The organism is Polymorphospora sp. NPDC050346, assembly GCF_040655695.1.
GTDB classification, from domain to species: domain Bacteria; phylum Actinomycetota; class Actinomycetes; order Mycobacteriales; family Micromonosporaceae; genus Polymorphospora; species Polymorphospora lycopeni.
Genome location: NZ_JBFAKM010000003.1, coordinates 27545 through 85215, shown reverse-complemented (window position 1 = coordinate 85215; position 57671 = coordinate 27545). Strand labels below are relative to the sequence as shown.

Genomic DNA, 57671 nt, shown 5'->3' with positions numbered 1-57671 from the left:
GGGCCAGCCGTACGGCGACCTCGTGGCCCAGCGCCGCGCCCATGCTGTGCCCGAAAAGCGCCAGGGGTCGGTCGAGCAGCGGGGTGAGCGCGTCGGTGACCAGGTCGGCGAGCCGGGCGAAGTCGGTGACGCAACTGTCGGTGAGCCGGTCCTCGCGGCCCGGGTACTGCACCGCGTGCAGTTCCAGGTGCGCCGGCAGCCGGGCCGGCCAGCGCCGGAACGAGCTGGCGCCGCCGCCGGCGTGCGGCAGGCAGACCAGGCGCGTCTCGGCGTGCGGGACCGGCCGGTACCGCCGCAGCCAGGTCGTGTCGCCGGCCGTGGCCGCCCTCACCGGGCCACCGCCGGCTCCGCGCCCCGCTGCCTCGGGACCGCTGCGCCGGCCCCGGCGTCCGCGTCGGCCGGGGCCGGTCCGCCGATCGGGACCGGTCCGGCGCCCGGGGCCGGCCCGTCGGCCGGGTCGAGCGCGGTCAGGTCGGCGACGCCGACCGGTGGCGGCGGGCTGCCCACGATCAGCTCCGGCTGCCCCAGCCGGCCGGTCAGCTCCTGCCACACCCGGCACACCGTCAGGTGCGACTGCCCGAGCCGCATCGGGTCCTCGCCGGCGGTGACCGCGGCCGCGAACTCCGCCATCGTGCGGGCCATCGCCGCCGGCCACACGTCACGCAGCACGTCGGCGTAGTCGACCGGCTCGGTGCCCGGCAGCACCGCCGTGCTCGGCCGGGCCAGGTACGGGTCACCGGCCCGGCCGGCGCCGTCGGCCGGACCGTCGGCGTTCGCGCCCGCGCCGGTCACGTGCAGCCGGGGGCTCCACAGCACCGGCCCGTGCGTGTCGGCCAGGGTCAGCGTCCCGGCGTCGGTGGTGACCGAGATCCGGTGCATCAGGTGGGCGTGGTTGTCCGGGTCGTGCGGGTCGAGCTGGTTGTGGACCCGGATGCCGACCGGCACCCCGCCGAGCACCGCGTCGACCCCGCGCAGCGGCGGGGCGGCATCCAGCAGGCCGGTCATCTGCTCCGGCCACGCCGCCGGCTCGGCCACCGCCCACGGCCGCATCGCCGGCAGGGCCCGGGACAGGATGTCGACCAGGGCGAACGCGACCTGGATGCTGGTGGCCGCCTCGACGTACCGGGGCGGGCCGTGCCGGCGCAACACCGCCGCGGCCCGCAGGAACGCCCGGACCGGGGCGAGCTGCGGATAGTGGTCGTTCAGCCGGTACAGCACCTTGTTGCGGCGGGCCCGCCGCAGGCAGTCGGCGAGTTCGTCGTGGTGCACCGGGTGCTCCTGGAGCACGTGGACGCCCCGGTCGAGCAGGGCGGCGGCGAGTTCACTGCCGGTACCTCCCGCCACCCCGGCCCGGACCGCCACGCAGGCCGCGTCGACGGTGTCCGGCAACTCGTCGACCGACGTGTACAGCGGCACGCCGTACTCCTGCGCGCAGGCCACCGAGCGGGCACTGCCCCGGGCCAGCACCCCGACCAGTTCGCCCCACGCGGGGCGATCGCGCAGGGCGGCCAGGTGAACCCGCCCGAACGTGGTGCCGCACACCACGAACCGCAGCCGCCGGGTCACAGCACTCCCTCCTCGACCGCCGCGGCGCGCGGCCCGTCGGTCACCTCGAACACGGTGCACGCCGCGTCGCGGCGCAGCCGCTCCACCACCACCGCCGGGTCCAGCAGGTCGGCGGCGAGCCACGCACCCGGCGGTACGGTGCCGGCCAGCACCGCCGCGGCGGCCTCGACCGCGACCGTCGCGGTGAGCCGGTAGCCGTCGTCGGCGCGCAGGGTCAGCGTCCGCGCCCCCCGCTCGTCGGTGATCTCGACGACCATCAACTGGTAGGGGCGCTGCCCGGCCAGGTCGACCTCGGCGGCCCGGACCAGCCGGCCGGCCGCGTCGGACCCGGCGGGGTCGCCGGCCGTCCCGGCCCGCAGCCGGTTGAGTACGGCCAGGGTCTGCCGGCCGGCGAAGACGTTGAACCACGCGCCGTCGCGGACGCCGAGTTCGACGGCGAGCCGGCGGGCCTCGCCGGTCAGGAACGGGTACGCCGTCACCCGGCCGGGGAACGGCGGCAGGCTCACGTCGAGCAGCGGCTCGACCGTACGCGGCGCCGCCGCCCCGTCCCGCCAGCCGGCCATCGCCTCGCCGTAGCCGTCGTGCAGGCTCGCCACCATGTCGGCGGCGGCCGCCGGGCTGAACCGGTCGAGGCCGCCGAACCAGGCCCGCAGCACCTCGACCGGCCCGCCGCCGGCGCCCCGCAGCCAGCGCGGCAACAGCCCGGACAGGCCGGGGCTCTGCCCGGCGCCGAGCACCACCGGCACCGGGGCGAACGACAGCCGGTCGCGCAGCAGGTCGTCGCCACCGGCGTCGACGTACGCCGCACCGGCGGCGACCGCGGCGGCGGCGACCTGCGGGCTGAGCCGGTACGACGGCCCGGCACAGTTGACCACCAGGTGGCAGCCGGCGCAGAAGGCGCGCAGCGCCGCCGGGGCGGTGACGTCGACGGCCACCACCTCGGCCCCGGCCGGCGCGTCGGGCACCCCGGCGCGGGCGCCCAGCCGGACCGTGACCCCGGCCCCGGCCAGGGCGTGCGCGACCTGCCGGCCGACCGCCCCGCTCGCGCCGAGCACCCCGACGGTCAGCACGGCGCCACCGTCCCGCCGAGCTGGGTGGCGGCCCGCGCCGCGTACGGCGGTTGCAGGCAGGTGAAGTGGTCGCCGGGGATGTCGACGACCCGCAACTCGCCGAGGCAGATGTCGTGCCAGTACGCGGTCATGTCGGCACCCAGCCCGGGCAGGAAGTGGATCTCGCTGTTCTGGCGCAGGAACGTGATGTCCCCGGCGTACGGGTCGGCGCGGTGCCGGCTGGCCGCGTCGAGGCTCTGCCGGAACACCCGGGCGGCGGTGCCGACGGTGCCGAGCGGTTCGTCGCCGTCGGGTCCGTTCGGCGCCGCCGCGGCCAGCGCGGCGAGCCGGTCGGCGGGGGAGCGGCCGGCGAGCTGGCGGAACCGGGAACCGACCGACCGCAGCGCCGGGTCGCCGTCCAGCGCCGCGAACGCGCCCGTCGGAATCCGGCCCGGCGTCGCGGCGAGCACCGTCGACAGCGCCCGGGCCAGCACGGTCTCGTCGTCGGGATAGCCGAGCACCGCCGGGTCGACGCCGATGAGCTGCGCGAAGGCCCATTCGGCGACCAGGTCGTCCTCGACGGTGTACGGAACCCGGTAGCTGCTGACCACCCGCAGCCCGGTCACCTCCGCCCCGCTCTCGGTGAGCTGCCGGGCCAGTTCGGTGGCGAGCAGGCCACCCAGGCAGTAGCCGATCACCTCGAACCGGGTCCGGCCGGTCGCCGCCAGCGCCTGCCGGTACTCCCCGGCGAGCCGCCCGATCAGGGTCGCCGGGTCGTGCCGCAGGTAGCTCTCGATGTCGGCGATCGCCAGCCCGTACACCGCGCCCGGGCCGGGCAGCAGCGGCACCAGGGCCCGGTACGGCGCCAGCGTGCCGCTGCCGTCGTGGACCAGGACCCGGACCGGCGCGTCGGCGTCGGTGCCGGCGGCCAGCGGCACCAGCGGCGACTGCCGGTCGGTGGCGGTCACCGGCCCGGTGCCGTCCGCCGCGCCCGCGCCGAGCCAGTCCGCGAGACCGCCGACCGTCGGGGTCCGCAGCATCTGCCGCAGGAGCTGGTCCCAGGTGTGGCCGGCGGCCTCCGGCACCCGGTCGCGGACCATCCCGACCAGCTTGGACAGCAGCAGCGAGTCGCCGCCCAGGGTGTAGAAGTCGACGTCCCGCCCGATCCGCGCGGTGCCGAGCAGTTCGGCCCACAGGTCGGCGAGCCGCCGCTCCAGGTCGGTGCGCGGCTCGTCGAGCGGGCCGTCGTCGCCGCCGGACCGGGCCGGGGCCGCCAGCCGGCCGGCCAGCGCCGCCCGGTCGACCTTGCCGTTGCCGGTCAGCGGCAGCGCGTCGACGGTGCAGACCCGGGCCGGCAGCATGTAGCCGGGCAGCCGGGCCCGCAGGTGGGCGTCCAGGCCGTCCGGGTCGACCGGGTCGCGGTGCGGCTTGACCCGTACGCCGAACGCGTGCTGGCCGACCGCGGACAGCGGCTCGTCGTCGGCGGGCAGGCAGAACGCCAGCTCGGCGTCGATCCCGGCGACCAGGTCCCGCCACGACTGTCCGGTGTGGAACGTCCGGTCGGCGGCGGCCCGCTCGTCGGTGAAGTCGGTCAGCCCCTCCTTGAACTCCATCGACGCCATCAGCGGGTAGTTGTCCCGGGTCGCCTCGATGAACAGCAGCCAGCCGCCGGGCCGGACCAGTTCGGTGATCCGCTCCAGCACCTCACCGGCGTGGGTGGAGTTGTGCAGCACGTTCGCGCAGACCAGCACGTCGAACGAGTGCGGCTCGTAGCCCTGGTCGCGCGGGTCGGCGTTCAGGTCGAACAGGCCGTACCGCAGCCACGGGTGGTCGGCGAACCGGGTCCGGGCCTCGGCGAGGAAGAACGGCGACACGTCGGTGAACAGGTAGTCGACCAGGTGCCCGTCGACGGCGTCGATCAGGTCGCTGGTGGTGCCGCCGACCCCGGCGCCGATCTCCAGCACCGACAGCGGCCGCCCGGCCGGCTGCGCGGCGGCGATCGCCCGCAGCGCGGCGGCCAGCCCGGTGTTGACGTACCGGCTGATCAGGTTGTCCCGGTAGGCGGCCTGGGCCACGTCCAGGTTGCCCTCGGGGAACAGCAGGGCCAGCGGGTCGAGTTCGTCGCGCAGCAGCTCGGGCAGGTGCCGGGCACTGGTGCGCAGGTAGCGGATCAGCTCGGCGCCGTGGCCGTGCGCGGTCGCCAGCGCCTCGATCCGGTCCCAGTCCGGCGCCTCGCCGCCGGCGGACGCCGCCCCGGCCGTACCGAGCCGCCAGCCGCCCGGTACGGCGTCCAGCAGCCCGTGCGCGGTCAGCGCCGCCAGCCACCGGCGGACCAGCCGGTGGTGCCGGGGCGCGACCCGGGCCGCCGCCAGCACGTCGGCCAGCCCGTGCACTGCCGCCGGGTCGGTGAACAGGTCGCCGGCCCGGCGCAGCGCGTCCCGCATCGCGTGCAGCGCCGCCCGGTCCAGCGCCTCGACGACCTGCCGGACCGCCGTACCGTCGACCTCGCGGGCCAGCGCGTCGGCCGCCCGGCCGGCCGCGTCGGCGACCCGGGCGGTCGCCTCCGCCACCTCCGGCGGCGCGGGCCGGTGCCGGGGCTCGGCGAAGGCGACCAGCCGCCGGTCGAGCGGCCCGGTGCCGTCGACGACGGTCGCCGCCGCCCCGATCGCCGGGTACGTCGACAGGGCTGCGTCGACCTCGGCGAGTTCGATCCGGTGCCCCTTGATCTTGACCTGGGAGTCCTCCCGGCCGAGGAACTCGATCGTCCCGTCCGGGTGGTAGCGGCCGATGTCACCGGTGCGGTAGAGCCGCTGCCCGGTCACCGGATCGGTGACGAACCGCTCGGCGGTGCGCGCCGGGTCGCCGAGATAGCCCAGCGCCAGCCCGGCACCACCGATGTACAGCTCGCCGGGGACCCAGTCCGGCCGGGGCCGCATCGCCCCGTCGAGCACGTGGAAGCTCTGGTTGGCCAGCGGCCGGCCGTACGGGATGCTCGGCCACGCCGGGTCGACGGCCTCGACCGGGTGGTGGATCGACCAGATCGCCGCCTCCGTCGCCCCGCCGAGGCTGACCACCCGCAGTCCGGGCACCTGCCGGCGGACCGCGTCCGGCAGCGCGACCGGGATCCAGTCACCGGACAGCAGCGCCAGCCGCAGCCCGGTCACCGCCGGACGCCCCTCGCCGTCCGGCGCCCCGGCCAGGTAGTCGTGCAGCATCTGCAACTGCGCCGGCACCGAGTTCCAGACCGTGACCCCACGGGTGGCGACCAGTTCCGCCCAGTGCGACGGGTCGCCGCGCCGGTCCGCGGCCGGCAGCACCACCGCCCCGCCGGCAGCCAGCGGGCCGAAGATGTCGTACACCGACAGGTCGAAGCCGAGACTGGCCAGACCGAGGACCCGGTCGTCGGCGCCGACCCCGAACCGGGCGTTGACGTCGGCGACCGTGTTCGCCGCCGCGGCGTGGCTGACCACCACCCCCTTCGGCGTGCCGGTCGAGCCGGAGGTGAAGATGACGTACGCCGCGTCGTCGCGGCCGACCCCGGCCGGGACCACGTCGGCGGCCTCCGGTGCCGGCCCGCCGGCAAGCGTGTCGACGTCGAGCGTCTTGGCGTCCGGACGGTCCAGCCACGACTGGGTCAGCACCAGCCGGATCCCGGCGGTCGACAGCATCAGGTCGCGTCGCGCTGGCGGCTGGTTGGTGTCCACCGGCACGTAGACGCCGCCGGCCAGCAGCACGCCGAGCACCCCGACGACCTGCTCCCAGCCCTTGTCCATGACGACCGCGACCGGATCCGCCGGCCGGCACCCGGCGGACCGCAGCCACCCTGCCACCTCCGCGGCCCGGCCGGCCAGCTCGGCGTACGTCAACGCCCGGCCGTCCGCGACCACCGCCACCCGCTGCGGCGTACGGGCCGCCTGGGCGAACACCGGCTCGTGCAGCAGCCCCACCGGCAGGTCGGCGGCGGTGTCGTTGACCGCGGCCCGGCGCAGCGCCTGCGCGGCCGGCAGCGGCACCGGCCCGACCTGGTCCCAGGCCGCCGACCCGTCCGCGAGCCGCCCGACCAGGTCGGCGTACGCCTCGAACATCGCGTCGACGAGCCCGTCGGGGAACACCCCCTCGCGTACGTCCCAACTGATCCGCAGCTCGCCGTGGTGCTCCATCACCTGGCAGTCGATCCACACCTGCGGGGTCTGGCTGACCCCGAACACCAGCTCGCCGGTGCCGGTGAACCCGGTGCCGGTGCCGCCCTCGGTCAGCCCGACCGTGCTGGTGAACACCACCGGCATCAGGGCCGCGTCCGGGCCGCGGCGCCGGCCGAGCGCGCGCAGCACCTCGACCCCGGAGAACCGCCGGTGGTCGATGTTCTCCCACAGCCGCCGTTGCAGACCGGTGGCCCGGTCGGCGAAGCGGGTGGCCGCCGGCTCGTCCGGGTCGGGGCCGGCGGTCAGCAGGGTCACCGAGGTGAAGTCGCCGACCAGCCGGGCGATCTGCGGGTGCGACGGCGGACGGTTGAGCAGCGTCAGGTTCAGCGTGAACCGGGACCGCCGGCTCCACGCCCCGATCACCTCCGCGTACGCGGCCAGCAGCGCCCCGGTCGGGGTCAGCTTGCGGCCGGCGGCGAGGTCGCGCAGCGCCGCCCAGCGCGCCGGGTCCAGGGTGGTCTGCCAGCGCCGGAACCGGGGCGCCCCGGCGGCCGGCGCGGCGACCGTGGGCAGCTCCGGGCCGGCCGGCAGGTCGTCCAGCCGGGCGTCCCACCAGGTCCGGTCCGCCTCGTAGCCGGCCGAGTCGCGGGTCGTCCGCTCGGTCAGCAGGTAGTCCCGGAAGCTGATATCCAGCGGCGGCAGCGCCGCGTTCGGGTCCAGGTAGAGCTGGTCGAGTTCGGCGATCAGCAACTGGATGCTGGCGTAGTCGGCGATCAGCAGGTCGATCGAGAAGTGCAGCAGGTCGCGGTCGTCGGCGCGGGTGACCCGCAGCCCGAACATCGGCCAGGTGCGCGGGTCGTACACCTTGTGGGACAGCTCGGCGCGGACCGCCGCCCGGGCCGCCGCGACCGTGTCCGGGTCCGCGCCGCGCAGGTCGGTGACGTCGACCCGGTACGTCTGCGGCCCGGGCAGGATCTGCTGGTGCCCGTCGGCGTCGACGACCGCGCGCAGCATCTCGTGCCGGTCGACGAGCCGCTGCCAGGCACGTTCCAGCCGGTCCGGGTCGAGCCCGGTGAACGCCACCTCGAAGTAGCCGTGGCAGGCGACCCCGCCGTACGCGAACGCGTCGTGCCGGCCCAGCAGGTACGCCGACTGTACGTCGGTGAGCGGGAACGGCTCGTGCCGGTTCGCGGGGTCGGTGACCAGCCCGCCGGCGGTGCCGTCGAAGTGCCGCATCAGCGCTTCCCGGTGCTCCCGGAGCTGTGTCATCCGCTCGGCGTTCAGCGCGCCCTTCGGCGCCCGGAAGCGCAGCCTGCCGTCCTCGGCCCAGAGCTGCACGCCGGCCCGTTCCAGTTCGATGACCAGGGCACGGATGTCGGGGTCGTTGTTCACAGCGTTCCTTCTTCGAGTTCCGCGACGACCTCTTCGTCGATGAGGTCGGCCAGGCCGGCGATGGTCGGTGACGCGTACAGCTCGCGTAGCGACAGCCGTACGGCGAAGCGGCGCCGGATCTCCTCGACCAGGCCGGTCGCCGTCAGCGAGCTGCCGCCCAGGGCGAAGAAGCTCTGCTGCCGGCCGACCGAGGGCAGGTCGAGCAGTTCCGACCACATCCGGGCCAGTTCGGTCTCCACCGGCCCGCGGGGCGGGTCCTGGTCGGCACCGGTGGCGTCGACCCGGGCGAGCCGGGCCACGGCGGCCCGGTCGACCTTGCCGTTCGGGGTCAGCGGCAGGGCGTCGAGCACGACGATCCGGTCCGGCACCAGGTAGGCCGGCAGTCGCTGCGCCAGGTAGGCCCGGATCTCGTCGGGGTCGAGATCGGGTTCCTTCGGTACGACCGCTGCGGTGAGTTGTTGGTTGGTGGTGGTGGCGATGGCGTGGTGGATGTGGGGGTGGGTGTGGAGGTGGGTTTCGATGTCGCCGAGTTCGATGCGGTGGCCGTTGAGTTTGATTTGGTGGTCGGTGCGGCCGAGGAATTCGATGGTGCCGTCGGGCCAGTAGCGGCCTTGGTCTCCGGTGCGGTACCAGCGTTGGTTGTGGTGGGTGGGGAATTGGGTGTTGGTGCGTTCGGGGTCGTTTGTGTAGCCGGTGGCGAGTCCTTGTCCGCCGATCCAGAGTTCGCCGGGGACCCAGTTGGGTCGGTCGTTTCCGTGTGGGTCGGTGATTCGGTAGGTCTGGTTGCGTAGTGGGGTGCCGTAGGGGATGGAGGTCCAGTGGGTGGGGATGTGGGTGATGTGGTGGTGGTTGGACCAGATGGCGGCTTCGGTGGCGCCGCCGAGGGCGATGTGTTGGGTGTGGGGGTTTTTGGTGGTGAGGCGGTGGTGTTGGTCGAGGGGGATCCAGTCGCCGCTGGTGAGGGCGAGGCGCAGCGTGGTGAGTTGGTGGGGTTGGGCGGTGGTGAGGAGGATGTCGAGGAGGGTGGGGACGGTGTTCCAGATGGTGACTTTGTGGTGGTGGATGAGGTGGGCCCAGGTGTGGGGGTCGGGGTGTTGGTTTTCGGGGGTGGTGGTGATGGTGGCGCCGGCGGTGAGGGTGCCGAGGATGTCGTAGACGGATAGGTCGAAGTCGAGTTGGCTGATTTGGATGGTGTTGTCGTTGGGGGTGGTTTGGTAGCGGTGGTTGATGTCTTCGATGGTGTTTTGGGTGGCGCGGTGGGTGAGTTGGACGCCTTTTGGTTGTCCGGTGGATCCGCTGGTGAAGATGATGTAGGCGGGTGTGGTGTCGGGGAAGGGTGTGGTAGAGGTTAGTGGGTTGGGGTTGTGGAGGGGTTGGGTGTTGGTGGAGGTGTCGAGGGTGGTGGTGATGCCGGCGGTGGTGTGGATTTGTTGTTTGCGGTGGTCGGGGTGGTGGGGGTTGATGGGGACGTAGGTGGCGCCGGCGGTGAGGGTGCCGAGGACGGCGGCGATTTGGTGGGGGCCTTTGGGGAGGGTGATGGCGACGGGTTGGCCGGGTTGGATGTTGTGGTGGTGGACGAGCCAGCCGGCGATGTGGAGGGCTTGGTTGGCGAGTTGTTGGTAGGTGAGGGTGCCGTCGGGTCCGGTGACGGCGAGGTGGTCGGGGCGGGTGGCGGCGTGTTCGAAGAGGCCGTCGTGCAGGAGTTTTCCGGAGATGGGGTGGTCGGTGGCGTTCACCACCGCCCGCACCGCCAGGTGACTGGCCGGGGTCAGGCCCGGCGTCGGCTCCGTCCAGTCGGCGAAGACCAGCCGGGCCAGCACCCCGCGATAGGCGCGGAACATGTCGTCGAGCACGTCGTCGTGGAAGAGTTCCTCCACCGCGTCCCAGCTGAACCGGATCCCGCCGTGGTCCTCGTAGACCTGGTGGTCCAGCCACACCTGCGGCGTCTGCGAGATGCCCCAGACCCGTTCGGGGAACCGGCGCGGCGTGTGGTCGGCGACCTCGTCGGCGACGCCGAGCGCGCTGGTGAACACCACCGGCATGCTCGCCCGGCCGGTCCCGTCCAGCCGGCCGAGCTCGCGCAGCACCCAGACCGCGGAGACGTCCCGGTGCTCCAGGTCACGCCACATCTGCTCCTGCAACCGGCGGGCCCGGTCCAGGAAGCCCTGCCCCGGCCGCGGCCGGCTGGCCAGCAGCAGCAGCGAGGTGAAGTCACCCAGCACGTGGTTGATGTCGGGGTGCACGTCTCGCCGGTCGAACAGGGTCAGGTTGATGGTCAGCTCGGTGCTCGCGCTCCACGCGGCGAGCACCTCGGCGTAGCAGGTCAGCAGGACCGCCGACGGGGTCAGGCCGTACTCGCGGGCCCGGTCGGTGACCGTACGCCAGTCCGCCGCCGACAGTGCCGCCTCCCGGCGTACGAAACGCGGGGTGACCGTCTCCGGGTCGGTCCGCAGCGGCAGTTGCGGCGGGGGCGGCAGGTCGACGACCCGGTTGCGCCAGTAGTCCTGGGACCGGGCGACCTGCTCGACGCTCGGCCCGGCGCCCAGCAGGTAGTCGCGGAACGACACCCCGACCGACGGCAGCACCGCGTCCGGGTCGTCGTACAGGGTGGCCAGCTCGGTGTAGAAGATCCGCATGCTCAGCCCGTCGAGGACCAGGTTGTCCAGGCTCAGCCCGAGCCGGGTACGCCGGTCGCCGTACCGGACGGCCCGCAGGTCGAACAGCGGCCACCGGGCCGGGTCGAGGACCTGGTGCGACATGTCGGCGCGTAGCCCGGCCAGCGCCTCGCCGCCGTCGCCGGCACCGTCGGTCACCGGGATCGTGAGCCGGGGTACGTCGCGCAGCACCCGCTGCCGCCCGTCGGCGTCGAAGACGACCCGGAGCATGTCGTGCCGGTCGACCAGCCGGGCCAGCGCCTCCTCGAGCCGCCCCAGGTCGACGTCCACGCCGTCGAACTCGGTGTAGTAGTGGGTGCCGACCCCGCCGAGCGCGAACTGGTCGCCGCGGCCGAAGAGGTAGGCCCGCTGCACGTCGGTCGGCTCGAACGGTTCGTGGCGGCCGTCGTCGTCGGCGGCCAGCGCCGCCGCCGGTTCCGGGGCGCCCGCCGGCCGTTCCGCCGGGGCGGCCACTTCGAGGGTGGCGGCGAAGTCGGCCAGCCGGGAGGCGGCGAACAGGGCCGGCAGTCGGGCGCCGGTCACGCCGGCCGCCTGCAGCCGGGCCATCATCCGGGTGGCGAGCAGGCTGTCGCCGCCGAGCCGGAAGAAGTCGCTGTCCCGGCCGACCGGGGCGTCCAGCAACTCGCTCCAGATGCCGGCGAGCAGCCGCTCGGCCGGGGTGTCCGGGGCGTCGCTCGGGCCGGCCGTGTCCGGCGCGGCGTCGGGGAGCAGGTTGCGTACCGCGGCCCGGTCCACCTTGCCGTTCGCCGACAGCGGCAGCCGGTGCAGTGCCGCGAGCCGCGCCGGCACCAGGTACGCCGGCAGCCGTTCGGCGAGCCACCGGCGTACCTCGGCCAGGTCGACGGCGGGCGCGTCGGCGGGGCGGGCGGCGGTCAGCCACAGCTGCCCCTGGTCGGTGCCGGCTGCCGCCGGCGGGTGCCCCTGGTCGGTGCCGGCCGCCGCCGGCCGGGCGAAGCCGGCGTCGGCGAGCAGGTCGCGCCACCGGTTGGCGGACAACAGCGGATCGCGCTGCCCACGCCGGATGCCGTCGAGGTCGGCGAACCCCCGCTCGGGTACGGCGACGGTGACCAGCGCCAGCGGTGACAGGGTGGCCGCCTCCAGGGCGACCAGCACGCCGCCGGGGGCCAGCAGCAGCCGCACGGTGGCCAGCGCCGCGGCCGGGTCGGCCTCGCGGTGCAGCGAGTTGTTGGCGACGACCACGTCGAACCGGTGCAGGGCCGACTCGTCGACGGTGCCGGTGAGTCGGTGCAGCCGTACCGGGTGCGGCAGGCCGGCGAGGTGTTCGCGGGCGGTGGCGAGCAGTCCGGCGGAGGAGTCGAACAGGGTGTACTCGACGCGGGCCGGGTCGAGGCCGGCGAGCAGCCGGGCGGCGGTCCGCCCGCCGCGCCCGCCGAACTCGGCGACGCGCAGCGGCCGGTCGAGCCGGTCCGCGGCGGCGGCCAGCCGGTCGGCGAGACCGGCCAGCGCGGCGGCCGTCGCCGGTTGGGCGTCGACCAGCGCCTCGGGGGCGAGCACCGGGTCGTCGAGCAGTACGGCCGCGTCCTGCTCGCCCCGCACGATCGCCAGCAGGAGCCCGGTGGTGGCGCGCAGCCGGTCGGCGACGCCGGCCAACGCGCGGCCGCCGGTCGCGGCGGCGCACTCGGAGGCGTTTTCCGGCCCGGCGGTGTCGGCGGCGGCGCGTACGGCGGCCAGCCGCGGACCGGCGGCGTACCCGTCCCCGGCGCCGGCCAGCACCTCCCGGTCGGCCAGCCAGTCCAGCCAGCGCCGCACCAGCGGGCGCATCGGCGTGGCGATCCGCCACCGCTCCAGCGCCGGACCGACCGGCGCGTGCGCGCCGAAGGCGTCGGGGTCGAGCAGGTCGAGCAGCCGGACCAGGGCCTGTTCGGTCAGCGCCGTCTCGACCGCGCCGGTGTCATTGGCCACGGTGGACGGCCGCGGTACGGCGAGCAGCACCTCGCCCACGGCGGTGACGGCGGCCCCGGCGGACGCGGGCGCCGGGTCGTCGACCGTGACCGCTGCGGTGAGTTGTTGGTTGGTGGTGGTGGCGATGGCGTGGTGGATGTGGGGGTGGGTGTGGAGGTGGGTTTCGATGTCGCCGAGTTCGATGCGGTGGCCGTTGAGTTTGATTTGGTGGTCGGTGCGGCCGAGGAATTCGATGGTGCCGTCGGGCCAGTAGCGGCCTTGGTCTCCGGTGCGGTACCAGCGTTGGTTGTGGTGGGTGGGGAATTGGGTGTTGGTGCGTTCGGGGTCGTTTGTGTAGCCGGTGGCGAGTCCTTGTCCGCCGATCCAGAGTTCGCCGGGGACCCAGTTGGGTCGGTCGTTTCCGTGTGGGTCGGTGATTCGGTAGGTCTGGTTGCGTAGTGGGGTGCCGTAGGGGATGGAGGTCCAGTGGGTGGGGATGTGGGTGATGTGGTGGTGGTTGGACCAGATGGCGGCTTCGGTGGCGCCGCCGAGGGCGATGTGTTGGGTGTGGGGGTTTTTGGTGGTGAGGCGGTGGTGTTGGTCGAGGGGGATCCAGTCGCCGCTGGTGAGGGCGAGGCGCAGCGTGGTGAGTTGGTGGGGTTGGGCGGTGGTGAGGAGGATGTCGAGGAGGGTGGGGACGGTGTTCCAGATGGTGACTTTGTGGTGGTGGATGAGGTGGGCCCAGGTGTGGGGGTCGGGGTGTTGGTTTTCGGGGGTGGTGGTGATGGTGGCGCCGGCGGTGAGGGTGCCGAGGATGTCGTAGACGGATAGGTCGAAGTCGAGTTGGCTGATTTGGATGGTGTTGTCGTTGGGGGTGGTTTGGTAGCGGTGGTTGATGTCTTCGATGGTGTTTTGGGTGGCGCGGTGGGTGAGTTGGACGCCTTTTGGTTGTCCGGTGGATCCGCTGGTGAAGATGATGTAGGCGGGTGTGGTGTCGGGGATGGGTGTGGGTGTGGTTAGTGGGTTGGGGTGGTGGAGGGCTTGGGTGATGGTGGTGGTGTCGAGGGTGGTGGTGATGCCGGCGGTGGTGTGGATTTGTTGTTTGCGGTGGTCGGGGTGGTGGGGGTTGATGGGGACGTAGGTGGCGCCGGCGGTGAGGGTGCCGAGGACGGCGGCGATTTGGTGGGGGCCTTTGGGGAGGGTGATGGCGACGGGTTGGCCGGGTTGGATGTTGTGGTGGTGGACGAGCCAGCCGGCGATGTGGAGGGCTTGGTTGGCGAGTTGTTGGTAGGTGAGGGTGCCGTCGGGTCCGGTGACGGCGAGGTGGTCGGGGCGGGTGGCGGCGTGTTCGAAGAGGCCGTCGTGCAGGAGTTTTCCGGAGATGGGGTGGTCGGTGGCGTTCACCACCGCCCGCACCGCCAACTGGTCGTCGGGGACCAGCGCCGGCGGCACCGCCGACCAGTCCGCGCCGGCCAGCCAGTCCACCAGGCGGCCGTACGCGCCGAACATCGCGTCCAGCACCCCGTCGTGGAAGAGGTCGTCGACCGTGTCCCAGGTGAGCAGCACCCCACCGGCGTGCTCCATCACCTGGTGGTCCAGCCACACCTGCGGGGTCTGCGACACCGTCCAGCCCAGCTCGCCGAAGGCGTCGCGTACGTCGCCGTCGACCAGGTCGCGGCCGAGGTTGCTGGTGAACACCACCGGCGCGCTGGCCGCCTGCGGGCCCCGCTCGCGGGCCAGGTCGCGCAGCACCTCGACGCCGGAGTAGCCGGCGTGCGCCAGGTCGGCCCGGAAGCGCTCCTGGACCGTCCGGGCCCGCCCGGCGAAGTCGGCCGTCGGGTCGACCTCGACGTCGAGCAGGATCAGGCTGGTGAAGTCGGCGACCAGCCGTTCCACGTCCGGGTGCCGGCCGTCGCGGTCGAACAGGGTCAGGTTGAGCAGGAACCGTGGCTGGGTGCTCCACGCCCCGAGCACGGCGGCGAACGCGGTCGCCAGCGCGATCGACGGGGTCACGCCGTACCGCCGGGCCTGCCCGACGACCGACCGCCAGGCCGCCGGCGACACCTGCCGGGTCCGTCGGACGAAGCGCGGCGCACCGTCGGTCGTCGTCGCCGACAGCGGTAGCTGCGGCGGCGCCGGCAGCTCCGGCAGCCGCTCCCGCCAGTACCCGCGGTCCTCGTCCCGCCGCCGGTCCCGGGCACCGGACGTGGCCAGGTACGCGGCGAAGCTGGTGCCGATCGCCGGCAGCGCCTCCTGCGGCCGGCGGTAGAGCGCGGCCAGGTCGGCGAGCACGATCTGGATGCTGGCCGCGTCGGCGACCAGCAGGTCGAGGTTGACGTGCAGCCGGGTGCCGCCACCGGGCAGCAGCGACACCCGCAGGTCGAAGACCTCGCCGGCGGCGACGTCGAGCAGCCGGTGCGACAGCCGGTCGCGGACCGCCAGCAGGGCCGCCCCGGCGTCACCGGCCGGCAGGTCGCGCAGGTCGTGCACGGTCACCCCGGGCCAGGCGGCCTCGGCGGCGATCCGCTGCCGCCCGTCGGCGTCGAACCGGGCCCGCAGCATGCCGTGCCGGCCGGCCAGCGCGTACCCGGCCCGTTCGAGCCGGTCCGGGTCGAGGCCGTGGCCGTCGAGTTCGGCGTACACGTGGCAGCCGACCCCGCCGAGCGGCTGGGCCGGGTCGCGGCCGACCCAGTACGCGTGCTGGACCGGGGTGAGGTCGAACGGCGCGTACTCGTCGACGATGGCCGGAAGGTCGGCGGCGGGTTCGTCGCGGGCCTCCAGCAGCCGCCGTGACCAGGCGGCCAGGGTGGGGCGGGCGAGCAGGTCGGCGTACGCCACGTCGGCGCCGGCCCGCCGCCAGCGGGCGGCCAGGTCCATGACGCGTACCGAGTCGAGGCCGGCGGCGACCAGGTCCTCGTCGGCGCCGACGCTGTCCGGCGTACGGTCGATCAGTTCGGCGACGTCGTGCCGGATCCGGTCCGGGGTCAGCGGTGCCGCCGGGTCGGCGGCGGGCGCGGCGGCGGCCGGTTCCACCGGATACCAGTGCCGGTTTGCGGTGAACGGGTACGCCGGCAGGCGCGGGTCGGCGCCGGCCGGTGGGTCGAAGACGGTCCAGTCCAGCGGGGCGCCGCGCCGGTACGCCTCGGCGACACCGGCCCGCCCGCCGTCGCCGACCGCCAGCGTCACGACGCCGTCTACATCGGACGAAGCGGCGCCGACGGCCAGCACGAGCCCCGGCTGCGCCTCGGTGGTCAGCGGCGGCACGCCGTCGGGGTGGGCACCGATCTCGGCGTACCAGCGTGGGTCGGCGTGTACCAGGTCCGGGCCGAGTCCCAGCGCGTGCAGCACGTCGAGCAGTTGCCGCCAGTCCGGTCCGGCACCGGTCGGGGCGACCCAGCCCGGCAGCCAGCGGCGCAGCCCGGCGAGCAGCGCGCCGACCGGGTCGCCGTCGCGCAGCCGCAGCACCAGCGGCCCCGGCGCCGGGGCCGGTACGGGCACCGGCGGGTCGGCGAGCCGCCCCGGCAGGGTCGCCGGATCGGTGGCGTCGAGCACGGCACGCCAGGGCAGCAGGTGGTCGCGGCGCTGCCGCCAGCCGGCGAGCAGCCGGGCCCGGTCGGCGGCGGCCAGCCCCTCCAGCGCGGCGGCGAGCCGGCCGGCCCGAAGGCGTACGGCGTCGGGGTCGGCAGCGGCGAGCGGGACCCAGCCGGCCGGGTCCGGCCCGCCGTCGGTGGCCGGTGCGGCGGTGGCCGGTGCCGGTGCGGCCTCCACCACCAGGTGGGCGATGGTCCCGGTGAACCCGAACGAGCTGACCCCGACCCGGCGCAGCGGCCGGTCCGGGTCGACCGTCTCGGTGCCGGCCGGGAACCGGTAGTCCAGCCCGGTGCCGGCGAGCCGCGGGTTGGCGGCGGTGAACGTGGGGCTGCCCGGCCAGACCTGGTCGCGCAGGGCGACGATGGCCCGCAGCACCCCGGCGACACCGGCGGCGGCCTCCAGGTGGCCGAGGTTGGTCTTGACCGAGCCGACGAGCAGCGGCCGGTCCCGGCCGGCGAAGACCTCGGCGAGCCCGCTGATCTCCACCGGGTCGCCCAGCGGCGTGCCGGTGCCGTGCAGTTCGACCGCGTCGACGTCGCCGGCACCGAGGCCGGCGGCGGTGAGCGCGGCGCGGATCACGTCCGCCTGGGCGCCCGGGTCGGGCACGGTCAGCCCGGAGGAGGCGCCGTCCTGGGCGACGGCGCTGCCACGCAGTACGGCGAGGATCCGGTCGCCGTCACGCCGGGCGGCGGCCAGCGGCTTGAGGACCAGGACGGCGGCGCCCTCGCCGCGGCCGTACCCGTCGGCGTCGGCGGACAGGGTCGCGCAGCGGCCGGCCGGCGACAGCATGCCGGCGTCGGCGAGGGCCCGCTCGGTCTCCGGCGACAGGGCGAGGCTCACCCCGCCGGCCAGGGCGAGGTCGCAGGTGCCGTCGGCGAGGTGCCGCAGCGCGGTGTCGATGGCCACCAGCGAGGCGGAGCAGGCGGTGTCGACGGTGAGGGCCGGGCCGCGCAGCCCGAGGTGGTGGGCGATCCGGCCGGCGGTGGCGCTCATGCTGCTGCCGGTGGCGTGCATCGCCCGGATCAGGTCGGGCCGGCCGATCCGCAGCGGGAGGCTGGCGTAGTCGTGGTGCCCCTGACCGACGAAGACGCCGGTCCGGGTGCCGCGCAGCCGGTGGGCGGCCAGGCCGGCGTCCTCGACCGCGTGCCAGGCGACCTCGAGCAGCAGCCGCTGCTGCGGGTCCATCGCCCGGGCCTGCGCGCCGCCGATGCCGAAGAACTCCGCGTCGAAGGTGTCGACCCGGTCGAGGTAGCCGCCGGGCAGGGTGAGCGGGACACCGTCGTCGGCCCGGGCCGGCGGCGGCGGGCGCAGCGTGCTGCCGGCGGCGTGCAGGAGCGCCCCGAGCGCGTCGAGACTGTCGATGCCGCCGGCGAGGCGTACGCCGACCCCGACGACCGCGACCGCGTCGGTGCCGGGCGGCGCGGTGGCCGGCACCGGTGCCGCGGGGGCGGCACGTACTCCGGCCAGCGCGGCGGCGAGCCGGCGCAGGGTCGGATACCGGAAGAGCATCGACACCGGGACCGGCCGGCCGGTCCGCTCGGCGAGGGTGGCGGCCCAGCGGGTGGCGCGTACGGAGTCGAGGCCGAGTTCGGCGAAGCCGGTGTCCATCGGCACCCGGTCGCGGCCCAGCACCGCGCCCAGCGTCTCGTGCGCGACGGCGAGCGTGCCGGCGGGGTCGGCGGCCGGTGCGGCGTCGGCGGTGACCGGCGGATGGTTCTGGGTGGCCGGGGAGCCGGCCGGGCCGGCGGACGATGTGGCCGCGCCGTCGGTGGCGCGGGCGTCCGGGTTGGCGGGGTCGGTGGCGGTGGTGAGGGCGTCCGTGGCGGTGGTGAGGGCGTCGCGGTGGAGGACCGGCAGCCGGCCGGCGCGGTCGGCGGCCGCCGTAGCGGTCCGGCGGATCTTGCCGGAGGTCGTCTTCGGCAGCGCCATCCGGCGCACCAGGGCCACCTCGGCGACCACGATCTCGTGCCGGTCGTGGATCTGGGCCCGGATCTCGGCGGCGATCTCTACGAGCGCCGCGTCGGGCAGGTGCCGGTCGACCTCGGCGAAGACCAGCACCGCGTCGCCGTCGTCGGGCTGCACCGCGCACGCCCCGCCGACGGCGACCGCGTCGACCCGCTGCTCGACGGTGCGTTCCAGGTCGTTCGGGTGGTGGTTGGCGCCGTGCACGATGATCAGGTCGCGCAGCCGGCCGCAGACGAACAGTTCGCCGTCTTCGTCGAGGAAGCCCAGGTCGCCGGTGCGCAGCCAGGGGCCGCGCCCGTCGGCGCGGACCGCCTGGAAGGTCCGGGCCGACTCCTGCGGCCGGCCCCAGTACGCGGTCGGCAGGCCGGGGCCGCCGACCCAGATCTCGCCGACGCCGCGCGCCGGCAGTTCCGCGCCCGTGTGGGGGTCCACGATGGACACCTCGCGGTCGTGGAACCAGTTGCCGGACGACACCAACGTCCGGCGGGCCGGGCCGTCCGGCTTGCGGGCGACGCCCTCGGCCAGCGCGCGCGGGTCGAAGTCGGCCGACCGGAAGCCGCGCGGGCGCCGGCTGCTGGACACGCAGAGCACCGCCTCGGCCAGCCCGTACGCGGGCGTCACCGCCTCGGCGGGCAGGCCGGCGGCGGCGAAGTGCGCGGCGAACCGGCGTACGGTCTGCTCCCGGATCGGCTCGGCGCCGTTGGCGACGTACCGGATCGCGGACAGGTCGAGGGTGGCGGCCTCGGCGGCGGGAATGGCCTCGACGCACCTGGCGAAGCCGAAGTCCGGCCCGGCGATCCAGTTGGCCCGGTAGGTGCTGGCCGCGCGCAGCCAGCGTCCCGGGTCGGCGGCGAAGGTGGCCGGGCTCATCATCGTGGTGGCGCCGCCGGTGAGCAGCGGCAGCAGCGCCTGCTGGAGCATGCCCATGTCGTGGTAGAGCGGCAGCCAGCCGGCGACGTGGACCGGTTCCGGAGCTCCCCACATCGCGGTCAGCAGGCCGACCTGGTGCAGGACCGTGCCGTGGGTGTTGCAGACGGCCTTCGGCGTCCCGGTCGAGCCCGACGAGTACTGCAGGAACGCGATCTCGTCGGGGGAGCGGTCGGGCAGGTCGGTCACGGTGGCCGGCGGCAGCTCGTCCAGCGCGAGGGCACGTACCCCGTCGGGCAGCGTGCCGGCCGGGATGCCGGCGGCGTCGGCGACCAGCGCGACGGCCGGGTCGCAGTCGGCGACGATGGCGGCGAGCCGGTCGCCGGCACGGTTCAGCCGGCCGGACGCCGGCAGCGGCACCGGCACCGCGACGAGGCCGGCGTGCACGGTGCCGAGGAAGGCGGCGACGAACTGCGGCCCGGTCGGCGGCAGCAGGAGCAGGGCCCGGTCGCCGGGGGAGAAGCGGGCGGCCAGAGCGGCCGCGACGGGTTCGCATTCGGCCAGCAGTTGCGCGTACGTTCGCTCGGTGACGGTATCGTCACCGGAAAGGAAACGCAGCGCCACCCGGTCCGGGAACTCCCTGGCGACACGGATGAACTGGGCGGATACGCCGGATGAGCGATTGCCGTCGGTCAACACAGCGACAACGTAATCAATCCCCGAGGTGCCTCGATCATGTCGCACCCGGCAAGAAATAGTCATGGCGACTAGTTGCCAACGGCTGGCCCGACCGGTCCACGACGGACCGGCGGGCCAGCCGCCGGATCGGGTCCGCGAGAGGCGGACGCGCCGGCCCCGATGCCGGCGGTCCGCTCAGACGCCCGGGTTCGAGTGCAGCGAGATGATCTCGTTCTTGCCGTTGACGTGGACCACCTTCGGCTCCAGGCTGCGGGCCTCCTCGTCGGTGACCAGCCCGTAGCCGATGATGATGATGAGGTCGCCGGTGTGCACCAGCCGGGCGGCGGCGCCGTTGATGCCGATGACCCCGGAGCCGGCGGGCCCCTCGATCGCGTACGTCTCCAGCCGGGCCCCGTTGTCGATGTCGACGACGTGGATCAGTTCGCCGGGCAGGATGTCGGCGGCCCGCATCAGGTCGACGTCGATGGTCAGCGACCCGATGTAGTGCAGGTCGGCCTGGGTGACGGTGGCTCGGTGGATCTTGGACTTGAGCATGGTGCGGAACATGGGTCGCTCCCTGGGCGCGTCGGACGGCCGGCCGGCGGTCGTTGCCGGCCGGCCACTGTTGGGTGGACGGCGACGGTCCGTGGTGCCGGTCAGCGGGGGATGCGCAGGCCCAGGCCGCGCTCGCGCGCGGTCTCGGCCACCACCGCGCCGAGCGCGACGTCGAGGATGGACATTCCGAACGGGTTGCTGAGCACGATGTCGGTGGGCGCGGACCGTCCCGGGTGCCGCCCGGCGATGACATCGCCGAGGCTGCCGTGCACCCGCGCGGCGTCCGGGTCGGGGGTCGCCCCCGGCCGGTACGCCCCGTCGGCGTCGCGCAGGGTGCCGGCCCGCCACATCCGGCCGAGCAGGCGGCGGTCGTCGTGGCTCACCAGCCCCCAGTCGTCGACGAACACCAGGTCGGCCCGGGTGACCACCTCGGGCAGTACGTCGTCGAGCGAGACGTGCGCGATCAGGGCGCCCGGCTTGAGCCAGTCGTACGCGATGTAGCCCTCGGTGGTGACCGTGACGGCGAGCACCAGGTCGGCGCCCTCGACACACTCGCGGGCCGTGCCGGCGCTCGTCACCGCCAGGTGTCCGGTGTCCGGGTCGGCCCGCAGCGCGTCGGCCAGGCCGGCGGACCGGGCCGGGTCGAGGTCGAAGACGCTGATCTCGGCGAGCTTCTCCAGCACCGACGGCAGCAGCCGCAGGTGCACCTGGGCCAAAGTGCCGCAGCCGAGCACCGCCAGCCGGCCGATCGGGTCGGGGCCGAGCCGCTGCGCGGCCACCGCGGTGACCGCCGCGGTGCGCAGGGCACTGATGTACGCCGACTCCATCACCGCCCACGGGTAGGCGGTCTCGGCGTCGAGCATCATCAGCAGGCCCTGGGAGCGGGCCAGGCCGTTCGCCGGGTTGCCCAGGCTGGCGTTGATCACCTTCATGCCCAGGACCAGTCCGTCATCGGTGCGGATCGCACCGGGCATGCCCAGTGAGCGGGCCGAGTGACCGGCCTTCGTCTGCCACGGCAGGTACGCCTCGTCGGGCAGGATCGTGTCACCGAGGGTGTGCAGCCTCAGCGCCTCCGCGGTGACCGCCACCGGGTCGACACCGTCCAGGCACTCGATGACATGCGCACGGGAGAGGTAGAGCAGCTCGGCGTCGGGATAGCCGGGTAGGTCGAGCACTGTTTATCCATTCTTGAACTGGAGGCCGTCGGCGCGCAGCCTCTTCATGGCGAGTTCCACCTCTTCGCGGGCGCCGACCTCGTCGAGCCAGGCGTCGTCGTAGAGCGTCGCGCGGTAGCGGTCGCCGCCGTCCGGACACAGGCACAGGGGATTCGTCGGCGGCTGCTCGCCGGCCAGGTCGACCAGGCAGGCGTGCAGGACGCAGCCGGAGGAGCCGCCGAGCGCGACGCCGGTGTCGGCCAGGAAGACGCGGCAGACGGCGATGGCGTCGGCGTCGGCGACCCAGGTGGCGGCGTCGTAGCTGTGCTCGGACAGGAACGAGGAGCGACGGCTGGCCCCGATCCCGGCGATGAGGCGGCGGCCGGGCGGGGCGCCGGTGACCAGGGACCCGTGGGCGTCGACGGCGACGATCCGGATCTGCCGGTCGAGGGTGCGCAGGTGGGCCGAGATGCCGGCGAGGGTGCCGCCGGTGGAGACCGCCACGTAGACCGCGTCGAGGTCGGGGCCGCCCTGTTCGGCGATCTCCGGCCCGGTGGTCAGCTGGTGGATCCACGGGTTGGCGAAGCTGCCGTACTGGTCGGGCCAGCGGTAGCCGGGGTTGGTCGCGCACAGGGTGTGTACGGTGCGCAGCCGGGTGAGCAGGTATCCGCCGTACCCGTCGGGTTCGTCGACGAAGCGCACCTGGACGCCGGCTCTGGTGAGCGCGTCGCGGGTGGCCGGCGGCGTCTTGGGGTCGATGACCGCGATCAGCCGGCAGTCGAGGCCGGCGAGCAGGCGGGCCATGCCGAGCCCGAGGTTGCCGGAGGTCGACTCGACGACCACCGTGCCCGGCAGCAGTGGGCTGCGCCGGTCCATGGCCATCAGCAGCCCGGCGGCGGTGCGGTCCTTGATGGACCCGGACGGGTTGAACGACTCGTGCTTGAGGCGCAGATGGTGCGTCCGTCCCTGCCATTGCGTCACGATCGAGGTGGTGGGTGTGGGGACGAGAGTCGATTCCAGGTGCTCGACCCGTGACAGCACGGTGACTCCTCACTGCGGGATCCCCACGCTGGTGGGATGCTGATGCCCGGTCAGAGCCGGTTCCGATCGCCAACGCAGGATCGACGCTCGGCCGTGCGCCGCGACAGCCTTTGGCGACTACTCGCCAGGGAGTTCATTAAGCGCGTGGGTGGGAGCGCTATCGGCTTAGACGATTCAGGTTGGTGATTCTGACGATTCGTCGCCACCATCTGGACAGTGGAGTCGGAGAAGTTGTTAATTAGGTGGAAACCTAGAAATATGTCGACCAGGAGTCACTGTCGCATCACCTAAGGTGACGAGCTATTGCGTATTGTCCGCTAGCAGATGATTAGTGACCGGCGAACGGACTACCCCGACGGGGGTCGTCCTGGCCGTGAACCGCGCCCGATTGTGGGTCGGGTGGTATAGATCTCTCTATGCGGCATGTCGGGTTCCGGTGCTTCGGCCCGTTGGAAATCGAGGTGGGCCAGCGGGTCCTGCCCGCCGGCGGGCCACTTCAGCGTGGCCTGCTCGCGATGCTGCTGCTCAACTCCAACAACTTTGTCAGTGCCGACCGAATCATTTCCGCGCTGTGGGAGAAACCGCCGGAGACGGCACTCGGGCAGGTGCAGACCCGGATCTGGCGGCTACGCCAACTCCTGCACGGGACCGGGGAGACCTCCCCGGCGCCCACCGCCCGGCCACAGCTGATCACCCGCGCCGGCGGGTACGGCCTGATCGTCGACCCGGAGGCCGTCGACCTGCTGGTCTTCGAGCGTCGGGTCAAGCACGGCGGCGCCCTGCTGGCCGCCGGCCGGGCCCGCGAGGCGGTCAAGGAGTTGCGCGAGGCGCTCGCCCTCTTCCGCGGGCCGGTCTTCGCCAACGTCAACGCCCCCGGGGTCGGCATCGAGGCCGAGGCGGTCGAGGAGCGGCGGCTCGCCGCGATCGAACAGCGCATCGAGATCGAACTCAACCTCGGCCTGCACGTACAGGTCGTCGCCGAACTGCGGGAACTCGTCGCCGCCCACCCGTACCGGGAACGGCTGCGGCTGCACCTGATGCAGGCGCTGCACCGCTCCGGCCGGCGCGCCGAGGCGGTCGCCGCCTACCGCGACGGCCACCGCACCATGGTCGACGGCGCGGGCCTGGAGCCGAGCCGCGAACTCAAGGAACTGCACCGCGCCATCCTGCTCTCCGACGCGGCCACCGACCCCGCGCCGGCTGCCGGGCGGCCCCGCGCGACCGTCGGGTTACACGTGCCCAGGGACCTGCCGCGCGACTCGGTCCACCTGGTCGGGCGCTGCCCGGAGACCAGCGAACTCCTCAACTACCTGCGCGGGCCGGACGACTCCCAACTGCCCCGGGTGGTCGCCATCGCCGGCGGGCCCGGCGTCGGCAAGACCGCGCTCGCCGTGCGGATCGCGCACCTGCTCGTCGACGACGTACCGGACGGGCAGCTCTTCACCTGGGCCGGCGGCAAGGCCGACCCGAACGCCATCCTGCACCGGTTCCTGCGCGGCCTGGGTGTGCCGGAGCGGGAGGTGCCGGAGACGCTGGAGGAGCGGTCCGCGCTCTACCGCGCCCGGATGGCCGACCGCCGGGCCATCCTCGTCATCGACGACGCCGAGTCGGAGGCGCAGGTCCGCCCGCTGCTGCCGGCGGCACCGGGCGGGGCCACCCTGGTCACCAGCCGCCGCCGGCTGACCGCGCTGGACGGCGTACGGCACCTGGACCTGCCGGCGCTGGGCGAGACCGACATGATCCGGCTGCTGGTCGAGACCGTCGGCCGGGACCGGATCGACGCCGAGCCGGGGCTGCCGGCCCGCATCGTCGACCGGTGCGAGGGTCTGCCGCTGGCCGTACGCGCGGTCGGTGCCCGGCTGGCCGCCCGCCCGCACTGGTCGCTGGCCCGGTTCCTGGCGGCCGTGGAGGACGAGACCCGGCGCCTGGACGCGATGTCCTTCGGCGACCTCGACGTACGGGCCGCGATCGCGTCGAGCTACATCCGCCTCGACCCCCGGGCCCGCCAGCTGTTCCGCGCGCTCGGGTCGCTGGACCGGGCCGAGTTCACGGTCCGCGAGGCCAGCGAGCTGATCGGCGGCTGCGCCGACGAGCTGACCGAGGATCTGGTCGACGTACGGCTGGTCCACCCGGTACCCGGTTCGCGGTCCGACGGATTGCGTTACCGAATCGATGGACTCTGCCGGCTCTTCGCCCGGGAACGGGCCGCCCTGGAAGGGGCCGGAACGGAATCCTGATCCGTTTCGCCGGTTGTCGTCGCCATTTAGTCGTCGGTACTTCTTTACTTCACGAAGTGGGTGGTCGCTGCCTTCATCCGTACCCGGACGATGCCCGAGATCCTGTCCCTGCCGCCTATGTCGCTTTACGGCAGGACGTCTGCCTTGTGATAGTCGTCCACTTGCTCTCTCCGCCAAGACGCGGTGTAGAGCGGATCGAGAGAGAACGACAAGGACAGCGGCTTTCGCTGATGTTTAGATCAGGTCGATCAATCATGATCAAGCCTTTGTTCGCGTCCCATAACTGGTTTGTACCCATGACCGGCTACAGCTTGCCTATGTGGAGGCTTTCCTTGCCTGACGCCATCCGGCCCAGACAACTCGTCCGGCAGCCCGCGCTCGCCGGCCGCCCGCAAATGACCACCATGGACCCCGCGGCCGGCGCCCGGGGCGGCACCACTTCGGACACCCGTAAGCCCTGGAACGACCGGCCCGCCGCGCCGCCGCGTCCCGTCGTGCCCGCCGACCGGGCCCGCGTGGCCGGCGGCCAGGTCCGGGTCCCCCCGGTCTGGCCGCCGGCCACGGCCCCGGCCGGGGTACGGGCACCGCAGCCCCCCGCCCAGCGCAACATCCTCACCGCCCCGCCGGGCAGCGTCGAGCCGCCCCCGGACCACCTGCTCCCGATCCTGGCCCAGCTCATGACCGGCGCCACCGACGTGACCGCGAGCCAGCGCCTCGGGATGTCGCCGCGCACCTTCAGCCGGCGGGTCTCCGAACTGCTGGAGCACCTGGGGGTCATGAGCCGCTTCCAGGCCGGCGTGGCCTCGGCCAACCAGGGTTGGGTGCTGCCCCGGCAGCAGCCACCGGCCCGCAACCACTGAGGGGGCGGGATGCGTCATCTGCTGTCCATATCGGACCTGGACAACGACGAACTGCGGCAGCTGGTCGACCGGGGGGCGGCGATCGCCCGGAACCGGTCGGCCGTCGAGGCCACCCGGCCGCTGGCCGGCCGGGTGGTCGGCGTCTACTTCCGCAAGACCTCGACCCGGACCCGGACCGCCTTCTCGGCCGGCGCGCTGCGACTCGGCGCGTCGCTCATCTCGTACGGTCCGGCCGACCTGCAGGAGAACACCGGGGAGACGGCCGCCGACACGGCCCGGGTGCTGTCCGGGATGCTCGACGGTTTCGTCGCCCGCACCAGCGGCACCGAGACCGAACTGGCCACCTTCGCCGCGCAGGACCGGATGGCGGTCGTCAACGCGATGAGTGCCCGGGAGCACCCCACCCAGGCGCTGACCGACCTGACCACGATCGCCCAGCACTTCGGGCGGGTCGACGGGGTCACCGTCCGGTACATCGGCGAGGGCAACAACACCGCCGTCGCGCTCGCCCTGGCGCTGCCCCGGTTCCCCGGCACCACGCTGCACCTGAACACCCCGGCCGGGTACGGGCTGCCGCCCGACGTCGTCGAGGAGGCGATGGTGCTGGCCAAGCGGTCCGGGTCGACGCTGGTCGAGCACCACGACATGACCCCGTGCCAGGACGCCGACGTCGTCTACACCACCCGGTGGCAGACGACCGGCACCAACAAGCCGGACCCCGACTGGCGGACCCGGTTCGAACCGTTCCGGATCGACGCGCGGGTGCTCGCCGGGCAGCCGGGCGCGATCTTCATGCACGACCTGCCGGCGCACCGTGGCGAGGAGGTGACCGGCGACGTCCTCGACGGGCCCGCCAGCATCGCCTTCGACCAGGCCGACAACAAGCTGCACAGCGCCATGGCCGTCCTCGAGTGGTGCCTCGCCCCGGCCGACCGCACGGGGCCGGCGTGACCGGCACCCCGCTCGCCGGCCGGGTCGCCCTGGTCACCGGCGGCGGCAACGGCATCGGCGCGGCGGTCGCCCGCCGGCTGTCCGCCGCCGGTGCCGCCGTCGTCGTGGCCGACCGGGACGGCGCCGCCGCCCGGTCGGTCGCGGCCGAGGTCGGCGGCACCGCCGTCCGCGCCGACCTCGCCGCCCCGGAGGGCACCCGGACCGCCTTCGCCCGCGCCGAGGCCGTACACGGCCGGCTCGACCTGGTGCACCTCAACGCCGGCATGCTGTCCGGCACGCCCGACCTCACCGAACTCGACGAGGCCCGCTACCGGGCCGTCACCGGCGTGAACATCGACGCGGTGGTCTTCGGCGTACGGGCCGCGATCCCGGCCCTGCGCCGGGCCGGCGGGGGAGCGGTGCTGGTCACCTCGTCGATCGCCGGGCTGACCGGGTTCGACCTCGACCCGGTCTACGCGATGACCAAGCACGCCGTCGTCGGTCTGGTCCGGGCGCTGGCCCCGAGCCTGGCCGGGCAGGGCATCCGGATCTCCGCGATCTGCCCGGACTTCGTCGACACCGGCTTCCTCGGGCCGCACCGGCACCTGGTCACCGGCGGGCCGATGCTCACCGCCGACGCGGTGGCGGAGGCGGTGCTCGGTGAACTGGTCGACGGCGAGTCCGGCCGGCTGCTCGTGCTGCGCGCCGGGCAGCCGCCGGCCCCGTACGTCTTCGCCCCCGCCTGACCGCCCCCGTACCGGTTCCTTGATCCCCGTGATCAGGGACCGGTACGGGCGTGTCGTCGGTGGGTCGCCCGCCGAACTCCCTGATCACGCGGATCGTGCGCGGGGCCGGGCGCGCGGCCGACGGTTCACCAGGCCGGGGTGGCCAGGCTGTCGAAGAAGTTGATCACGTGGGCGTTGACCTCGTCGGGGCGCTCCAGGAAGCCGAAGTGGCCGCACTCCTTGACCTCGACGTAGGTGCTGCCCGTGATCGCGCCGGCCACCTCCCGGCACAGCTCCACCGGCGTGATCACGTCCTGCTCGAACGCCATCACCAGGGTCGGCGTCGCCACCGCCGACAGCGCGGCCAGCCGGTCCGGGATCGCCGCCGCGTCGTACTGGCTGGCCGGCCCGTCACCGGCGACCGGGAACGCCTCGGCCAGCGCCAGCCACTCGGCGGCGAACTTGTCGTCGGCCAGCGTCCGCTGCCCGAACAGGTTGCCCATCCCGGTCACCGCCGCATAGCCGGCCGGCACCGTGTCGGCGTGCCGGACCGCCTGCGCCGTGGCCGTGGTCAGCGCCCGCAGGTAGTGGGTCAGCCGGCCCCGGGTGCCCAACAGGGCGATGCCGGTCACCAGGTCGGGGCGGACCAGGGCCAGCTCCTGCGCGACCATCGCGCCCAGCGACGAGCCGGCGACCCGGCACGGCCCGATGCCGAGCGCGCGGATCAGCCCGGCGGTGTCGGCGACGAGTTCGGCCAGCCGGTACGGCCCCGGCGGGGAGCTGGATGGCACGGTGCCCCGGTTGTCGAAGGTGATCACCTCGTATCCGGCGGCGACCAGTGCCGGCACCTGGTGCATGTCCCACAGCGCGGCCCGGGCCGCCGCCGGGGCGACCAGCAGGACCGGTGGTCCGGCACCGTGCCGTCGGTATGCCAGCGTCACCCCGTTGACCTCGACGGTCGCCCCCCTACCCATGCCCCAATCCGAGCCGAGCCGGTGTGGAGGGTCAACGCGCTGGCGACTAGTCGCCAGCGGCTTGTCAGGTCTGTCACCGGTCCCGAACTCTCGTATCCGCATACCGCGCGCCACATGCGTGCGGGACGCGCGCCCACCGGGGGACCCGTCCGGTGCCGACCGACCGTGCCGGACGCGGCGGCCGGTGTATCCGGCCGCCCATCCGTTCCCGCCGGTCCCGACGGGTCGCCGTCCCGCCGCCGGGCGTCCGGTCACCGGCCGGCCGCACACGGGGAACTGGAGTTGAGGACATGACAGCCAGTCTCGACGTCGCGCAGACGCTGCACGGCCTGGTGGCCGGGCACGCCGTCGCCCGTCCCGACGCATGCGCGGTGGAATGCGGGTCGCTGCGGCTGACGTACGCCGAACTCGACGACCGCGCCACCGCCCTGGCGGCCCGGCTGCGGGCCGCCGGCACCGGCCCCGAGGACATCGTCGGGGTCTGCACCGCCCGCGGCCCCGAACTCGTCGTGGCGATCCTCGGCGTGCTGAAGGCCGGGGCGGCCTACCTGCCGCTGACCGCCGACCTGCCGCCGTCGCGCGTCGCCGCGCTGATCGCCGACGCCGGCGTACGCGTCGTCGTCGCCGGGACCGAGACCGCGACCGCCGTCACCGGCACCGCCGTGACGGTCGTCGACCCGGCCGGCACCGGCCCGGCCGTCGACGTGGCCGGCGACGGCGTCGACCCGGACACCGCCGCGTACGTCATCTACACCTCCGGCTCCACCGGCGTGCCCAAGGGCGTGGTGGTCGAGCACCGCGCCGCCGCCGCCCACATCCGGTCGATGGTCGCCCACCTCGGGCTGACCCCGGACGACGTGGTCCTCCAGATGGCCGGGCACGGCTTCGACGTCGCCGTCGAGCAGCTCTTCGCCGGCCTCGCCGCCGGTGCCCGGGTCGTCCTGCGCGACGACCGGGTCTGGGGGCCGGCCGAGGTGTGCGCGGCGCTGCGCACGCACGCGGTGACCGTCGCCGACCTGCCGACCGCGCTGTTCACCGAACTGGCCACCGCCCGCCACGCCGGGCTGCTGCCCGCCGCCGTCGGCACGCTGCGCGCGGTCCTCGCCGGCGGCGAGGCGCTGCCCGCCGCCGCCGTCGACCGCTGGCGGGCCGCCGTCGGCCCGGACGGGCCGCCGGTCCTCAACGCGTACGGTCCGACCGAGACGGTGATGACCGCGTCGGTGCACCGGTCCGGCGACACCGCCGGGGCGGACACCGTGCCGATCGGCGCCGCCGTCGGCCCCCGCGTCCTGCACGTGCTCGACGCCGACCTGGCCGGCACCGGCAGCGGCGAGCTGTACATCGGCGGCACCGCCCTGGCCCGCGGCTACCTCGGCCGCCCCGACCTGACCGCCGAACGGTTCGTGCCCGACCCGTGGGGTCCGCCCGGCGCCCGGATGTACCGGACCGGCGACCGGGTCCGGCGCGCCGCCGACGCCGCCGACCTGACGTTCCTGGGCCGGGTCGACGACCAGGTGAAGGTACGCGGGTTCCGGATCGAGCCGGCCGAGATCGAGGCCGTCCTGGCCGGGCACCCCGACGTCGCCCAGGCGGCGGTCCTCGCCGGCGGCGGCCGGCTGACGGCGTACCTGGCCGGGGTCGACGGCACCGACGGCCCGGAGCCGGCGGCGCTGACCGCCTGGCTGACCGGGCGGCTGCCGGCGTGGATGGTGCCGGCCGTCTGGCACCGGCTGGACCGGCTGCCGGTCACCCCCGGCGGCAAGGTCGACCGGGCCGCGCTGGCCGCGCTCACCCCGGCCCCGGCCGCACCGGCGGACACCGCACCGGCCGGCGACGAGCCCGCCGACCCGACCACCGCGAGCATCCGGCGGATCTGGGCGCGGGTGCTGGACCTGCCCGGCATCGGCGTCGACGACACCTTCCTCGACCTCGGCGGCACCTCGCTGCTCGCCGCCCGCATCCAGGCCGACCTGCGCGCCGACCTCGGCGTCGAGCTGCCGCTGCACGAACTGCTGGCCAACCCGACCGTCGCCGGGCTGGCCCCGCGGGTCGAGGCGGCCCGCGCCGGTGACACCGCCGGCGCCCCGGCCCTGCCGGAGCTGACCCGCTACGACGGCGACCGGCGCACCGCGCCGCTGTCGGTGATGCAGGAGCAGATCTGGTTCTTCGAGCAGCTTACGCCCGGCAACGTCGCCTACAACGCGCCGACGACGATCCGGCTGCACGGCCCGGTCGACGTACGCCTGCTCGAGGCGGCGCTGTCCGAAGTGGTCCGCCGGCACGAGATCCTGCGCACCACCGTGATCACCCGCGACGGCGACCCGGTCCAGCTCATCCACCCGCCCTACCGGGTCCGGGTCGCGACCCGCGACCTGCGCTACACCCCCGACCCGGCCGGCGCCGCCGAGCACGTCGTCGCCGCCGAGATCCGGGTGCCGTTCGACGTGTCCCGGCTGCCGCTGCTGCGCTGGCTGCTGCTGCGCCTGGCCGACGAGGAGTACGAGCTGGTCCTCGTCGAGCACCACATCATCCACGACGGATGGTCGTTCGCGGTGCTGATGGACGAGCTGCTGGCCAACTACGCCGCGGTCGCCGGCTGGGCGCCCGCCCCGGCCGAGCCGCGCCTGCAGTACCTCGACTTCGTGCACTGGCAGCGCGCCGCCCTGCCCGGCCCGGCACTGCGCGCCCAGTTCGACCACTGGGCCGACCGGCTCGCCGGCGCCCCGGACCGGCTCGACCTGCCGTACGACCACCCGCGTTCCGGCGACAACCCGGCACCGGGCGCGGTGCACCGCGCCGAACTGCCCGCCGACCTGTGCGCGGCGGTGCGCGAGTTCAGCCGCCGCCGCGGCGTCACCCTGTTCATCACGATGATGGCCGGGTACGCGGCCATGCTGCACCGGTTCACCGGACAGGACGAGCTCAGCGTCGGGTCGGCGTACGGCAACCGGGCGATCCCCGGCACCGAGGGCATCCTCGGCATGTTCGTCAACCCGGTGGTGCTGCGGCTGGAGGTGCCCGGCCGGCGGCGGTTCACCGACGTCGTCGACGAGGTCCGCGCGGTCGCCCTCGACGCCCAGGCCCACCAGCACCTGCCGTTCGTGCACCTGGTGCGCGAGCTGGCGCCGCCGCGCCGCCCCGGCCACAACCCGATGTTCGCCGCGATGATGAACTTCGACGACGCGCCGCTGGTGCCGCTGTCCAGCGGCCCGATCTCGGCGTCCTACCTGGAGCGGCACAACGGCACCGCCAAGCTCGACCTGTCGGTGCTGGTCGTGCCGCGCGCCGAACGCCAGATCGGGGTGCCGGCGCACGAGCGCGACCAGCGGATCACGATGATCTGGGAGTACCGCAGCGACCTGTTCGACCCGGCCACCATCGCCCGGTTCTTCGACGCGTACGTCGCCCTGCTGCGCGCCGCGCTGACCGACCCGGCCCGCCGGATCAGCGACCTGCCGATGGGCACTGCGGCGATCCCGGCCGCCCCGGCCGCGCCACCGGCCACCGGTGCCGACGACCCGGCGGTGCACCGGATGTTCGCCCGGGTCGCCGCCGACCGGGGTGACGCCGAGGCGGTCCTGCACCCGGGCGTCGGGGCCGTCTCCTACGCCGAACTCGACCGGCGCGCCAACCGGTTCGCCCACCTGCTGCGCGACCGTGGTGTCGGCACCGAGGACCTGGTCGCCATCTGCCTGCCGCGCGGCGTCGACTGGGTCTCCAGCGTCCTGGGCGTGCTCAAGGCCGGTGCCGCCTACCTGCCGCTGGACCCGGACAGCCCCGCCGACCGGCTGGCCGGCCTGCTCGCCGACGCCGGCCCGCGCGCCCTGGTCACCGTCCGCGCCGACCTGCCCGGCACCACCGGACCGACCGACGGCGCCCCGGTCGGCAGTGACCCGGCCGCCGCCGGACCGCTGCTGGTCCGCCCGGACGACCCGGCGCTGCGCACCGCACCGGAGCACGACCCCGGTGTCGCGGTCGACCCCGACCAGCTCGCCTACCTGATCTACACCTCCGGGTCGACCGGCCGGCCGAAGGCGGTCGGGATCTCGCACCGCGCCCTGGCCAGCAAGTACGCTGCCTGGCGCAGCGCCTACGACCTGGACCTGCACCCCGGCACCCACCTCCAGCTCGCCGCCCTCGCCTTCGACGTCTGCACCGGCGACGTGGTCCGGGCCCTGCTCTCCGGCGGCCGGCTGGTCCTCTGCCCGCCGGAGGCGGCCCTCGAGCCGGCCGCGCTGCTGCGGGTGATCCGCGAGTACGGCGTCGACACCGTCGAACTCCTGCCGTCGGTGATGAACCTGCTCGCCAGCCACCTGCGCGCGACCGGTTCCCGGTTGACGACGTTGCGCCTGGCGGCGATCGGCGGCGAGGCGTGGACGACCACCGACCACCGGCGGTTCCGCGAGGTCCTCGGCCCGAACACCCGGCTGCTCAACGTCTACGGCGTCACCGAGGTCACCATCGGCAACACCCTGCGCGAGCTGGGCCCGGCCGGCGGCCTCGACACCGACGACCAGCCGCTGCCGATCGGCGAACCGCTGCCGGAGGTCGAGGCGTACGTGCTGGACGCGGCGGGCCGGCCGGTGCCGGTCGGCGCCGTCGGCGAGGTCTTCCTCGGCGGGGTCGGGGTGGCCCGCGGCTACCACGGCCGGCCCGACCTGACCGCGGAACGGTTCCGCCCCGACCCGTCCGGCACCCGGCCCGGTGCCCGCCTCTACGCCACCGGCGACCGGGGCCGGTTCCGGCCCGACGGCGGCATCGAGTTCCTCGGCCGGATCGACCACCAGGTCAAGATCAGAGGCTTCCGGGTGGAGCCCGGCGAGGTCGAGCACGCCCTGCGCGGCGAACCGTCCGTCGGTGACGCGGTCGTGGTCGCGCACACCGACCGCACCGGCGTCCGGCTGGTCGGGTACGTCACCGGCAACGGCCCGACCCCGCCCGACCCGGCGAACCTGCGCGACTTCCTGCGCGGCATGCTGCCCGCCTACCTGGTGCCGGCGGCGATCCAGGTGCTGCCCGAACTGCCCCGCACCACCAGCGGCAAGGTGGACCGCCGGGCGCTGCCCGACCCGGGCAGTGTCGAGGCGGCACCGGGCGGCTCCCGCCCACCCGCGCCCGGCGTCGAGCAGCAGGTCGCCGACGTGTGGTGCGACGTGCTCGGGCTGCCGGCCGTCGGCGCCGACGACGACTTCTTCGACCTCGGCGGGCACTCGCTGCTCGCCGCCCAGGTCACCGCCCGGCTGCTGGCGGTGCTCGGCGTACCGCTGTCGGTCCGCGACCTGCTGGCCGCGCCCACCGTCGCCGGGCTGGCCCGGCGGGCCGGCGCGGCCGCCGAGCGGACCCCGGCCCGTACCGGCCCGGCCCTGGTGCCCCGGGCCCGGCAGGCGTTCACGGTCGCGGCGTCGGCGTTCGACGACGCCGGGCCGGTGCCGGCCGAGGACGGCCGGTGACCGCCGGCGGCCCGGTCGAGGCGCTGCCCGCGTCGTCCGGCCAGGAACGCCTGTGGTTCTTCGACCAGCTCGAACCCGGCAACCCGCTCTACAACGTGCACTTCGCGGTCCGGCTGCGCGGCCCGCTGCGCCCCGACGCGCTGGCCGCCGCCGTGCAGACGGTCGTCGACCGGCACGAGGCACTGCGGACCACGCTGCGCGCCGTCGACGGCCAGCCCCGCCAGGTGATCACCGCGTCGGTCGAGGTGCCGACCCGGGTGACCGACCTGACGTCGGTGCCGGCGACCGACCGGGCCGGCACCGCCAGCGGCCGCGCCGCCGAACACGCCCGGACCGCGTTCGACCTGGCCACCGGCCCGCTGCTGCGCAGCGACCTGCTCCGCTTCGCCGACGACGACCACGCCTGGCTGCTCACCCTGCACCACGCCGTCTGCGACGGCTGGTCCGCCGAGGTGCTGTTCGGCGAGGTCTCCGAGGCATACCTCGCCGCCGTCCAGCACCGCCCGGCCGACCTGCCCGACCTGCCGCTGCAGTACGCCGACTTCGCCCTGTGGCAGCGCGACGTGCTCGCCGACGGCGGCCTCGCCGACCAGCTCGACCACTGGCGGCAGCGGCTCGACGGCGCCGCCCCGCTGCTCGACCTGCCCACCGACCACCCCCGCCCGGCGACGCAGAGCTACGCCGGCGCGCTGCTCGAGGCGGTCGTCCCCGACGACCTCGCGGGCGCGGTACGCGACCTGGCCCGCCGGGAACGCGCGACACCGTTCATGACCCTGCTCGCCGCGTTCGCGGTGGTCCTGCACCGGCACACCGGCGTCGACGACCTGGTCGTCGGCACCGCCGTCGGCGGGCGCGGCCGGGTCGAGCTGGAACGGCTCGTCGGCTTCTTCACCAACACCGTCGCGCTGCGCGTCGACCTGCGCGGCGAGCCGACCTTCCGCGACCTGCTGGCCCGGACCCGCACCGTCGTCGCCGACGCCCAGTCCCACGCCGACCTGCCGTTCGAGCAGGTCGTGCAGGCGCTGCGCCCGGACCGCGAACCCAGCTACCACCCGGTCTTCCAGGTGATGTTCGACGTGCAGCCGGGCGGGCTCGGCGCGCTGCGGCTGCCCGGCGTACGCGCCACCGACGTACCGGTGCTCGACCGGCGGATCTCGCTGTTCGACTTCAGCGTCTCCGTCGTCGACGGCGACGAACTGCGGCTGGTCGCCGAGTACGCCACCGACCTGTTCACCGCCGACACGGTGGGCCGGCTGCTGGCCGCGTACCAGGCGGTCCTGGCCGGCGTGGTCGCCGACCCGGACCGGCCGGTCGGCGCGCTGCCGCTGATGACCGCCGCCGAACGCGACCGGATCCTGGCCGCCGCCGACCGGCGGGAACAGGCCGCGCCACCGGCCACGCTGACCGACGTGTTCGCCGCGACGGCCGAGCGGTCCCCGGACGCGCCGGCGCTGCTCGACGCCGCGACCGGCGTCGGCTACGACTACCGGGAGCTGCGCGCCTGGTCCGGCGACGTCGCCGCCCGGCTGCACGCCGCCGGGGTACGCCGCGGCGACCTGGTGGCGCTGCTGTGCCGGCGCTCGCCGGCCGCGGTCGCCGGGCTGCTCGGCGTCCTGCGGACCGGCGCCGCCTACCTGCCGCTGGACCCCGACAGCCCGCCCGGCCGGATCGCCGCCCTGCTCGCCGACGCCGCCCCGGCCGCCGTACTGGTCGAACCGGAGTTGCGGGCGGTGCTGCCGGCCGGCGGACCGCCGGTGCTGGCCGTCGAGCCGGTGCCGCCGTCGATCGCCGCCGCCGCGCCGGACGTCCAGGTCGAACCCGACGACCTGGCGTACGTCATGTACACCTCCGGCTCCACCGGCCGGCCCAAGGGCGTCCTCGTCCCGCACCGGGGCGTGGCGAACTACGCCGCCGCCGACCGGGCCGAGTACGGCCTGACCGCCGCCGACCGGGTGCTCCAGTTCACCGCGCTGATGTTCGACGTCAGCGCCGAGGAGATCTGGCCCTGCCTGGCCACCGGCGGCTGCCTGGTGCTGCGCGCCGACGACATGATCGACACCGCGCGTGAGTTCTTCGCCGCCTGCGAGCGGCTCGGTGTCACCGTCGTACACCTGCCGACCGCGTACTTCCACGAGCTGGTCGCCGAGTGCGAGCGCGACGGCCTGCGGCCGCCGGCCGGGCTGCGGGTGGTGGCGATCGGTGGCGAGGCGACCACCCCGGCCCGGATCGCCGCCTGGCGCCGGCTGGCGCCGCACGCCCGGCTGTCCAACGCGTACGGACCCACCGAGACCAGCATCGCGACCACGCTGGCGGCACTGTCCGGGCCGGACGTGCCGCAGGTGACCACCCGGGTGCCGATCGGCCCGCCGGTCGCCGGCTCCGCCGTCCACGTCCTCGACGCCGAGCTGGCACCGGTGCCGGCCGGTGTGGTCGGCGCGGTCTACGTCGGCGGCGCCGGCCTGGCCCGCGGCTACCTCGGCCGGCCGGAGCTGACCGCCGACCGGTTCGTGCCCAGCCCGTTCGGTGCCGGTGAGCGCCTCTACCGCACCGGCGACCTGGCCCGCACGCTGCCCGACGGGCAGCTCGAGTTCTGCGGCCGGGTCGACGCCCAGGTCAAGATCCGCGGCCACCGGATCGAGCCGGGCGAGGTCGAGGCGGCGCTGACCACCCTGCCCGAGGTGCGCCACGCGGTGGTCGTCGCCCGGCCCACCGCGCGTGGCGACCACGAGCTGTTCGCGTACGTCGAGCCGGTGTCGGCGCCAGCGCCCGACCTGGACCGGCGGCTGCGTGAACGGCTCGGTGAGCTGCTGCCCGCCTACCTGGTCCCGACCGGCTGGCTGGTGGTCGCCGCCCTGCCCCGGACCGGCACCGACAAGATCGACCGGACGGCGCTGCCCGAGCCGCCGCCGCCCCCGGCCGCGCCGGTCGGGCCGGCCCCGCGTACCGCCGCGGAGCGGCTCGTCGCCCGGGTGTGGTGCGAGGTCCTCGGTGTCGAGCGGGTCGGCCCGGACGACGACTTCTTCGCCCTGGGCGGGCACTCGCTGCTGGCCACCCAGGTGGTCGCCCGGCTGCGCCGTGAGCTGGGTCCCGACGTACGGCTGCGCCAGGTGTTCGAGCTGCCGCGGCTGTCGGCGTTCGCCGCCGCGCTGCCGCAACCACCCGCCGCCGGGGCGGCCGACCCGGCGGCGACCGGTACGGCACCGGCCCGGCCGGCGATGCCGGCGCTGCGCCGCGCCACCGGCGACGAACTGCTCGCCGGCCTGCTCGACGCCGGTGCCGCGCCCGGCATCGCCAACCTGCTCCAACGGACCACCGGTGGCGCACCCGCCGCCGTCCGCCGCGAAGGTACCGACCGCACCCAGGAGTCGTGATGACGAGCTTCGACGACCAGGCGCCCACGACCGAGCAGACCGGGTCGGCGGACCGCCTCCAGGTGCTCGCCGAACTGCTGGCCGACGGCGACCCGGACAGCCGCTTCGCCCCCGTTTCCCTGGGGCAGCGGCGGTTGTGGTTTGTGGATCGGTTGGTGCCGGGTGGTGTGGATTACAACGTGGTGTGGCCGTTGCGGTTGGTGGGTGGTTTGGATGTGGGGGCGTTGGTTGGTGCGGTGAATGAGGTGGTGGCGCGGCATGAGGTGTTGCGTACGCGGTTTGTGGCGGTGGATGGGGAGCCGGTGCAGGTGATTGGTGGGGTGGGGGTGGTGGATGTTCCGTTGGTTGATTTGTCGGGGTTGGGGGTTGGTGTTCGGGCTGGTGAGGTGGCGCGGTGGGTGCGTGAGGCGGGGTTGCGGCCGTTTGATGTGGCGGTGGGGCCGTTGGTGAGGTGGGTGTTGTTGCGGGTTTCTGAGGGTGAGCATGTGTTGTTGGTGTCGGCTCATCATATTGTTTTTGATGGGTGGTCGGGTTCGGTTTTGTTGCGTGAGTTGTCGGTGTTGTATGGGGCGTTTGTGCGGGGTGAGGGTTCGCCTTTGCCGGTGTTGCCGGTGCAGTTTGCTGATTTTGCGGTGTGGGAGCGGCAGTGGTTGTCGGGTGGGGTGTTGGAGGGGCAGTTGGAGTTTTGGCGGGGGTATTTGGCGGGTGCTCCTGCGGTGTTGGATTTGCCGTCTGATTTGCCTCGGTCGGTGGGTCGTGGTGGTGGTGGGGATCGGGAGCGGTTTGAGTTTCCGGTGGGGTTGTCGGTGGGGTTGGGGGAGTTGTGTCGGGGTGAGGGTGCGACTGTTTTTATGGGGTTGTTGGCGGGGTTGGATGTTGTGTTGGGGCGGTATGCGGGGGTGGAGGATGTGGTGGTGGGGACGTTTGTGGCTAATCGGGGTGCGCCTGAGTTGGAGGATTTGATCGGGTTTTTTGTGAATACGGTTGTGGTGCGTGGGGATTTGTCGGGTCGGCCGTCGTTCCGTGGTTTGTTGGGGCGGGTTCGGTCGGGTGTGTTGGATGTGTTCGGGCATCAGGATGTGCCGTTTGATCGGGTGGTTGAGGAGTTGCATCCGGTGCGGCGGGCGGGTTCTATGCCGTTTGTTCAGGTGGCGTTGGTGGTGCAGAACACGCCGGCTGAGGTGGGGTTGTTGGGTGGTGATGTGGTGGTGGAGTCGTTGCCGACGGAGACCCGCACCGCGGCCTTCGACCTTTCCCTGCACCTGTGGACCACGGAGACCGGTGCGCTCGCCGGTTTCGTCGAGTACGCCACCGACCTGTACCGCCGCCCCTTCGCGCAGCGGCTGATCGGCCACCTGGAGAGCGTGCTGACCCAGGCGGTCGCCGACCCGGACCGCCGCATCGACCTGCTGTCGCTGCCCGCCTCGGACGAACACCGGGCACTGCTCGCCGCCGCGACCGTCCAGCCCGCCCCCGCCGCGACCCCGGCCGGCGAGCCCGTCACGGCCGGCGAGCCCGCCGTCCACCTGCTGCACGAACTCGTCGCCGCGCAGGTGGCCCGCCGCCCCGACGCCGTCGCCGCCTCCTGCGCCGGTGAACGGCTCACCTACCGCGAACTCGACGACCGCGCCGCCCGGCTGGCCCGGCACCTGCGCGCCGCCGGCGTCGGACCCGAGGTCCTCGTCGGGATCTGCGTCGAACGCTCGCTCGCCTCGGTCGTCAGCGTGCTCGGTGTGCTCAAGGCCGGCGGCGCCTACCTGCCGCTGGACCCGGAGAACCCCGCCGAGCGGCTGGCGTACATGCTCGGCGACGCCGGCGCGACCACCGTCGTGGCCACCGCCACCACCCGCCACCTGGTCCCGGCCGGCATCGAGCCGCTGCTCGTCGACGAACTGCTGGCCGACGCCGACGCCGACGACAGCGAGGCCGCCGAGGTCGACGCCGGGGTCACCCCGCAGAACCTGGCGTACGTCATCTACACCTCCGGCTCCACCGGCCGCCCCAAGGGCGTCGCGGTCAACCACCGGTGCGCGATCGCCCGGGTGCACCGGCCGGCGTACGCCGCCATCGACGAGACCGACGTGATGCTGCACGCGCTGTCGCTGTCGTTCGACGTGTCGGTCATGGAGGTCTTCGGCGCCCTGGCCAACGGCGCGGAGCTGGCCGTCCTGCCCGGCAAGGCGCTGCCGGAACGGGTCGGGATCTTCCTGCCCGGGGCCCGGGTCACCGTCGGCTGGCTGACCGCCGCGCTGTTCCACGCCGTGGTCGACACCGCGGGCGAGTCGCTGTCCGGGATGCGGACCCTGATCGCCGGCGGCGACCAGCTGTCGACCAGCCACGTCGAGAAGGCCCTCGGCCTGCTCGACGCCGACGCCACCCTGGTCAACGGCTACGGCCCGACCGAGGCGGCGATCTTCGCCGCGACGCACACCATGCGCCCGGCGACCGGTGTCGACGGGCGGGTGCCGATCGGCGGCCCGATCCCCGACACCGAGCTGTACGTCTTCGACCCGCACGGCAACCTTTCGCCGGTCGGCGTGCCCGGCGAGCTGTACATCGGCGGCGACTGCCTGGCCCGCGGCTACCTCGGCCGGCCCGAGCTGACCGCCGAGCGGTTCGTGCCGCACCCGTACGCCACCGGGGCCCGGCTCTACCGCACCGGCGACGTGGTGCGCTGGCGGGCCGACCACACCCTGGAGTTCCTGGGCCGGGTCGACCACCAGGTGAAGGTGCGCGGCTTCCGGGTGGAGCTGGGCGAGATCGAGCAGCGGCTGCGCCGCTGTGCCGGGGTCGGTGACGCCGTCGTGGTGGCCCGGCCCGACGGCGAGGACCACACCCTCGTCGCGTACGTCGAGACGGCCGCCGGCGCGCAGCCGCCGGTCGTCGGGGACCTGCTCGCCGACCTGCGTGAGTTCCTGCCGGGCTACATGGTCCCGAACGCGTTCGTGGTGCTCGACGCGCTGCCGCTCAACCCGAACGGCAAGGTCGACCGGGCCGCCCTGCCCGACCCCGACGGCCACCGGCCCGACCTCGGCACCGGATACGTGCCGCCGCGCAACCCGATCGAGGAGACCCTCGCCGGCGTCTGGGCCGACCTGCTCGGGCTGGACCGGGTCGGCGCCCACGACGACTTCTTCGACCTCGGCGGCCACTCGCTGCTGGCCAGCCGCCTGGTGGCCCGCATCCGCCGGGCGTTCGACCGGGAGCTGCCGCTGGCCACGTTCTTCGCCGCGCCGACCGTGGCCGGCCTGGCCGCCGCCCTCGAGGCGATGCTGCGCGCCGACACCGCCGGCGCCCGCCCGCCGATCGTGCCGGCCCGGCGCCCGGACCCGCTGCCGGTGTCGCTGGGGCAGCGGCGGTTGTGGTTTGTGGATCGGTTGGTGCCGGGTGGTGTGGATTACAACGTGGTGTGGCCGTTGCGGTTGGTGGGTGGTTTGGATGTGGGGGCGTTGGTTGGTGCGGTGAATGAGGTGGTGGCGCGGCATGAGGTGTTGCGTACGCGGTTTGTGGCGGTGGATGGGGAGCCGGTGCTGGTGTTTGGTGGGGTGGGGGTGGTGGATGTTCCGTTGGTTGATTTGTCGGGGTTGGGGGTTGGTGTTCGGGCTGGTGAGGTGGCGCGGTGGGTGCGTGAGGCGGGGTTGCGGCCGTTTGATGTGGCGGTGGGGCCGTTGGTGAGGTGGGTGTTGTTGCGGGTTTCTGAGGGTGAGCATGTGTTGTTGGTGTCGGCTCATCATATTGTTTTTGATGGGTGGTCGGGTTCGGTTTTGTTGCGTGAGTTGTCGGTGTTGTATGGGGCGTTTGTGCGGGGTGAGGGTTCGCCTTTGCCGGTGTTGCCGGTGCAGTTTGCTGATTTTGCGGTGTGGGAGCGGCAGTGGTTGTCGGGTGGGGTGTTGGAGGGGCAGTTGGAGTTTTGGCGGGGGTATTTGGCGGGTGCTCCTGCGGTGTTGGATTTGCCGTCTGAGTTGCCTCGGTCGGTGGGTCGTGGTGGTGGTGGGGATCGGGAGCGGTTTGAGTTTCCGGTGGGGTTGTCGGGGGGGTTGGGGGAGTTGTGTCGGGGTGAGGGTGCGACTGTTTTTATGGGGTTGTTGGCGGGGTTGGATGTTGTGTTGGGGCGGTATGCGGGGGTGGAGGATGTGGTGGTGGGGACGTTTGTGGCTAATCGGGGTGCGCCTGAGTTGGAGGATTTGATCGGGTTTTTTGTGAATACGGTTGTGGTGCGTGGGGATTTGTCGGGTCGGCCGTCGTTCCGTGGTTTGTTGGGGCGGGTTCGGTCGGGTGTGTTGGATGTGTTCGGGCATCAGGATGTGCCGTTTGATCGGGTGGTTGAGGAGTTGCATCCGGTGCGGCGGGCGGGTTCTATGCCGTTTGTTCAGGTGGCGTTGGTGGTGCAGAACACGCCGGCTGAGGTGGGGTTGTTGGGTGGTGATGTGGTGGTGGAGTCGTTGCCGACGGAGACCCGCACCGCGGCCTTCGACCTGGCCTTCCACGTCTATACGACCGAGTCGGGCGCCCTGGCCGGCTTCGTGGAGTTCGCCACCGACCTCTACCGGCGCTCGTCCGTGCAGCGTCTCGTCGGGCACCTGGAGAGCGTGCTGACCCAGGCGGTCGCCGACCCGGACCGCCGCATCGACCTGCTCGCCCTGCCGAGCCCGGCCGAACACCACCACCTGACCAGGGACGTCGCCCGTGGCGCCGTACGCGACTTCGGCACCGGGACACCGCTTTCGCGGTTCACCCGGCAGGCCGCGCTCACCCCGGACGCGGCCGCCTACGTCGACGGCGACCGGGTGCTGACGTACGCCGAACTCGACGCCCGGTCCACCCGGCTCGCCCGCCGGCTGCGCCGCCTCGGCGTCGGCCCGGAGACCCCGGTCGGCGTCTGCCTCGGACACGGCCTCGACCTGCCGGTGGCCGCCCTGGCGGTCTGGAAGGCCGACGGCGCCTACCTGCCGCTGGACCCCGACAACCCGGCCGAGCGGCTGGCGTACATGCTCGACGACGCCGGTGCCGCCGCCGTGGTCACCACCGGGGCGCTGCGCTCCCGGCTGCCCGGCGACCTGGCGGCCGTCGTCGTCCTCGACGCCGAGGACACCACCGACGACGGCGCCACCGACGTCGACGACCCGGCCCCGGTGTCCACGATCGACAGCCTGGCCGCGGTCATCTACACCTCCGGCTCCACCGGCCGCCCCAAGGGCGTCGCGGTCACCGGCCGCTCGATGGTCAACCGGATCGCCTGGTTCGCCGACGAACGACCCTTCGGCCCCGGCGAGGTCGGCGTCCTGAAGACCCCGATCGGCTTCGTCGACTCGCTGTGGGAACTGCTCGGCGGGCTGCTGTACGGCGTACCGACGGTGGTCGTGCCCAAGGACACCGGCCGCGATCCGAAGGCGCTGGTCCGGGTGCTGGCCGCGCACGGGGTGACCCGCCTGCTGCTGGTGCCGTCGCTGCTGCGGATGCTCCTGCTCACCGTCGACGACCTGGCCGAGCGGCTGCCCCGGCTGACGCTGTGGATCAGCTCCGGCGAGCCGCTCTCGGCCGACCTGGCCCGGATGTTCGTCAAGACGATGCCGGGCCGGTCGCTGCACAACCTCTACGGCGCCGCCGAGGGCTGGGACTCGCTGTGGCCGCCGGCCTGCGGCGAGGACGAGCTGACCGGCGCGGTGCCGGTCGGCCGGCCGCTGGCCAACGTCGGCGCGCACATCCTGGACCGGGCCGGCCAGCCCGCCCCGGTCGGCGTACCCGGCGAGCTGTATGTCGGCGGCGACTGCCTGGCCCGCGGCTACCTCGGCCGGCCGGACCTGACCGCCGAACGGTTCCTGCCCCACCCGTACGAGCCCGGTGCCCGGCTCTACCGCACCGGCGACCTGGCCCGGATGCTGCCCGACGGGCAGATCGAGCTGGTCGGCCGGGTCGACCAGCAGCTCAAGATCCGCGGATTCCGGGTCGAGCCCGGCGAGGTCGAGCGGGCCCTGGAGGCCCTGCCCGAGGTACGCCAGGCCGCGGTGGTCGCCTGGACCCGCGAGGGCGCCGAGCCGGAACTCGCCGCGTACGTCGTCGCCGACGGCCCCGCCGACGCGTCCGGCGTACGCGCCGCGCTGGGCCGTACCCTGCCGTCGCACCTGGTGCCGACCAGCTTCAGCTTCCTCGACGCGCTGCCCTCGACGGCCACCGGCAAGATCGACCGGCTGGCGCTGCCCCGGCCCGTACGTGCCCCGTCGGCCGAGGGCGCGACACCGGCCGACGACGCCGAACTGCTGCTCGCCGAACTGTGGGCCGACGTCCTCGGCGTCGAGCGGGTCGGCGTGCACGACGACTTCTTCGACATCGGCGGGCACAGCCTGCTGGCGGCGCAGCTCGTCGACCGCATCGGTCGCGAGATCGGCCGCGAACTGCCGCTTCGTACGATCTTCGACCACTCGACGGTGCACCGCATGGGGCTGGCCCTGCGGGCACCGCACACCGAGCCGGAAAGGCCGCTGTCTTGACCACACCCTGGATCGCCCGGCTGCGCCCGTCCGGCACCGCCACCACCCGCCTGATCTGCCTGCCGCACGCCGGTGGCGGGGGCGCCACCTTCCGGAGCTGGTCGACCGGGCTGTCCGACGGCGTCGACCTGTGCGCGGTACGGCTGCCGGGCCGGGAGAGCCGGCTGCGGGAACCGCTGCTGACCCGGATGGGCGACGTGGTCGGCGAACTGGCCGGCGCGCTCACCGACTACCTGGACCTGCCGTACGCCCTGTTCGGCTACTGCTCCGGCGCGCTGACCGCGTACGAGTTGGCCCGGCTGCTCGAGCAGGCCGGCCGGCCGCCGGCGCACCTGTTCGTCTGCGCCTGCCCGTCACCGGCGGCGGTCGAGCGGGACAGCGGCGTGCACAAGATGTCCGGCCCCGAACTCGCCGACCACCTGCGGGCGCTGGGCATCATCCCGGCGACGATCATCGACGACCCGGGACTGTTCGCCCTCTTCGAGCCGAGCGTGCGGGCCGACTACGAGATCTTCGAGACCGACGTCCACCGGCCGGCGCCGCCGCTGAACCTGCCGATCACCGTCTTCGGCGCCGACGACGACCCGAGCACCACGGTGCCGACGATGATGCGGTGGCGCGAGGAGACCAGCGGCGAGTTCACCATGCGGCTCTTCCCCGGTGACCACTCGTTCTTCGAGCAGGACCGCAGGTCGATCATGCGTACGGTGGCGGCCGAACTCGAGGCGGTGGGCGCTCCGGCCGGCGCCCGCTGAACCACCCGGGCGGCGCTGTGCCGCCCGGCCCGGGCCGCCCCGGACCCGCCACCCGGGAGGCGCCGCCCGCGCGTGGCAGACTCGTCCACTATGGACGAGAACGCGCTGCGGGCGGTCGCCGCCCTGCTCGAGGAACGCAACGCCATAGACGCCGAGATCGCCCGCCACATCGGACGTCCGATGACCGCCGGACACCTCGGCGAGTGGATCGCCGCGCAGGTCTTCGACATCGACTTGGCGGCGGCGGCGAACGTGAGGGCGATCGACGGCCGGTTCGCGTCCGGCCCGCTCGCCGGCCGTACGGTGAACGTGAAGTGGTACCCGCGGCGCGAGGGGATCCTCGACCTGACCGGCGCCGTCCACCCGGACTACTACCTGGTGCTGGCCGGCCCGGCGGCACCGGCCGTGACCTCGCGCGGGGGAGTGCGGCCCTGGTGCGTGGAGTCGGTGCATCTCTTCGACGCCCCGCGGCTGCTCGCCGACCAGCGGTCGCGCGGGGTCGGCACCGGCACCGCGTCGAGCGTCCCGGCCGACCGGTGGGCGGCGGCGGAGACCTATCCCCGACCGGCCGATCCGGTGCTCGCCGTCCACCCCGGACAGGCGGCCGTGCTGCGGCGGTTCGCGCCCCCGCAGGACGCCTCCGGCATCCCGACGCAGCGCCTGCCGTAAGAGCTGGCTTATATAAGCACAAGCTGTAATACTCGACCCGTGCACGCGTTCGACATCCTCGGCGACCCGATCCGGCGCCGGATCCTGGAACTGCTCGCCGACGGCGAGCAGACCTCCGGCGCGATCACCACGGTCATCCGGGCGGAGTTCGGGATCTCCCAGCCGGGGGTGTCCCAGCACCTGCGCGTGCTGCGGGAGAACGGGTTCACCACGGTCCGCGCGCAGGGAACCCGCCGCCTGTACGCGGTGAACTCCCAGCCACTGCGGGAAGTCGACCGGTGGCTGGCGCGCTTCCACGGGATCTGGGACCAGCATCTCGACGCCCTGGCGACCGAACTCGCCCGGGGCAGGCGGGAACGCCGCCTGCGCGGCGGCACCGACGGGTCGCCGGGCGACAGCCCGGCCGGTGAGGGAAGGAACCACCGATGATCGACATCGCCAGTCAGCTCAAGGCCATCCACCGCGAGGTCAGCCGGCTGCCGGCCGCCGGCGGCGAGACCGTCAGTGTCCGGCTCCGCCGGGAGTACCCGGCGCCGATCGAGGACGTCTGGGACGCGGTGACCGACCCGGACCGGCTGCGGCGATGGTTCCTACCGATCAGCGGCGACCTGCGCGCCGGCGGGTCGTTCCAACTCGAGGGCAACGCCGGCGGCGACATCCTGACCTGCGAACCGCCCCGGCTGCTCAAGGTGACCTTCGGCGGGCCGACGAGCCTGGTCGAACTCCGGCTGACCGCCGACGGCGACGACACCGTGCTCGAACTCGAACACAGCGTGCCCATCGAGATCGCCGGCAGCGGGGCCGGCGCGCTCTACGTCGGTCCCGGTTGGGACGGCGCCGTCATGGCGCTCGCCCTCTTCGTCGCCGGTGAGACCATCGACGACCCGGTCGCGACCGCGAACTCGGCGCAGGGCCAGGAGTTCTCCCGGCAGTCGGTGCACGCCTGGGTGGACGTGGTCGGGGCGTCGGGCACCGCCGGCCCGGACGAGATCGCCGCGGCGACCGAGGTCTCGCTGGCCCAGTTCGCCCCCGACCTCGGCGCGGCCGGGCGGCCGGAGCGGCCCTGATCGGTACCGGGGCCCGACCGCCCAGCCTGTTACGATCGCTCCGTGGCAGGCCAACTCTTCCTCTGAGCTGACTCCGGACGACCCGCCGCTCGCTGAAGCGAGCCACGGGTGGTCGGACGCCGTCATCGACCCGTCCACGGGTCGCGTCAGCCGCGAAGCACCTCTTCCCGTTCCAGGGACGAGTGTGCCTCCGTCCGGAGGAAGCAGTGACCATCACCATCACCCTGCCCGCGCGTGCGCGGGCCCAGCTCACCGCCGAGGGCGTCCACATCGCCCGGGGCGGCCGTACCGTGCTCGCCGGCGTCGACGTCGCGGTCTCCCCGGGCAGCCGGTGGGGCGTCGTCGGCGAGAACGGCCGGGGAAAGTCCACCCTGCTGCACATTCTCGACGGGACGCTCGTTCCCGACGCCGGCACCGTCCACCGGGTCGGCACGCTCGGCACCGCCGCCCAGGAGATGCCGGTGGCCGACGGCGCCACCGTCGGCCGGGCCGTCGACACCGAACTCGCGCAGGTCCGGGCGGCGCTCGCCGCCTTCGAGACGACCAGCCGGTGGCTCGCCGAGGGACGGCCGGGCGCCGCCGACGCGTACGCCGCCGCGCTGGAGGCCACCGACGCCCTCGACGCCTGGGACGCCGACCGCCGGGTCGACCTCGCCTTGGCCGCGCTCGGCGCCGTCACCGACCGGAACCGGCGCCTCGACGAACTCTCGGTGGGACAGCGGTACCGGGTCCGGCTCGCCTGCCTGCTCGGCGCCCGGCACGACTTCCTGCTGCTCGACGAGCCGACGAACCACCTCGACGCGGCCGGTCTCGACTTCCTGACCGCGAGACTGCGCGAGCACCCCGGCGGGGTCGTCGTCGTCAGCCACGACCGGGCGCTGCTCGCCGACGTGGCGACCACGGTCCTCGACCTCGACCCGAGCCGCGACGGCCGGCCCCGCGTCTACGGCGGCGGCCTCGCCGGCTACCAGGCCGGCCGGGAGGCCGAACGGGAGCGCTGGGCGGAGGAGTACGACCGGCAGCGCACCACCCACGCCCGGCTGACCCGCGACCTGTCCGAGGCCCGCAACCGCCTGGTGACCGGGTGGCGGCCGGACAAGGGAACCGGGAAGCACCAGCGGGCGACCCGCGCCCCGGCCCTCGTCCGGTCGGTGCACCGCCGCCGCGACGAGCTGGAACGGCACGCCCTGACCGCACCGCCGCCACCGGCGCGCTTCGCGATGCCCGCGCTGCCGGCCCGGCCCGGCGTCCGGCTGCTCGCCGCGGACGGCGTCGTCGTGCCCGGCCGGCTGGACCAGCCGGTGACCCTGGCCCTGGAGTCCGGGGCACGGCTGGTCGTCACCGGCCCGAACGGCGCCGGCAAGTCGACCCTGCTCGCGGTGCTCGCCGGCGTCCTGCCACCGGCGGGCGGGACCGTGACGCGGGCCCGCGACGCCCGGGTACGCCTGCTCGCGCAGGAGGCGTCCCGGGCCGACCACCGGCCGGTCCGTGAGGTCTTCGCCGCGCACCTGGCCGGGCTGGCCACCGGTGCGCCGGAGGTGTCGCTGACCGGGCTCGGCCTGCTGCCGGCGGCCGATCTCGGTCGGCCCGTCCGCGACCTGTCGACGGGCCAGCAGCGCCGGCTCGACCTGGCGATCGTCCTGGCGGCCCGGCCGCACGTGCTCCTGCTCGACGAGCCGACGAACCACCTGTCGATCGCGCTCGTCGACGGACTCACCGAGGCGTTGCACGTCACGGACGCGGCCGTGGTCCTGGCGACCCACGACCGGCAGTTGCGGCGTGACGTGGCCGGGTGGCCCCGGCTGGACCTGCCCGGCACCGGGCACTAGCGGGGACCGTCGCGGGCCCCGGGGTGTCCCCGGGGCCCGCCGGTCACCTTCCGCCGGCTGCCCGTACGGCGGCCTCGCCGGTGCGCCGCCACAGGTCGCGGTCCTGGTGGGCGCTCGCCATCGGGGTGATCACGACCTCGGTCGCGCCGGCCGCGGCGTATTCGGCCACCCGGGCGGTGACGTCGTCGTCGGAGCCGATCACACCGACCGCCGACAGCAGGTCGTCACCGATCTCACCGCCGGCCAGCGCGTGGGCGAACCCGCTCGCCTCGTACATGGCCCGGTAGTTGGGCACCCGGGCGTACGTCGACAGGTAGTGCCGCAGCGACTCGACGTCGCCGGCCCGGTCCACCGAGACCGCGCCCGGGGCGAACACCACCACCGGGAAGCCGTCGAGGTCGCGGCCGGACCGTTCCAACCCCTTGCGCAGGTGCGGGATCGCCACGTCGCGTACGTAGTCGACGGTGCACATCCACAGCAGCAGCCCGTCGGCGACCTCGCCGGCGAGTTCGCTCATCTTCGGCCCGAGCGCGCCCAGGCAGGTGGCCAGGCCGTCCCGGCGTGGGGACGCGTACCGCGAATGGCCCTTGTACCACTTGCCGTCGACGTGCACCTCGCCGGTGCGCAGCAGCGCCGTCACCACCGACAGGTATTCGCGCATCGCCGGCAGCGAGGGCCCCAGCGGTACGCCGAGCGACCACTCGGCGGTGAGCCGGTGCCCCAGCCCGACACCGAGGGTGAACCGGCCGTCGGACACCTCGTCGATGGTGGCCGCGGTCTGCGCCATCACCACCGGTGGCCGGGTGTAGAGCGGCATGATGCCGGCACCGAGCTGGATCCGCTCGGTGACCGCGGCCATCGCGGCCAGCACGCTGAAGCTGTCGCGCATGTTCGGCAACTGGATCAGCCACGCCGCGTCCAGCCCGACCTGCTCGGCCAGCCGGGCCCGGTCGATCAGTTCCCGTACCGGCAGGTCGCTGCCCTCGATCGCGATGCCGGTGCGCAGCCGGCGGGCCGCCACGGGCCCGTCCGCCGCCACGCCTCAGACGCCCATCCGCTGCCGGAGGCTCTTGGGCCGCATGTCGGTCCAGACCTCCTTGATGTGCTCCAGGCAGGCGGCCTTGGGGCCGGTGGTGCCGACCTCCCGCCAGCCGGCCGGCACGTCGCGCCCGGTCGGCCAGATCGAGTACTGCTCCTCGTCGTTGACCACCACGGTGTAGTGACGGTCGTCGTCGTCCTCGAACACGCTGCGCTCCTTGTCGACTCTGTCGGGCGGTCCCGCGACCCGGCCGGCGGTTCGCGTGAATGCCAGCGGGCGCGCGCGTATACCGGCGGGAGCGGTCGGCGCCTGAGTCTTTCGCCGGTGCCGGCCGCCGGGCAAGGTCGGACCTCGCCGCTGGCGAGAAGTGGACAGCCCGTTGACCCGGCCACCCGCCCTGAAGTCGGCTAGACGCGTCAATTCGCGGCCACCTCGGACCACCCTCCGCTGGCGCCATCGACCACCCCTTCCAGACGAGGAGGCGACGTGCGTGAGCCGGCGCCCGAGGTGAGCTCGGGCGGGACCGCAGTCGCGCCCGGACCGGCCGGACCGCCACCGGCCGGCCCGGGCACCCCCGACCCGGTCACATCGACGACCGACCCGGCACCGGCCGCCGGCCACAAGCCGCCGGCCGGTGCCACCCGACCGGCGCCGCGCCGGACCGACAAGCTCGGCACCGGCTTCTGGGCGCTGTTCGCCGCGATGTTCGTGGCCAACCTCGGCTCCGGCATCACCACGGTCGCGTTCCCGTGGCTGACCACCGAGATGACCACCGACCCGCTGCTGGTCGCCGGCGTCGGCGTCGCGGCGGAGCTGCCCTGGCTGCTGTTCAGCCTGCCGGCCGGAGTGCTGGTCGACCGCTACGAGCACCGCCGGCTGATCTCCTCGACCCACCTGGGCCGGGCGCTGGTCGTCGGCCTGCTCGCGGTCGTCCTCTTCGCCGACGTCGCCAGCATCTGGATGGTCTACCTGGTCGCGTTCACGATCGGGGCGCTGACCGTGCTCAACGAGAACGCCACCCAGACGATCCTGCCCCGCATCGTGCGGCCGTCCCAGCTCAACCGGGCCAACAGCAACCTGGTCCTCGCCGACACCACCGGCGGGGTGTTCCTCGGCCCGGCGATCGGCGGCCTGCTGCTGACCGTGGCGGTGACCCTGCCGTTCGCCGTCGACGCCGCCCTCTACCTGCTGGCGGCCGGCCTGATCCTGCTGGTCACCGTCTCGGCCCGGCGGACGGCCCCGGCGGCCGGCACGCTGCCCGCGCCCCCGGTCGGCACGGCATCCGGGCCCGTACCGGCGGCCGGCGCGGCGGCCGAGACCGCGGCGGCCACCGACCCGGCGTCCGCCACCGACCCGGCGTCCGCCACCGACCCGGCGTCCGCCACCGACCCGGCCGAAGGGCCGGCCCGGCGGTCGCTACGGACCGAGATGGCCGAGGGTGCCCGCTACTTCTGGAACCACCGCGTCCTGCGCCAGCTCGGCATCTTCCTGGGCCTGCTCAACCTCGCGAGTTCCATCATCGTCGGCACCCAGGTGCTGTTCGCCCAGGAGATCCTGAACCTCAACGCCGCCCAGTACGGCGTCCTGTTCGCCGTCGGCGCGGTCGGCGCCGCGGCCGGCGCGGGTCTCGCGCCGATGCTGGAGGCCCGGCTCGGCGCCCGCCAGGTGCTGCTGCTGACCCTGTTCGGCAACAGCGCGGTCAGCCTGACGATCGGCTTCACCTCCAGCGCGCTGCTGGTCGCGCTCGCCCTCACCGTCGGCGCCGGTCTCGCCGTGGTGTGGAACGTGGTGACCATCTCCTACCGGCAGCGGATCGTGCCGGAACACCTGCTGGGCCGGGTCAACAGCATCTACCGGCTGCTCGCCTGGGGACCGCTGTCCGCCGGCTCGCTGATCGGCGGCCTGGTGGTGAAGCTCGGCGAGCCCCTGCTGGGCCGGGAGGGCGCGCTACGCGCCCCGCTCTTCCTGTCCGGAACCCTGACCGCCGTCCTGATCTGCTACGCCCTGATCCGCCTACGCGACGGCATCTGGTCGCGCGACCGCGACGCCGTGTACGGCCCCGAAGACCGGACACCCGAAGAGGAGGACGGCATGGCCGAGGAGCAGTTGACCGACGAACGCCCCGGAGGCACCGCGGCGCCGCCGTTGCCGGCCTTCGGTGGCACCGGGGGAGCCGACCGGCCGGTCCTGAAGACCCTGATCGCGGTCAACGTCCTGATCGCCGTCGCCGGCCTGGTGATGATCGGCCTGAAGGAGGGGCTGACCCCCGCCGCCGCGATCTGGGACGGGGTCAGCCCGCTGCACCTGGCCACCGAGATGAACGGGCCCGCGGTCGACCGGGGCGAGGTCTGGCGCCTGGTCAGCTCGATGTTCGTCCATTACGGACTCGCGCACCTGGTGGCGAACATGGTGATGCTCGGCCTCGCCGGCTGGAAGCTGGAGCCGATCCTGGGCTCCCGGCGGTTCCTGGAGCTCTACCTGCTCTCCGGCCTCGGCGCCGGGATCGCCACCTACCTGTTCACCCACGACGCGCTGACCGCCGGAGCCTCCGGAGCCAACTTCGGGGTCTTCGCCGCACTGCTGGTGGTCTGCCTGAAACTGCGCCAGCGCAGCGTCCTGGCCATCGTCCTGCTCGCCTTCGGTGTGGTGACCACCTTCGCCATCCCGGGCATGGCGATCGCCGCGCACATCGCCGGCCTGGTCGTCGGTACGGCCGTCGCGGCCGGCTACGCGCTGCCCACCGGCGACCGGCGCGACCGGCTGCGGGTGGCGGTGCCGGTCGGCACGCTCGTCGTACTGCTGCTGGTGGCCGTCGTCGCGCTGCTGCTCTGAGTGGCGGCGCGACCGGTGCCACCGCACGGCGGGCGGTGGCACCGCGCGAGCCTGCCCGCGTCCGGTGGCCGGAAGTCCCACCGCGACGCTCCCGCCAGGTGATGACAGTCGCGCCCGCGAGGTGTTGACAGCCGGGTGACCTGGCGACTACTCGCCAAGCAGCCCCCGGCATCTTGTCGCTGCTCGGGCGGGGCCAACAGACTTCCATCGTTCATGTCCGGCCAACCTCGGCGAGAACTCCAACCCGCCGGTCCGGTCCAGGTTGAAGCGAGAGGGTAAACGGTGAGCGGTGTCGAAGACGCGCATATTGCCATCATCGGATTGGCGGGACGTTTTCCCGGTGCGCGCGACGTCAACGAGTTCTGGCACAACCTCCTCGGGGGCGTCGAATCCATCACCTTCTTCAGCGACGACGAGCTGAGGGAGGCCGGGGTCTCCGAGGAGACCATCGCCGACGCGAGCTACGTGAAGGCCGCGCCGATCACCGAAGGCGCGGACATGTTCGACGCCGCGTACTTCGGCATGAGTCCGCGCGAGGCCGAGATCCTCGACCCGCAGCAGCGGATCTTCCTGGAGGAGTGCGAGACCGCGCTGCAGCACTCCGGCTACGACCCGGCCTCGTTCGGCGGCCGCATCGGCGTGTACGGCGGCCTCGGCTTCAACAACTACCTCGAGGACAACGTCAACAAGAACCCCGACGTCGTCGACGTGATGGGCCGGCTGTCCACCAACATCTCCAACACGGCCGACTACCTGGCCACCGGGGTGTCGTACCGGCTGGGCCTGCGCGGCCCGTCGTTCACCTGCCTGAGCGCCTGCTCCACCTCGATGGTCGCGATCCACCTGGCCTCCCAGGCGCTGCGCAGCGGCGAGTGCGAGATGGCCCTGGCCGGCGGTGTCGAGGAGTTCATCCCGCGGGTCTCCGGCTACTACTACAGCGAGGGCGGCCTCTACTCGCCCGACGGCCACTGCCGCACCTTCGACGCCAAGGCGCGCGGCACCGTCTTCGGCAGCGGCGCCGGCGTGGTGCTGCTCAAGCGCCTCGACGCCGCGCTCGCCGACGGCGACAACGTGCTCGCCGTGATCCGGGCGACCGCGATCAACAACGACGGCAACGACAAGGGCGCCTTCACCGCGCCGAGCATCTCCGGCCAGTTCGCCGCCGTCTCCGACGCCCTGTCCCGCTCCGGCGTCGACCCGGCCACCATCTCGTACGTCGAGGCGCACGGCACCTCGACGTTCGTCGGTGACCCGATCGAGGTCAACGCGCTGACCAAGGCGTTCCGCGCGCACACCGACCGCAAGCAGTACTGCGGCATCGGCTCGGTCAAGACCAACGTCGGTCACCTCGGCGCCGCCGCCGGCGTCACCGGCCTGATCAAGACCGTGCTCGCGATGCAGCACCGCGTGCTGCCGCCGAGCATCAACTTCGACGAGCCGAACCCGCAGATCGACTTCGAGAACTCGCCGTTCTACGTCAACACCGACCTCACCCCGTGGAAGGCCGACTCCGGGCCGCTGCGGGCCAGCGTCAGCTCGTTCGGCGTCGGCGGCACCAACGGCCACCTGATCCTGGAGGAGGCGCCGGCCGTCGAGCCGTCGTCGAGGCCGCTGCGTTCGCACCAGCTCCTGCTGCTGTCGGCGCGTACGCCGACCGCGCTGGAGGCCAACGCGAACGCGGTCGGCGCCCACCTGCGGGACCGGCCGGAGGAACTGGCCGACGCCGCGTACACCCTCGCGGTCGGCCGCACCGCCCGCCCGGTCCGCAGCTTCCTGGTCACCACCGACGGCACCGAGGCCGGCGACCGGCTCGCCGCCGGTGTGCCGCAGCCGTCGCCCGGCGTGATCCCGCCGCGTGGCGTCAAGCGCGAGATCGCGTTCGTCTTCCCCGGCCAGGGCGCCCAGTACCCGCAGATGGGCCGCGACCTCTACGAGACCGAGCCGGTCTTCCGCACCGAGATCGACGAGTGCGCCGAGGTGCTGCGCGAGCAGACCGGCTGGGACCTGCGCGAACTGCTGTTCCCGTCCGACGACGACGCCGCCGCGGCCGCCGACCGGCTCAACCAGACCGCGGTCACCCAGCCGGCGCTGTTCGTCGTCGAGTACGCCATGGCCAAGCTGGTGCTGAGCTGGGGCCTGCGGCCGGAGTCGATGGTCGGCCACAGCGTCGGCGAGTACGTCGCCGCGACCCTGGCCGGCGTCTTCACCCGCGACGACGCGCTGCGCCTGGTCGCCGCCCGCGGCGCCCTGATGCAGGAACTGCCCGCCGGCTCCATGCTCGCGGTGCCGCTGTCGGAGCAGACGGTCTCCTCGATGCTGCCGGCCGACCTGAGCCTGGCCGCCGTCAACGCCCCCGACCTGGCCGTCGTCTCCGGCCCGGACCAGGCCATCGAGCAGTTCAAGGCGGTGCTCGCCGTGCAGGGCATGGAGGGCCGGCCGCTGCACACCTCGCACGCCTTCCACTCGCAGATGATGGACCCGATCCTGGAGCGGTTCACCGCCCTGGTCGCCGCGGTCCCGCGCAGCGAGCCGACCATCCCGTTCGTCTCCAACCTCAGCGGCGACTGGATCACCGCCGCCCAGGCGACCGACCCGGCGTACTGGGCCGCGCACCTGCGCGGCGCGGTGCGGTTCGCCGACGCCGTCGCCCTGCTGACCACCGGCGCCAGCCGGGTGCTGGTCGAACTCGGCCCCGGCCAGACGCTGTCCAGCCTGGCCCGCCGCCAGCTCGGCACCGACCGGCAGGGCCTGGCGGTCTCGACGATGCGGCACCCGCAGCAGCGGCAGCCCGACACCGCCGTGCTGCTCGCCGCGCTCGGCCAGGTCTGGCAGACCGGCGCCGACATCGACTTCACCGCGCTGTGGGGCGACGAGCGCCGGCACCGGGTGGCGCTGCCCCGGGTGCCGTACGAGAAGCAGCGGTCCTGGCTGGACGGCGGCCCGCAGGCCGCCGCGTCGACGCAGGACGTCGCCGCGAACACCGAGACCGGGCCGTACTACGTGCCGGTGTGGAAGGAGACCTCGGCGCCCGCCCCGGTGGACGTCGACACCGCCGCCGCCTGGGTGGTCTTCGAGCCGGCCGACGGCGGCGTGGCCGCCGAGCTGACCGGCCGGCTGCGCACCGCCGGCGCCAAGGTGATCACCGTACGCGCCGGTGCCGAGCAGCGGGCCGACGGCGACGCCTACACGGTGCGCGCCGGCGAGCTGGCCGACTACTCCGCGGTCGTCGCGGCCGCCCTGGCCGACCAGCCGGAGCGGCTGAAGATGGTGCACGGCTGGCTGGTCGGCGACCTCGCCGGTGACACCGGCCGGGACCGGGCCCGCGACGGCCTCGACCGCGGCTTCTTCAGCATCCTGTCCGCCGCCCAGGCGGTGTCGCGTAACCCGGCCAGTCCGCCGCTCGACCTCTACCTGCTCACCAGCGAACTGCGCGACGTCGTCGGCGGCGAGCGGATCGAGCCGGTCAAGAGCGGCGTCGACGGCTTCGTCAAGCTGCTGCCCAAGGAGTTCAGCGACACGACCTGCCGGTCGATCGACGTGTCGACCGGGCGGGCCGACACCGTCGCCGACCAGGTCCTGCGCGAGATCTCCAGCGGCAGCACCGACCAGGTCGTCGCCTACCGGGGCCGCAAGCGCTGGCTCTGGTCGCACGAGGAGGTCGCCCTCGACGGCGTCGGTGCCGCGCAGCGGCTGCTGCGCGACGGCGGCGTCTACCTGATCACCGGCGGCCTGGGCGGCATCGGCCTGGTCACCGCCCGCGACCTCGCCGAGCAGCACCGCGCCAAGCTGGTCCTCGTCGGCCGGTCCGGGCTGCCGCCGCGCGAGGAGTGGCGCGACCTGCTCGCCGGCCCCGACACCCAGGTCACCGCCCGGATCAAGGCGGTCGAGGAGATCGAGTCGCTCGGCGGCGAGGTCCTGGTCATCGCGGCCGACGTCACCGACACCGAGTCGCTGCGGGCCGTACGGGCCCAGGCCGAGGCCGCGTTCGGGCCGGTCAACGGCGTGCTGCACGCCGCCGGCATCACCGGTGGCGGCATGCTGGAGACCCGCCAGTTCGCCGACGCCGAGGCGGTCCTCGCCGCCAAGGTCTTCGGCACCCTGGCCATCGAGGAGGTGTTCGGCGACAGCATCGACCTGCTGGTCCTCTACTCGTCGTTCACCGTCTTCTCCGGCGACTTCGGGCTGTTCGACTACTGCTCGGCCAACTCGATCCTCGACTCGTACGCGCAGTCGCGGGCCGGCGGCAACACCCACGTCGTGTCGATCAACTGGCCGATCTGGACCAAGCTCGGCATGGCGTTCGACATCGACGTGCCCGACCTGCTGACCTCGTTCGAGATGGGCGACCGCTACGAGAAGGTGGCCCACCCGCTGCTCGGCAGCCGCCTGGTGCGGGCCGGCAGCGACCAGGTCATCTTCGTCAAGAACCTGTCGACCGAGGACTGGGTCACCGCCGAGCACCAGCTCGACAGCCTGCCGACGATGCCGGGCACCAGCCTGGTCGAACTCGTCCGGGCCGCGTACGAGGAGGTCACCGGCTCGCGGACCGCCGAGATCCGGGACGTCGTCTTCATGCGTCCGGTGCAGTTCGTCGACAGCCGTACGGTGCACATCATCCTCACCCCGAAGCCGAACGGCGTCTACGACGTGATGATCGCCGACGCGGACACCGAGGGCGGCAACCCGGTCGAGTTCACCACCGCCAAGGTCGGCCCCGGCCCGCGCGACGACGCGCCCCGGCACGACGTCTCGGCGTGGAAGGCGACCTGCCACGTCGAGGACGAGCCGGAGGGCGTCACCGAGGGCATCATCACCCTCGGCCCGCGCTGGCAGCAGAGCATCCGGGCGCACTGGCACGGCGACCAGACCGACCAGGGTCTCTTCGACGAGCTGGTGCTGCTCGAACTGGGCGAGGAGTTCCTCGGCGACCTCGACGAGTTCGGCCTGCACCCGGCCCTGCTGGACAAGGCGACCGCGCTCGGCCAGACCGTCGTCGCCAGCCAGACCAGCCACCTGCCGTTCGGCTACGACCGCATCACGGTCCGGGCACCGTTGCCGCGCCGGTTCTACAGCTACATCCGGCACCTCGACGACACCCGGGGCGCCCTGATCCGCACCGACATCACGCTCGCCGACGAGGACGGCGTGGAGCTGGTCGCGATCAAGGGCTTCACGATGTTCGAGTACAACGACACCTCGATGTCCACCTCGGAGGGCGGCGACACCGCCCCGGCGGCGACCGCCTCCGACGAGGACGACGAGAGCAAGTTCAGCATCGCCCGCCAGCTCGAACGGGCGCTGCTGCGCTCCAACGAGAAGGCGTTCGGCATCGAGCCGGAGGACGGCTACCGGATGCTGCGCCAGATGCTGGACTCGGCCGCCGCGCCGCAGATCATCGTCTGCCCGGACAGCTTCGTGAAGCGGATGCGGATGGCCGGCGAGGTCACCCGTGACGCGCTGCGCGAGCAGTTGATGGCCGCCCCCAAGGCGGCCGCGTCGGTGGCGACCCGCAGCCTGATGACGCCGTACGTCGAGCCGGAGTCCGACGTGCAGCGGGTGCTGACCCAGATGTGGGCCGACACCCTCGGCCTGGACAAGGTCGGCATCGACGACGACTTCTTCGACCTCAACGGCAACTCGCTGATCGCGGTGCAGCTGGTGGCCCGCATCCGCGAGCAGTTCCAGGTGGACCTCACCGTCGCCGGCCTGTTCGAGGCCCGCACCTCGCGGGCGCTGTCGGAGAAGATCGACGAGCTGCTCGTCGAGATGCTGTCGTCGCTGTCCGACGAGGAGGCGGCGGCCCGACTGGCCAGCATCACCACCCGCAACTGACCACCGGCGGTGGTGGCCGGCCCTGGGGCCGGCCAC

General features: G+C 73.8%; 25 protein-coding genes (1 of these 25 cut by a window edge). 14 read left to right on the top strand and 11 right to left on the bottom strand.

Annotation, left to right across the window (positions count from 1 at the left end; translation table 11 throughout):
• The 8 genes from AB0I42_RS04760 to AB0I42_RS04725 form a co-directional block, all read right to left on the bottom strand.
• Positions 1 to 331, bottom strand: partial view of a thioesterase domain-containing protein gene (locus tag AB0I42_RS04760; protein WP_357534214.1) — the beginning only. The gene continues 443 nt to the left of window position 1, outside the view; only the first 331 of its 774 coding nucleotides appear in the window; it begins with the start codon at positions 329 to 331; its stop codon lies beyond the left edge, outside the window.
• Complete coding sequence (locus tag AB0I42_RS04755; protein WP_357534213.1) at positions 328 to 1566, bottom strand: Gfo/Idh/MocA family oxidoreductase; 1239 nt, start codon at positions 1564 to 1566, stop codon at positions 328 to 330. Before AB0I42_RS04755 ends, AB0I42_RS04760 begins: the two co-directional genes overlap by 4 nt.
• Positions 1563 to 2636, bottom strand: coding sequence for a saccharopine dehydrogenase NADP-binding domain-containing protein (locus AB0I42_RS04750; RefSeq protein ID WP_357534211.1), 1074 nt, complete (start codon positions 2634 to 2636; stop codon positions 1563 to 1565). Before AB0I42_RS04750 ends, AB0I42_RS04755 begins: the two co-directional genes overlap by 4 nt.
• Positions 2630 to 8149 (bottom strand): amino acid adenylation domain-containing protein, encoded by a 5520-nt coding sequence (locus tag AB0I42_RS04745; RefSeq protein ID WP_357534209.1) that lies wholly within the window; start codon positions 8147 to 8149, stop codon positions 2630 to 2632. Before AB0I42_RS04745 ends, AB0I42_RS04750 begins: the two co-directional genes overlap by 7 nt.
• A complete protein-coding gene (locus AB0I42_RS04740; RefSeq protein WP_357534207.1) occupies positions 8146 to 19845 on the bottom strand; it encodes an amino acid adenylation domain-containing protein in 11700 nt (3899 codons plus the stop codon). Before AB0I42_RS04740 ends, AB0I42_RS04745 begins: the two co-directional genes overlap by 4 nt.
• A 177-nt stretch (positions 19846 to 20022) precedes the next feature.
• Positions 20023 to 20394 (bottom strand): aspartate 1-decarboxylase, encoded by a 372-nt coding sequence (gene panD / locus AB0I42_RS04735; protein WP_357534205.1) that lies wholly within the window; start codon positions 20392 to 20394, stop codon positions 20023 to 20025.
• Between the two features lie 89 nt (positions 20395 to 20483).
• On the bottom strand, positions 20484 to 21557 hold the full coding sequence (locus AB0I42_RS04730) for an ornithine cyclodeaminase (protein WP_357534203.1): 1074 nt from the start codon (positions 21555 to 21557) through the stop codon (positions 20484 to 20486).
• Positions 21558 to 21560: 3 nt separating this feature from the next.
• A complete protein-coding gene (locus AB0I42_RS04725; RefSeq protein ID WP_357534202.1) occupies positions 21561 to 22577 on the bottom strand; it encodes a pyridoxal-phosphate dependent enzyme in 1017 nt (338 codons plus the stop codon).
• Between the two features lie 416 nt (positions 22578 to 22993).
• Here AB0I42_RS04725 and AB0I42_RS04720 point away from each other — a divergent pair, with 416 nt between their 5' ends.
• The 4 genes from AB0I42_RS04720 (at position 22994) to AB0I42_RS04705 (ending at position 27350) form a co-directional block, all read left to right on the top strand.
• Positions 22994 to 24814, top strand: coding sequence for a BTAD domain-containing putative transcriptional regulator (locus tag AB0I42_RS04720; protein WP_357534200.1), 1821 nt, complete (start codon positions 22994 to 22996; stop codon positions 24812 to 24814).
• Between the two features lie 332 nt (positions 24815 to 25146).
• Complete coding sequence (locus tag AB0I42_RS04715) at positions 25147 to 25674, top strand: hypothetical protein (protein ID WP_357534198.1); 528 nt, start codon at positions 25147 to 25149, stop codon at positions 25672 to 25674.
• A gap of 9 nt (positions 25675 to 25683) precedes the next feature.
• Positions 25684 to 26625, top strand: coding sequence for an ornithine carbamoyltransferase (locus AB0I42_RS04710; RefSeq protein WP_357534197.1), 942 nt, complete (start codon positions 25684 to 25686; stop codon positions 26623 to 26625).
• Positions 26622 to 27350: an SDR family oxidoreductase gene (locus AB0I42_RS04705; protein ID WP_357534196.1), complete on the top strand. Its 729-nt coding sequence runs from the start codon at positions 26622 to 26624 to the stop codon at positions 27348 to 27350. Before AB0I42_RS04710 ends, AB0I42_RS04705 begins: the two co-directional genes overlap by 4 nt.
• A gap of 125 nt (positions 27351 to 27475) precedes the next feature.
• On the opposite strand, the gene AB0I42_RS04700 is transcribed toward AB0I42_RS04705, so the two are convergent.
• Positions 27476 to 28303, bottom strand: coding sequence for an alpha/beta hydrolase (locus AB0I42_RS04700; RefSeq protein ID WP_357534194.1), 828 nt, complete (start codon positions 28301 to 28303; stop codon positions 27476 to 27478).
• Between the two features lie 290 nt (positions 28304 to 28593).
• On the opposite strand from AB0I42_RS04700, the gene AB0I42_RS04695 reads away from it, so the two are divergent.
• From AB0I42_RS04695 to AB0I42_RS04660, 8 genes are all read left to right on the top strand, one after another.
• The gene (locus AB0I42_RS04695; RefSeq protein ID WP_357534192.1) at positions 28594 to 33753 is read left to right on the top strand and encodes an amino acid adenylation domain-containing protein; all 5160 of its coding nucleotides are present in this window, start codon (positions 28594 to 28596) and stop codon (positions 33751 to 33753) included.
• A complete protein-coding gene (locus tag AB0I42_RS04690) occupies positions 33750 to 37124 on the top strand; it encodes an amino acid adenylation domain-containing protein (RefSeq protein WP_357534191.1) in 3375 nt (1124 codons plus the stop codon). The genes AB0I42_RS04695 and AB0I42_RS04690 overlap by 4 nt, the downstream gene beginning before the upstream one ends.
• Positions 37124 to 43612: an amino acid adenylation domain-containing protein gene (locus AB0I42_RS04685; RefSeq protein WP_357534189.1), complete on the top strand. Its 6489-nt coding sequence runs from the start codon at positions 37124 to 37126 to the stop codon at positions 43610 to 43612. The genes AB0I42_RS04690 and AB0I42_RS04685 overlap by 1 nt, the downstream gene beginning before the upstream one ends.
• Positions 43609 to 44367 carry a thioesterase domain-containing protein gene (locus AB0I42_RS04680; RefSeq protein ID WP_357534187.1) on the top strand — a complete coding sequence of 253 codons (759 nt, stop codon included), beginning with the start codon at positions 43609 to 43611 and terminating at the stop codon, positions 44365 to 44367. Before AB0I42_RS04685 ends, AB0I42_RS04680 begins: the two co-directional genes overlap by 4 nt.
• Positions 44368 to 44457: 90 nt before the next feature.
• Positions 44458 to 45036 (top strand): hypothetical protein, encoded by a 579-nt coding sequence (locus AB0I42_RS04675; RefSeq protein WP_357534185.1) that lies wholly within the window; start codon positions 44458 to 44460, stop codon positions 45034 to 45036.
• Between the two features lie 39 nt (positions 45037 to 45075).
• A complete protein-coding gene (locus AB0I42_RS04670; RefSeq protein ID WP_357534183.1) occupies positions 45076 to 45465 on the top strand; it encodes a metalloregulator ArsR/SmtB family transcription factor in 390 nt (129 codons plus the stop codon).
• The gene (locus AB0I42_RS04665) at positions 45462 to 46103 is read left to right on the top strand and encodes an SRPBCC family protein (RefSeq protein WP_357534182.1); all 642 of its coding nucleotides are present in this window, start codon (positions 45462 to 45464) and stop codon (positions 46101 to 46103) included. The genes AB0I42_RS04670 and AB0I42_RS04665 overlap by 4 nt, the downstream gene beginning before the upstream one ends.
• A 206-nt stretch (positions 46104 to 46309) precedes the next feature.
• Positions 46310 to 47932 carry an ABC-F family ATP-binding cassette domain-containing protein gene (locus AB0I42_RS04660; protein ID WP_357534181.1) on the top strand — a complete coding sequence of 541 codons (1623 nt, stop codon included), beginning with the start codon at positions 46310 to 46312 and terminating at the stop codon, positions 47930 to 47932.
• Between the two features lie 43 nt (positions 47933 to 47975).
• On the opposite strand, the gene AB0I42_RS04655 is transcribed toward AB0I42_RS04660, so the two are convergent.
• Together AB0I42_RS04655 and AB0I42_RS04650 are read right to left on the bottom strand one after the other, a co-directional pair.
• Positions 47976 to 48953 carry an LLM class flavin-dependent oxidoreductase gene (locus AB0I42_RS04655; protein WP_357534180.1) on the bottom strand — a complete coding sequence of 326 codons (978 nt, stop codon included), beginning with the start codon at positions 48951 to 48953 and terminating at the stop codon, positions 47976 to 47978.
• Between the two features lie 21 nt (positions 48954 to 48974).
• Positions 48975 to 49178 carry an MbtH family NRPS accessory protein gene (locus tag AB0I42_RS04650; protein ID WP_212818333.1) on the bottom strand — a complete coding sequence of 68 codons (204 nt, stop codon included), beginning with the start codon at positions 49176 to 49178 and terminating at the stop codon, positions 48975 to 48977.
• A gap of 279 nt (positions 49179 to 49457) precedes the next feature.
• On the opposite strand from AB0I42_RS04650, the gene AB0I42_RS04645 reads away from it, so the two are divergent.
• Both AB0I42_RS04645 and AB0I42_RS04640 read left to right on the top strand, forming a co-directional pair.
• Positions 49458 to 51803 carry a rhomboid family intramembrane serine protease gene (locus tag AB0I42_RS04645; RefSeq protein ID WP_357534178.1) on the top strand — a complete coding sequence of 782 codons (2346 nt, stop codon included), beginning with the start codon at positions 49458 to 49460 and terminating at the stop codon, positions 51801 to 51803.
• A 282-nt stretch (positions 51804 to 52085) separates the two neighbouring features.
• Positions 52086 to 57635 (top strand): SDR family NAD(P)-dependent oxidoreductase, encoded by a 5550-nt coding sequence (locus AB0I42_RS04640; protein ID WP_357534176.1) that lies wholly within the window; start codon positions 52086 to 52088, stop codon positions 57633 to 57635.
• Positions 57636 to 57671: the final 36 nt, after the last annotated feature.

What these genes read in the sequence shown, in the direction of transcription:
- AB0I42_RS04720 (WP_357534200.1), top strand. Translation starts at nt 22,994, where the DNA reads ATGCGGCATGTCGGGTTCCGGTGCTTCGGCCCGTTGGAAATCGAGGTG.
- AB0I42_RS04685 (WP_357534189.1), top strand. Translation starts at nt 37,124, where the DNA reads ATGACGAGCTTCGACGACCAGGCGCCCACGACCGAGCAGACCGGGTCG.
- AB0I42_RS04675 (WP_357534185.1), top strand. Translation starts at nt 44,458, where the DNA reads ATGGACGAGAACGCGCTGCGGGCGGTCGCCGCCCTGCTCGAGGAACGC.
- panD (WP_357534205.1), bottom strand. Translation starts at nt 20,394, where the DNA reads ATGTTCCGCACCATGCTCAAGTCCAAGATCCACCGAGCCACCGTCACC.
- AB0I42_RS04695 (WP_357534192.1), top strand. Translation starts at nt 28,594, where the DNA reads ATGACAGCCAGTCTCGACGTCGCGCAGACGCTGCACGGCCTGGTGGCC.
- AB0I42_RS04710 (WP_357534197.1), top strand. Translation starts at nt 25,684, where the DNA reads ATGCGTCATCTGCTGTCCATATCGGACCTGGACAACGACGAACTGCGG.
- AB0I42_RS04700 (WP_357534194.1), bottom strand. Translation starts at nt 28,303, where the DNA reads ATGGGTAGGGGGGCGACCGTCGAGGTCAACGGGGTGACGCTGGCATAC.
- AB0I42_RS04665 (WP_357534182.1), top strand. Translation starts at nt 45,462, where the DNA reads ATGATCGACATCGCCAGTCAGCTCAAGGCCATCCACCGCGAGGTCAGC.